The organism is Lacinutrix sp., assembly GCF_029238095.1.
GTDB lineage: Bacteria > Bacteroidota > Bacteroidia > Flavobacteriales > Flavobacteriaceae > Lacinutrix.
On the sequence record NZ_JAQWGS010000027.1, the window covers coordinates 115344 to 173014 of the forward strand.

General features: G+C 31.9%; 46 protein-coding genes and 1 tRNA gene (2 of these 47 cut by a window edge). 19 read left to right on the top strand and 28 right to left on the bottom strand.

Translation table 11 applies throughout. The features are described from left to right. From murD to mraZ, 7 genes are all read right to left on the bottom strand, one after another. A protein-coding gene (murD, locus tag P8H50_RS10050) for a UDP-N-acetylmuramoyl-L-alanine--D-glutamate ligase (RefSeq protein ID WP_300208524.1) crosses the window boundary here: on the bottom strand, positions 1 to 628 show its beginning. The gene continues 710 nt to the left of window position 1, outside the view; the window shows 628 of its 1338 coding nt (coding positions 1–628); it begins with the start codon at positions 626 to 628; the stop codon falls past the left edge of the window. A 48-nt stretch (positions 629 to 676) separates the two neighbouring features. Next, positions 677 to 1909 carry a phospho-N-acetylmuramoyl-pentapeptide-transferase gene (gene mraY, locus P8H50_RS10055; protein WP_300208526.1) on the bottom strand — a complete coding sequence of 411 codons (1233 nt, stop codon included), beginning with the start codon at positions 1907 to 1909 and terminating at the stop codon, positions 677 to 679. A 55-nt stretch (positions 1910 to 1964) separates the two neighbouring features. Then, positions 1965 to 3428, bottom strand: a complete 1464-nt coding sequence (locus tag P8H50_RS10060; RefSeq protein WP_300208528.1) for a UDP-N-acetylmuramoyl-L-alanyl-D-glutamate--2,6-diaminopimelate ligase — start codon at positions 3426 to 3428, stop codon at positions 1965 to 1967. Next, positions 3425 to 5428: a penicillin-binding protein gene (locus tag P8H50_RS10065; RefSeq protein ID WP_300208530.1), complete on the bottom strand. Its 2004-nt coding sequence runs from the start codon at positions 5426 to 5428 to the stop codon at positions 3425 to 3427. Before P8H50_RS10065 ends, P8H50_RS10060 begins: the two co-directional genes overlap by 4 nt. A 6-nt stretch (positions 5429 to 5434) precedes the next feature. Next, positions 5435 to 5758, bottom strand: a complete 324-nt coding sequence (locus tag P8H50_RS10070; RefSeq protein ID WP_300208532.1) for an FtsL-like putative cell division protein — start codon at positions 5756 to 5758, stop codon at positions 5435 to 5437. Positions 5759 to 5844: 86 nt separating this feature from the next. After that, entirely contained in the window at positions 5845 to 6753 is a 909-nt protein-coding gene (gene rsmH, locus P8H50_RS10075) for a 16S rRNA (cytosine(1402)-N(4))-methyltransferase RsmH (RefSeq protein ID WP_300208534.1), read from the bottom strand. Next, positions 6728 to 7198 carry a division/cell wall cluster transcriptional repressor MraZ gene (gene mraZ / locus P8H50_RS10080; RefSeq protein ID WP_300208536.1) on the bottom strand — a complete coding sequence of 157 codons (471 nt, stop codon included), beginning with the start codon at positions 7196 to 7198 and terminating at the stop codon, positions 6728 to 6730. Before mraZ ends, rsmH begins: the two co-directional genes overlap by 26 nt. 296 nt (positions 7199 to 7494) lie before the next feature. On the opposite strand from mraZ, the gene P8H50_RS10085 reads away from it, so the two are divergent. The 4 genes from P8H50_RS10085 (at position 7495) to P8H50_RS10100 (ending at position 10576) form a co-directional block, all read left to right on the top strand. Further along, complete coding sequence (locus tag P8H50_RS10085) at positions 7495 to 8259, top strand: alpha/beta hydrolase (RefSeq protein ID WP_300208538.1); 765 nt, start codon at positions 7495 to 7497, stop codon at positions 8257 to 8259. A gap of 163 nt (positions 8260 to 8422) precedes the next feature. Then, entirely contained in the window at positions 8423 to 9031 is a 609-nt protein-coding gene (gene yihA, locus P8H50_RS10090) for a ribosome biogenesis GTP-binding protein YihA/YsxC (RefSeq protein ID WP_300208540.1), read from the top strand. 33 nt (positions 9032 to 9064) lie between these two features. Next, positions 9065 to 9703 carry a hypothetical protein gene (locus P8H50_RS10095; protein WP_300208542.1) on the top strand — a complete coding sequence of 213 codons (639 nt, stop codon included), beginning with the start codon at positions 9065 to 9067 and terminating at the stop codon, positions 9701 to 9703. Positions 9704 to 9712: 9 nt separating this feature from the next. Beyond that, positions 9713 to 10576: an RluA family pseudouridine synthase gene (locus P8H50_RS10100; RefSeq protein WP_300208545.1), complete on the top strand. Its 864-nt coding sequence runs from the start codon at positions 9713 to 9715 to the stop codon at positions 10574 to 10576. Between the two features lie 99 nt (positions 10577 to 10675). On the opposite strand, the gene P8H50_RS10105 is transcribed toward P8H50_RS10100, so the two are convergent. After that, entirely contained in the window at positions 10676 to 11767 is a 1092-nt protein-coding gene (locus P8H50_RS10105; protein ID WP_300208547.1) for an ABC transporter permease, read from the bottom strand. A gap of 6 nt (positions 11768 to 11773) precedes the next feature. After that, positions 11774 to 13915: a carboxy terminal-processing peptidase gene (locus P8H50_RS10110; RefSeq protein ID WP_300208549.1), complete on the bottom strand. Its 2142-nt coding sequence runs from the start codon at positions 13913 to 13915 to the stop codon at positions 11774 to 11776. Between the two features lie 246 nt (positions 13916 to 14161). Between P8H50_RS10110 and surE the strand changes: the two genes are divergently transcribed. The 5 genes from surE (at position 14162) to P8H50_RS10135 (ending at position 19004) form a co-directional block, all read left to right on the top strand. Then, a complete protein-coding gene (surE, locus tag P8H50_RS10115) occupies positions 14162 to 14938 on the top strand; it encodes a 5'/3'-nucleotidase SurE (protein ID WP_300208551.1) in 777 nt (258 codons plus the stop codon). Next, positions 14931 to 15218, top strand: a complete 288-nt coding sequence (locus P8H50_RS10120; RefSeq protein WP_300208553.1) for a hypothetical protein — start codon at positions 14931 to 14933, stop codon at positions 15216 to 15218. Before surE ends, P8H50_RS10120 begins: the two co-directional genes overlap by 8 nt. Before the next feature lie 93 nt (positions 15219 to 15311). Next, complete coding sequence (gene lpxB, locus P8H50_RS10125; RefSeq protein ID WP_300208555.1) at positions 15312 to 16424, top strand: lipid-A-disaccharide synthase; 1113 nt, start codon at positions 15312 to 15314, stop codon at positions 16422 to 16424. Continuing rightward, positions 16425 to 16952, top strand: a complete 528-nt coding sequence (locus tag P8H50_RS10130; protein WP_300208557.1) for a C40 family peptidase — start codon at positions 16425 to 16427, stop codon at positions 16950 to 16952. It begins immediately after the preceding gene. A 24-nt stretch (positions 16953 to 16976) separates the two neighbouring features. Then, the gene (locus P8H50_RS10135) at positions 16977 to 19004 is read left to right on the top strand and encodes a ComEC/Rec2 family competence protein (protein ID WP_300208559.1); all 2028 of its coding nucleotides are present in this window, start codon (positions 16977 to 16979) and stop codon (positions 19002 to 19004) included. Between the two features lie 2 nt (positions 19005 to 19006). Here P8H50_RS10135 and P8H50_RS10140 read toward each other — a convergent pair whose 3' ends face one another. From P8H50_RS10140 to P8H50_RS10155, 4 genes are all read right to left on the bottom strand, one after another. After that, positions 19007 to 19555, bottom strand: a complete 549-nt coding sequence (locus P8H50_RS10140) for a thioredoxin fold domain-containing protein (RefSeq protein ID WP_300208561.1) — start codon at positions 19553 to 19555, stop codon at positions 19007 to 19009. 10 nt (positions 19556 to 19565) lie between these two features. Further along, positions 19566 to 20117 carry a thioredoxin fold domain-containing protein gene (locus tag P8H50_RS10145; RefSeq protein ID WP_300208563.1) on the bottom strand — a complete coding sequence of 184 codons (552 nt, stop codon included), beginning with the start codon at positions 20115 to 20117 and terminating at the stop codon, positions 19566 to 19568. 105 nt (positions 20118 to 20222) lie between these two features. Further along, entirely contained in the window at positions 20223 to 21812 is a 1590-nt protein-coding gene (locus P8H50_RS10150; RefSeq protein WP_300208565.1) for a peptide MFS transporter, read from the bottom strand. Positions 21813 to 21871: 59 nt separating this feature from the next. Continuing rightward, positions 21872 to 24067, bottom strand: a complete 2196-nt coding sequence (locus tag P8H50_RS10155; protein WP_300208567.1) for a S9 family peptidase — start codon at positions 24065 to 24067, stop codon at positions 21872 to 21874. A 180-nt stretch (positions 24068 to 24247) separates the two neighbouring features. Here P8H50_RS10155 and P8H50_RS10160 point away from each other — a divergent pair, with 180 nt between their 5' ends. Together P8H50_RS10160 and P8H50_RS10165 are read left to right on the top strand one after the other, a co-directional pair. After that, positions 24248 to 25546, top strand: a complete 1299-nt coding sequence (locus P8H50_RS10160) for a hydroxymethylglutaryl-CoA reductase, degradative (protein ID WP_300208569.1) — start codon at positions 24248 to 24250, stop codon at positions 25544 to 25546. Further along, positions 25546 to 26460 (top strand): GYDIA family GHMP kinase, encoded by a 915-nt coding sequence (locus P8H50_RS10165; RefSeq protein WP_300208571.1) that lies wholly within the window; start codon positions 25546 to 25548, stop codon positions 26458 to 26460. The genes P8H50_RS10160 and P8H50_RS10165 overlap by 1 nt, the downstream gene beginning before the upstream one ends. Before the next feature lie 74 nt (positions 26461 to 26534). On the opposite strand, the gene P8H50_RS10170 is transcribed toward P8H50_RS10165, so the two are convergent. From P8H50_RS10170 to P8H50_RS10205, 8 genes are all read right to left on the bottom strand, one after another. Beyond that, on the bottom strand, positions 26535 to 26939 hold the full coding sequence (locus P8H50_RS10170) for a hypothetical protein (protein ID WP_300208573.1): 405 nt from the start codon (positions 26937 to 26939) through the stop codon (positions 26535 to 26537). A 12-nt stretch (positions 26940 to 26951) separates the two neighbouring features. Further along, the gene (locus P8H50_RS10175) at positions 26952 to 29084 is read right to left on the bottom strand and encodes a peptidylprolyl isomerase (protein ID WP_300208575.1); all 2133 of its coding nucleotides are present in this window, start codon (positions 29082 to 29084) and stop codon (positions 26952 to 26954) included. 161 nt (positions 29085 to 29245) lie between these two features. Further along, entirely contained in the window at positions 29246 to 30538 is a 1293-nt protein-coding gene (locus P8H50_RS10180; protein WP_300208577.1) for a hemolysin family protein, read from the bottom strand. Between the two features lie 3 nt (positions 30539 to 30541). Further along, positions 30542 to 30733: a hypothetical protein gene (locus P8H50_RS10185; protein WP_300208579.1), complete on the bottom strand. Its 192-nt coding sequence runs from the start codon at positions 30731 to 30733 to the stop codon at positions 30542 to 30544. 58 nt (positions 30734 to 30791) lie between these two features. Continuing rightward, positions 30792 to 31349: an LPS export ABC transporter periplasmic protein LptC gene (gene lptC, locus P8H50_RS10190; RefSeq protein ID WP_300208581.1), complete on the bottom strand. Its 558-nt coding sequence runs from the start codon at positions 31347 to 31349 to the stop codon at positions 30792 to 30794. After that, positions 31349 to 32683, bottom strand: coding sequence for a hypothetical protein (locus P8H50_RS10195; protein WP_300208583.1), 1335 nt, complete (start codon positions 32681 to 32683; stop codon positions 31349 to 31351). The genes lptC and P8H50_RS10195 overlap by 1 nt, the downstream gene beginning before the upstream one ends. A gap of 19 nt (positions 32684 to 32702) precedes the next feature. Continuing rightward, on the bottom strand, positions 32703 to 34019 hold the full coding sequence (locus P8H50_RS10200; RefSeq protein ID WP_300208585.1) for a hypothetical protein: 1317 nt from the start codon (positions 34017 to 34019) through the stop codon (positions 32703 to 32705). After that, complete coding sequence (locus P8H50_RS10205) at positions 34016 to 34747, bottom strand: type III pantothenate kinase (RefSeq protein ID WP_300208587.1); 732 nt, start codon at positions 34745 to 34747, stop codon at positions 34016 to 34018. The genes P8H50_RS10200 and P8H50_RS10205 overlap by 4 nt, the downstream gene beginning before the upstream one ends. A gap of 193 nt (positions 34748 to 34940) precedes the next feature. On the opposite strand from P8H50_RS10205, the gene P8H50_RS10210 reads away from it, so the two are divergent. Continuing rightward, positions 34941 to 35016, top strand: a tRNA-Phe gene (locus P8H50_RS10210). A gap of 70 nt (positions 35017 to 35086) precedes the next feature. Here P8H50_RS10210 and P8H50_RS10215 read toward each other — a convergent pair. Beyond that, the gene (locus P8H50_RS10215; RefSeq protein ID WP_300208589.1) at positions 35087 to 36631 is read right to left on the bottom strand and encodes a hypothetical protein; all 1545 of its coding nucleotides are present in this window, start codon (positions 36629 to 36631) and stop codon (positions 35087 to 35089) included. Between the two features lie 148 nt (positions 36632 to 36779). Between P8H50_RS10215 and P8H50_RS10220 the strand changes: the two genes are divergently transcribed. The 5 genes from P8H50_RS10220 (at position 36780) to P8H50_RS10240 (ending at position 43875) form a co-directional block, all read left to right on the top strand. Beyond that, on the top strand, positions 36780 to 37967 hold the full coding sequence (locus tag P8H50_RS10220) for a 2-isopropylmalate synthase (protein ID WP_300208591.1): 1188 nt from the start codon (positions 36780 to 36782) through the stop codon (positions 37965 to 37967). Then, complete coding sequence (gene leuC / locus P8H50_RS10225) at positions 37957 to 39357, top strand: 3-isopropylmalate dehydratase large subunit (protein ID WP_300208593.1); 1401 nt, start codon at positions 37957 to 37959, stop codon at positions 39355 to 39357. Before P8H50_RS10220 ends, leuC begins: the two co-directional genes overlap by 11 nt. A gap of 1 nt (position 39358) precedes the next feature. Next, complete coding sequence (leuD, locus tag P8H50_RS10230; protein WP_300208595.1) at positions 39359 to 39949, top strand: 3-isopropylmalate dehydratase small subunit; 591 nt, start codon at positions 39359 to 39361, stop codon at positions 39947 to 39949. A 228-nt stretch (positions 39950 to 40177) separates the two neighbouring features. Next, positions 40178 to 41296 carry a 3-isopropylmalate dehydrogenase gene (gene leuB, locus P8H50_RS10235; RefSeq protein WP_300208597.1) on the top strand — a complete coding sequence of 373 codons (1119 nt, stop codon included), beginning with the start codon at positions 40178 to 40180 and terminating at the stop codon, positions 41294 to 41296. Continuing rightward, positions 41296 to 43875: a phosphoenolpyruvate carboxylase gene (locus P8H50_RS10240; RefSeq protein WP_300208599.1), complete on the top strand. Its 2580-nt coding sequence runs from the start codon at positions 41296 to 41298 to the stop codon at positions 43873 to 43875. The genes leuB and P8H50_RS10240 overlap by 1 nt, the downstream gene beginning before the upstream one ends. 137 nt (positions 43876 to 44012) lie before the next feature. Here P8H50_RS10240 and P8H50_RS10245 read toward each other — a convergent pair whose 3' ends face one another. The 3 genes from P8H50_RS10245 to P8H50_RS10255 all read right to left on the bottom strand — a co-directional run bounded on the left by P8H50_RS10245 (position 44013) and on the right by P8H50_RS10255 (position 46747). Continuing rightward, positions 44013 to 44354 carry a P-II family nitrogen regulator gene (locus P8H50_RS10245; RefSeq protein WP_300208601.1) on the bottom strand — a complete coding sequence of 114 codons (342 nt, stop codon included), beginning with the start codon at positions 44352 to 44354 and terminating at the stop codon, positions 44013 to 44015. Positions 44355 to 44435: 81 nt separating this feature from the next. Further along, entirely contained in the window at positions 44436 to 45737 is a 1302-nt protein-coding gene (locus P8H50_RS10250) for an ammonium transporter (protein ID WP_300208603.1), read from the bottom strand. A gap of 29 nt (positions 45738 to 45766) precedes the next feature. Next, the gene (locus P8H50_RS10255) at positions 45767 to 46747 is read right to left on the bottom strand and encodes an outer membrane beta-barrel protein (protein ID WP_300208605.1); all 981 of its coding nucleotides are present in this window, start codon (positions 46745 to 46747) and stop codon (positions 45767 to 45769) included. Between the two features lie 442 nt (positions 46748 to 47189). Here P8H50_RS10255 and gltB point away from each other — a divergent pair, with 442 nt between their 5' ends. Then, the gene (gltB, locus tag P8H50_RS10260) at positions 47190 to 51686 is read left to right on the top strand and encodes a glutamate synthase large subunit (RefSeq protein ID WP_300208607.1); all 4497 of its coding nucleotides are present in this window, start codon (positions 47190 to 47192) and stop codon (positions 51684 to 51686) included. 3 nt (positions 51687 to 51689) lie between these two features. After that, positions 51690 to 53156 carry a glutamate synthase subunit beta gene (locus tag P8H50_RS10265; RefSeq protein ID WP_300208609.1) on the top strand — a complete coding sequence of 489 codons (1467 nt, stop codon included), beginning with the start codon at positions 51690 to 51692 and terminating at the stop codon, positions 53154 to 53156. A 278-nt stretch (positions 53157 to 53434) separates the two neighbouring features. On the opposite strand, the gene P8H50_RS10270 is transcribed toward P8H50_RS10265, so the two are convergent. The 3 genes from P8H50_RS10270 to ilvC form a co-directional block, all read right to left on the bottom strand. Further along, entirely contained in the window at positions 53435 to 55012 is a 1578-nt protein-coding gene (locus P8H50_RS10270; RefSeq protein WP_300208611.1) for an NADP-dependent glyceraldehyde-3-phosphate dehydrogenase, read from the bottom strand. A gap of 12 nt (positions 55013 to 55024) precedes the next feature. Further along, a complete protein-coding gene (gene ilvA, locus P8H50_RS10275) occupies positions 55025 to 56293 on the bottom strand; it encodes a threonine ammonia-lyase (RefSeq protein ID WP_300208613.1) in 1269 nt (422 codons plus the stop codon). A gap of 64 nt (positions 56294 to 56357) precedes the next feature. Beyond that, positions 56358 to 57671: the 3' portion of a ketol-acid reductoisomerase gene (gene ilvC / locus P8H50_RS10280; protein WP_300208615.1), read on the bottom strand. 183 nt of this gene lie beyond the right edge of the window; 1314 of the gene's 1497 nt are visible here — the last part of the coding sequence; its start codon lies beyond the right edge, outside the window; the stop codon is at positions 56358 to 56360.

A 57671-nucleotide genomic window follows, 5' to 3' on the forward strand; every position in this document is an offset into this window, starting at 1 on the left:
AATCTTCTTTAGTTTGATTTAATGCAATTCTAAATTTTGAGTTAATATAATTTTCAAATTTATAATCGTAGCGATCTAAATGATCTGGTGTAATATTAGTAAGCACAGCAATATTTGGTTTAAATTCAACGATACCATCTAATTGAAAACTACTTATTTCTAAAACATAGTTCTGGAAATCGTCTTCTAAAACTTGCTTTGCAAAACTGTCTCCAATATTGCCTGCTAAACCAACATTTAATTCTTGTACAAGAATATGGTGTGTTAGCGATGCTGTTGTTGTTTTTCCATTACTTCCTGTTATGCCTACAATAGTTGCGTTGGTATATTTTGAAGCAAATTCAATTTCAGAAATTACTGGAATTTTTGTACTGATTAATTTTTGAACTAAAGTCACTTTATCAGGAATTCCAGGACTTTTCATCACAACATCTGCATTTAAAATCTTAGCTTCTGTATGCTGCTGCTCTTCCCATTCAATCTCATTATGTATAAGAACGTTTTTATATTTTTCTTTAATTTTTCCTTTATCTGAAACAAAAATATCGTAGCCTTTTGCTTGTGCTAAAAGTGCAGTACCTACTCCACTTTCTCCTCCTCCTAATATTACTAATCTTTGTTTTTTCATTGCGAGACACTTAGACAAACTCAGTGTGACATTTACTTCTAAATATTTCTATCTTAACTTGAGTGTTACAATGGTTAGTATGGCCAGAAAAATGCCAACAATCCAAAAACGTGTTACTATTTTACTTTCGTGATAGCCTCCTTTTTGATAATGATGATGTAATGGCGACATTTTAAAAATGCGCCTTCCTTCTCCATATTTCTTTCTTGTGTATTTAAACCAACTCACCTGAAGAATTACAGACAGAGATTCGGCAAAAAAGATGCCGCATAACAACGGAATTAATAACTCTTTTCTAACTCCAATGGCTATAACTGCTATAATTCCTCCTATAGTTAAACTTCCTGTATCTCCCATAAACACTTGAGCTGGATAGGTATTGTACCATAAAAACCCTATTAAAGCTCCAACAAAAGCAGCAATAAACACCACAAGTTCTCCAAGACTAGGAATAAACATAACATTGAGATAATCTGAAAACACAAAATTTCCAGAAACAAATGCAAAAATGGCTAATGCAAAGACTATTATAGCAGAGCTTCCTGCTGCCAATCCATCGATGCCATCAGTTAAATTAGCACCATTGGAAACTGCTGTAACTATAAAAATAACTATGGGAATAAAAATTAGCCAGGCATACTTTCCATAATCATCGCCTAGCCAAGTTAAAATACTCGCGTAGTCAAACTCATTATCCTTTACAAAAGGAATGGTTGTTTTTAAAGATTTTTCGGCTGGATTAAACTCTCTATCAGAATTTTGAGTAATCAATTCGGTTTCGTAAACCGGATTAATTTTCTCTGTTTTTATAGTTACATCTGGATGGAAATACATTACAGAACCCACAAAAATACCCAAACCTACTTGTCCTAAAATTTTAAATCTACCACTTAAACCTTCTTTGTTTTTTTTAAATACTTTAATATAATCGTCTGTGAAACCTACTAATCCCATCCAGATGGTTGTTACAATTAGCATGATTACATAGATGTTTTCTAATCTCGCCAATAGTAATACTGGAATTAATGTTGAAAAAATAATGATTAGTCCACCCATTGTTGGTGTCCCTGCTTTTTCTACTTGCCCTTCTAATCCTAAATCTCTAACAGATTCTCCTACTTGCATTTTTTGAAGCAAACGAATGACTTTTTTTCCAAATATTGTAGAGATCAACAACGACATAATAATTGCTAAAGCAGCACGAAACGTGATAAATTGAAACACGCTGGCTCCTGTTAACTGGAATTGTTGTTCTAAATATTCGAATAAGTAGTATAACATTGTTTTTATTATTTAATACCTACTAGGTTTTTAAAACCTTGCAGGAAATACATTTTTATTTCTGTAATTGCTTTAGTAACGTTTCTAATATTTTAAAATCATCAAAATCTGAACGTTCTCCATTTACTTCTTGATAGGTTTCATGACCTTTTCCAGCAATTAAAATAATATCACCAGTATTTGCCAATTGACATGCTGTTTTTATAGCTTGTTTTCTATCTGCAATGGACATTGTTTTCTTAAAATTTTGAGGTTCTACACCTTTTTCAATAGCTTCAATTATTATTTCTGGCTGTTCAGTTCTTGGGTTATCACTAGTAAAAATAGCCTTAGTACTTAATGCTGAAGCAATATGTCCCATTTTAGGCCTCTTAGTAATATCTCTGTCTCCTCCACAACCTACAACAGTAATAAGTTCTTCATTACTTGTTCGAATACTATTTATGGTTTCTAATACATTTTTTAAAGCATCTGGTGTGTGCGCATAATCTACAATAGCAGTAATTTTTGATTCAGAAATTAAATATTGAAATCTCCCACTTACACTTTCTAATGCGCTTATTAATCGAAGAATTTCGGTTTTTTCAAGACCTAATAATTCTGCAGTGGCGTAAATAGCCAATACATTTGAGGCATTAAAACCTCCTATTAATTTTGTCCAAACTTCACTACCATTAACTTTTAGTAACATCCCACTAAACGAATGTTCTAGAATTTGCGCGGTGTAATCAGCGTAATTTTTTAATCCGTATTTGTATTGCTTTGCTTTTGTATTTTGAAGCATAATCGCTCCATTTTTATCATCGGCATTGGTTAATGCAAAAGCGTTTTTACCAAGATTATCAAAAAAAGACTTTTTAACATCGCGATAATCTGCAAACGTATCATGATAATCTAAATGATCGTGAGTTAAATTTGTAAAAATGCCTCCTTTAAACTCTAAACCTTCGGTTCTTTTTTGATGAATACCATGAGAACTCACTTCCATAAAGCAGAATTCTACTCCTTCGTCATTCATTTGCTTTAAATAGCGATTTATTGTTAAAGAATCTGGTGTAGTATGTGTTGCTTTATAATCTTGATTGTTAACTTTTATTACCACTGTAGACAATAAACCCACTTTATATCCAGCATTTTTAAAGAGCTGAAATAATAAAGTTGCAATGGTTGTTTTTCCATTAGTTCCTGTTACACCAACAAGCTTTAAATTTGCTGAAGGATTTCCATAAAAATTAGAGGCCATTATTGCTAAAGCCGAACTAGAGTTTTCTACTTTAATATAACTAACACCTTCGTTTTTTTCTTCTGGTAAATTTTCACAAACCACAACAATAGCACCTTGCTCTATTGCTTTTTCTATATAATCATGACCATCTGCAAGACTTCCTTTTATAGCTACAAACAAATCATTTTCAACAATATCGCGCGAGTTAAATTGAATGGCATTTATAGACACGTTTGTAGTGCCAACAACTGCATTGATAGTTACTTTGTACAATATGTCTTTTAATACTATCACGATAATTCTAAAACTATGGTTTGATTTTTCTTTACTTTTTGTCCCTTTGGTATAGACTGTTTTTTCACAGTTCCGTTGCCATTCATTTTTACTTTAAGCCCTAAATTTTCGCACAAAGCCATAGCATCCATTATTGGCAAACCAATAACACTTGGCATGATGGTTAAATAAGTATTTGCTGTATCGTAATACTGCTGAAACTCATTTTCTATTGATGCATTTTTTACCTCTAGAGACTCTACTTCATCAATTATTGGTGTATCTGTAAAAATCTTTTGAGCTATACGTTTAAAAACAGGACCAGTAACATCTGCGCCATAATAACCAACCTTTGTACTTGGTTTGTGAATAACCACAATACATGAATATTTAGGGTTTTCTACTGGAAAATAACCTGCAAAAGAAGAGATATATTTCCTGTCTTTTAACCATTTCTCGTTATTTGCATAATCTGTTCTTGCAGTTCCTGTTTTTCCAGCCATTGAAAAATATTTAGAATACATGCCTTTTCCTGTACCACGCTCTACTACATTCTCTAATAGTTTTTGTGCTTTTTTTATGGTTTCATCTGATGCAATTTTTTTTACACGAATCTCTTTATCGAAGGTTTCAATTTCACGATCTAATTCTTTTACTTGACGTAAAAAACGTGGCTTCAGCATTTCGCCATTATTAGCAACTGCGTTATAAAACGTTAAAGTTTGCAATGGTGTTAACTGCAGATTATAACCGTAAGCGATAGATGGCAACGCGTTTTTACTCCATATTTTATCTCCAGGTTGCGGTATTACTGGATCACCTTCTCCAACAATTGGTAGATTTAAATTCTCATGCAGTTTCCATGACTTTAATCTGTTTATAAACTTTTTAGGCTGCTTTGAGTAGTGCTCATCTATAATTGTTGCTAATCCTACATTTGAAGATTTTTCGAATGCCGTTCCTGCCGAAATTTTTCCATAACCTCTGGTATCGTTAATACTTCTTCCATAAAAACGCTTAGAACCATTTCCAGCATCTATTATTGTTGATGTATCGATTACTTTATCTTCTAAAGCCACCATCATGGCCATTAATTTAAAAGTAGAACCAGGTTCATGAGACTCCCAAACCGCATAGTTTCTTTTTTCGTAATATTTACCAGATTTAGATTTACCTAAGTTTGAAATTGCTCTTATTTCTCCAGTTTTTACTTCCATGACTACAACACAACCATGTTCTGCATCGTACTTTTCTAATTGCTCTAATAGTGAATGGTGTGCTATGTCTTGAATATTTACATCTATAGTTGTATAAACATCGTAACCGTCTTGAGGCTCCACTTCATTATTATCACTTATTGGTTTCCATTGGCCTTTGCCTATTTTTTGCTTCATTCGGTGACCATCTTTCCCTTTTAAATATTTTTCACCAAAGGCACCATCTAAACCTGCTCTTGTTATATTACCTTGTTCGTCTGTTCGCTCATAACCTATGGTTCTCATAGAAATTCCTCCCATTGGATGCTCACGTTTTGTTGTTTGCTCGACTATTAATCCGCCTTTATAGGCACCTAATTTTAATAATGGAAAATCTCGCAATCTTAAATACTCTGAATAGCCAATATCTCGTGCTAACAAATAATATCGGTTTTGTTTTGCGCGTGCTTTTCTTAAATTTTCCTTGTAATAACTAACCGATTTGCCTGAATATTTAGATAATGAATCGCACAAAGGACCTAACTGTTCTTGCCAAAGCTTATCCTTAGGTGTTTTTGTATCTATTCTTATATCGTACTTGGGTATTGAGGTTGCCAACAAATTCCCGTTAACTGAGTATACATTACCTCTATTTGCAGGTATAGGTCTATCTTCAATGGTTCGCTCTTCAGCTAATTTTCGGTACTTATCACCATTTACGTATTGAATGGTTAATAATTTTACAACCACAGCAATGCCGAAGATGAACATACATCCAGCTACAAAATACAATCGGTTTAATATGTTCGTCTCGTTTGCTGCCACGATAACCTAATCTTGATTTTTTTGTTTAACCTTTATTTTTATTGGCGGAACTTCGGAGGTTTTTAAGCCTTTTTCTTTCATTTTTAGAGAAATTGCAGATTCTTTTTTCAACTCCATCAATCGTCCTCTACCATCTATAAATGCAGAGCGCAACTCCTTTGCTTCGTTGCTTAATCGCGCTATTTCGTAAACCTTTTTATCTGCACTGTGCGAACTTGCAATCATTACTATAGCTAATACAGAAATAAAGAGAATCATCCTCCAATTCTTAAAAGAGTCGTCACTTACTAAAAACGTACCTCTTAATATGCTATAGATGTTTTTTTTCATTAATTTAATTTTGTTCCACTCAATCTTTTAATTACTTCTCAATACAATTTGCTCATACTTTACAAACCACTAAAAACAACGTTACTTTATATTTTTTGGGCAATACGAAGCTTTGCACTTCTTGATCTGTTGTTTATTTTTATTTCTTTTGCAGAAGGAATAATTAACTTTCCAACCTTTTTAAATGGCACTTCAAAATTGCCAAAGACATCGCGCTCTGGCTCTCCTTCAAACAATCCATTTCTTATAAATCGTTTTACTAATCTATCCTCTAATGAGTGATAACTGATTAAGCTTAATCGTCCGTGAGACTTTAAAATCTGTGGTGTTTGCTCTAAAAACTCTTTTAAAGCTGCTATTTCTTGATTCACCTCAATACGAATAGCCTGATATATTTGAGCTAAAATTTTATTTTCATGCTTTGGAGATAAAAATTTCTTCAAAACAGTTTTAAGCTGATCACTAGTTTTTATTTCTTCATCTTTACGAGACTCTACAATTAGCTTTGCCATTGCTGGAGCTGCACGCAACTCTCCATATTGTAACAATACTTGTTTTATTTGCGCTTCATCATATTCGTTAATAACATGAAAAGCAGATAATTGACTTTTTTGATTCATTCTCATGTCTAAATCAGCTTCGAAGCGTGTTGAAAATCCACGTTCTGCAACATCAAATTGATGAGACGACACTCCAAAATCTGCCAAAATACCATCTACCTCTTTTACACCATGAAACCTTAAAAAGCGTTTTATAAATCTAAAGTTCTCATGTATAAGTGTAAACCTAGAATCGTTTATTGAATTATTAAGCGCATCTGCATCTTGATCGAAAGCATATAATTGTCCGGTTTCACCAAGACGACTTAATATTTCTTTACTATGTCCTCCACCACCAAAAGTGACGTCTACATAAACACCATCTGGTTTAATATTTAAACCATCTACGGTTTCTGTTAATAATACAGGATTATGATACTCCATCACTATCTTCATCTTGTCCCATAACTTCCTCTGCTAAATCTGCAAAATCTACAGTCGCATTATCTATGGCTTGTTCGTACTTATCTTTATCCCAAATTTCAACAATATTAATTGCTGAAGACACCACAACATTTTTTGAAATACTTGCAAAAACCGTTAAATCTTTTGGTATTAATAATCTCCCATTTGTATCTACATCAATCATTTTTACTCCTGCTGTAAATCTGCGAATGAAATCGTTATTTTTTTTCTTAAAACGATTAAGAGTATTTACTTTTCTCATTAAGATTTCCCATTCTGCCATTGGATACAATTCTAAACAAGGCTGAAAAACCGCACGCTTTAAAACAAAACCATTTTGCAACACAGGAGCCAATTGCTTTTTAAGCGCAGCTGGAAGCATAAGCCTTCCTTTGGCATCTGCTTTACATTCGTATGTTCCTATTAATGAGTTCAATGTGTGATTTTTATCTTAAAACGATTAAGATTCAAATATATTGAAAATTTTACCACATTTTACCACATTTTACCACATTGTTGATAAATAATTACTATAAATCAATTTTTACAGTGTTTACAAATAAGGTAAATAGGTCTAAATACATGGTTTTTAGAAGGTTAAAAGCTATAAAGAATAGTAATGAACACCTGTTAACATGTGGTGGTTGATTGTTTTGTGAAGTATCTTTATTATTCTATATTTTTATATTTGAAATACCTATATTTGCTTTTATAGAATGACTAAAAAAACCAATGTCGCACACACTTATAACAGAAGGAAAGTACAACTATATTGAAGCTGGAGAAGGCACACCAATTATTGTTTTACATGGATTAATGGGTGGATTAAGCAACTTTGATGCTGTAATAAACCGTTTTAGTAAAGAAGGTTATAAGGTAATTATCCCACAATTACCTGTGTATTCTATGTCTCTTATAAAAACAAATGTAAAATCGTTTTCTAAATACTTATATGAGTTTATAGAATTTAAAGGATTTGATGATGTTATTTTACTTGGCAACTCTCTTGGTGGACACATAGGTCTTTATTTTACAAAATTAAATCCTGAAAAAGTAAAAGCTTTAATTATAACTGGCAGTTCTGGTTTATACGAAAGCGCAATGGGTGGAGGTTACACAAAACGCAGTGATTATGAAGTGATTAAGAAAAAAGCACAAGATGTTTTTTACGATCCTGCTGTAGCCACTAAAGACATTGTAGATGAAGTTTACGAAACTGTAAATGACAGAAATAAATTAATTAAAACTTTAGCAATTGCTAAAAGTGCCATTAGACATAACATGGCAAAAGATTTACCTAAAATGACTACTCCAACATGTATTATTTGGGGAAAAAATGATGGTGTCACTCCTCCTGAAGTTGCAGACGAGTTTCATAGACTATTACCAGATTCAAATTTATTTTGGATAGACAAATGTGGTCATGCTCCAATGATGGAACATCCTGAAAAATTTAATATTATTCTTGGAGATTGGCTTAAGAGTCGTAAGCTTTAACAACAAGTACCTCTCCTAATATAATTTGTAAACTTTTTTCTGCTATTAACTTTAGACTTTGGCTTTTAGCAACTTACTCTTTGGTTACTTGAACAGATGTCTTTACCTTTGCAACTTTCTATTAATTAAAAAAACATTTCCGTTTTCACGGAAACACTCCACGATGAATATAAAATCTGCTGAATTTGTAATGAGTAATTCTGATGTAGCAAAATGCCCAAAAGATAGACTTCCAGAATATGCTTTTATTGGCAGAAGTAATGTTGGCAAATCATCTCTTATTAACATGCTAACTAGTAGAAAAAGTTTAGCTAAAACCTCTGGAAGACCAGGAAAAACGCAACTTATAAACCATTTTCTTATAAATAAAGATTGGTACTTGGTAGATTTACCTGGTTATGGTTATGCTAAAGTTTCAAAGAGTACAAAAAAAGTATTCCAAAAATTTATAACTAAATATTTTGAAGAACGTGAACAAATGATTTGTGCTTTTGTACTAGTAGATATTCGTCACGAACCACAGCCTATAGATTTAGAATTTATGCAATATTTAGGCGAAGGTGGCATTCCGTTTTGTGTGATTTTCACCAAAGCAGATAAGCTAAAACCAAAAGCCATAGACAAGCATGTAGAAGATTATAAAAATATTATGCTGGAAACTTGGGAGTCTATGCCACAACATTTTATAACGTCGAGTTCTAAAGATATAGGTAAAGATGAAGTGCTTGGGTTTATTGGTGAATTGAATGATGGAATGGAGAAAAGCATCTAAAAATTGAAAAAAAGTGTAGCCATAATATTCTTTATGTTTTTGACATTCTTTACTTATGGTCAAGAAACTATTTATATTGACGAAAAAGGAGATACAATTAGTAAAAAAGTCTATGTCGAAAAATGGAGGAATAACGATTTACTATCAAGCTCATGGCATCATAAAGATAAAAAAGGCAAAAACTATGTCACATTAAGAAACCTTTATTTAAAAGGCAGGTATGACTACAAAAATATAAAAAGCAAACTAGAAGAAATATCACATATCAAAATTCCTGACTCAGTAATATTATTGATTGAGTATAATTATAAAGATGACCTCTGCTCATCTAGGAGAGATAATAATTGGAATTATTCTGAAGTTAGTGAGAGAAAAAAATTTACAAATCCGATGCGGAAAAAATTATCTAAGAAAAACATTTTTTTAATCTCTTTATTTGAATCTGGAATGACAATAAAAAACAAACCTAAGAACAAGCGTGAGTATTTTTTTATTGATAAAAACAATTTCTTCAGAGAAAAAATATTTATTAGCCCAACATTATGTGGTTCATTTGCACTACTAAAAACAAATGGAGAATGTGTTATTAGAAATGGAGAATACAGAGCAGACTCTATGGCAGAGCTTCTTAAAGCTGAGTTTTGGAAACTTTTTTTTGAAAAAGAGGAATAGTTAACCAAAATGCATCAAAAACAAGTTCACATTGTTTCTAAGTTAGAAAAACCTATAAGACTTCAAGAATACGGTGTTGGCCTATTTGAGTTGGTTTATACCAAATCTGCCTTAAAAAAAGCATTAAAAAAAGATTACATTACTGTAAATGGTGTTCATGCAACATCAGCTACTTACATAAATGGAGGAGAAACTATTTGTTTATGTGTTCCAGAAGATGGTAACCCAAAAACCAAACTAAAATTAAAGCTAAACGTATTATTTGACGACGATTATTTGGCAGTCATCTACAAACCAGCAGGCGTTTTAGTAAGCGGAAATAGCTTTAAAACTATTGCAAATGCTTTACCTCAAAACCTAAAAAGGAGTACGCTTCCAGATGCTACAATACCTCAACCAGTTCACAGATTAGATTATCCTACAACTGGCTTATTATTAATAGGAAAAACAAATAATAGTATTCGAGAATTAAACAACCTTTTTGAAAACAAAAAAATCAAAAAAACCTATTACGCTATTACCATTGGAGACATGGCACCTAAAGGAAATATAACTTCTAGTATTGATGGTAAACAGGCTCAATCTAACTTTACGGTAAAAGCAAGTGTTACATCGAAAAGGTTTAGTAAACTTAATTTAGTAAAGTTGAAACCTAAAACTGGGAGAAAACACCAATTAAGAAAACATTTATTAAGTATTGGAACACCAATTTTAGGAGATAAAGACTACGGAATAGAGCCTTATATATTAAAAGGCAAAGGCTTGTATTTACATGCTTATGCTTTAAATTTCGTGCATCCTTTTACAAAAGACAAAGTGTCTTTTAAAGATGAATTACCCAATAAGTTTAAAAAGATATTTGAAGGAAAATAAACATTTCGACTGCGCTCAAGGCAAACTATAGAAAGTAATTAAACAAAGACCTTTCAGGTTTTAAAAACCTAAAAGAATTAATTAAACTTTATAAATAAATTAATTATTCACATCTAAAGCATCGCGTAACGCATTACCTATAAGCATAAATGCCATAACTAAAAACATAATACAAAGTCCAGGAATAATTGCTAAGTAAGGCTTACCTAAAATAATATAATTGTAATGATCTTTTATCATTGCTCCCCAACTTGCCATAGGTGGTTGTGCTCCAATACCCAAAAAGCTTAAACCACTTTCTATTAATATTGCAGCTGCAAAATTTGCTGCACAGATTACAATTACTGGAGCCATAATGTTTGGCAAAATATGTTTTGTAATAATACGATAGTTATTAAACCCTAAAGCACGTGCTGCTGTAACATATTGCATTTCTTTAGCGCTAATTATTTGTCCACGCACTACTCTTGCAACTTCAACCCACATTGTTAAACCTACAGCAATAAACACTTGCCAAAAACCTTTACCTAAAGCTAAAGTAATGGCTATTACCAATAGCAAGGTTGGTATAGACCAAGTCACATTTATTATCCACATAATAAACGCATCCACTTTTCCACCAAAATAACCTGCTACGCTTCCCATAAAAATGCCAATAACTAAGGAAATAAAAACAGCTACAAAGCCAATAAAAAATGAAATTCGTGCTCCAACTAAAATACGACTAAGTAAATCTCGACCATATTTATCGGTTCCTAAATAGAAGGTTTTTTTAGCGATTAATGTTTCAGGTTTTATAGATGCATCTTCTAACGTGTAAACCTTTTCAATACCTTTTAATCCATCGGAAACATATTCGGTATAAAGGATTGTATTTGCAGAAATAGCGTGTTGAGAGATGGGGATTTCGGTTACTGTATTATTTTTTCCGAAGAACACCTTATCAATAAAACCTTGCTGGTTTTCAATTTGCGATGGTAAAACCAACATATCTATAGAAAATCCTGGCGCTTTAGAATGAATTGAAACATGCATCTGGTTTGCATGTTTGGAATTATCTGGAGCAAACAGATAAGCAAATACAGAAATTACACCAACAAACACTATAAAATAAAAACTAAAAACGCCCCAAAAATTCTTCTTGAATTTTTGGAGCGCTAATTTAGATAATGAGTTTGCTGTTGTACTCAACGTTTATTAATCTTTTATGGTCGCTACTTTTTTAATTTCGTAGGTCATTTTTAAATCGGCCAATACATTTAAAGCTTCTTCTAAATATACATCTTTACTTAAATTTTTGTGCCATCTCACTCTTTTTTCTTTTAAAATAGTATCTGTTTCAAAAAGCGCAGTCTCATATAGTAAAGATTGAAATGTTAGATTTGTTTTGTACTCTGAAATAGCATCAAATTGTTTTGCTTGCTCTTGATCGGCATCCAATTCTGCTTTATACTTTTTGTAATTTAAAGAATATACATTCTCATCCATTTGTGTTTTTATCCACCTTGCATTTTCTTCAATAAGTTTTAATTGAGCATTATTACCCATACGTACTTTACTATTACTTATTGTTGTATCATAATCGAAATAATTATTCCAATAATCGTATTTTACAGGATCTATTTTATCCCATGCTAATGGGTTGTCTTGATCGCGTTCACCTATGTCTACAAAACTGTAACGGTCTGGCACCACAACATCACTCTTAACACCTTCTAATTGTGTTGAGCCACCATTAATTCTATAAAATTTCTGACGTGTAATTTTAATTGCACCTAGATCTCCATGAGAACTGTTACGCACCATTCGGTTTAAATCTAATATATTTTGAACAGTCCCTTTACCATACGTTTGTTTACTTCCAATAATAATAGCACGCTTATAATCTTGCATTGCTGCAGCCAAAATTTCTGATGCAGAGGCTGATAATTCGTTAACCATAATTACCAAAGGCCCATCCCAAATAATAGATTCATCGGTATCTTCTAAAACTTCTTTTGGCTCTTTTGTAGAACGCACTTGTACAATTGGTCCATCTTTAATAAAAAGACCTGCAATATCTACCACAGTTTTTAGAGAGCCTCCTCCATTATTTCTAAGATCTAAAACCAAGCCTTCAATACCCTCAGCTTTTAAACGTTCTATTTCTAGTTTAATGTCTGAGGCTGCATTACGATTATTATAATCTTCGAAGTCTATATAAAACTTCGGTAGGTTTATTAAACCAAATTTTTTATCATTTTTTATTACTGTAGAAGATTTAGCATAAGTTTCTTCAAGTTCTACTATATCTCTAGTTATTGTAATATCTTCTATAGTGCCATCCACTTTTTTAAGTGTTAAAATTACTTTCGTTCCTTTTGGACCCTTGATTAATTTTGTAGCATCGTCTATACGCATACCAACAATACTAACAGCGTCTTTTTCGTCTTCTTGGCGTACTTTTAAAATAATATCACCAACTTCTAACTGTTCACCTCTCCAAGCTGGACCACCAGAAATTACTTCTACAATTTTAGTGTAATCCATTCTTTTTTGAAGTCTTGCTCCAATACCTTCAAGTTTACCAGACATTTGTTGATCGAAACGCTCTTTGTCTGTTGGAGCGAAATAAGATGTATGTGGATCAAACTCTTCTACAATAGCATTAATATACATTGCAAACCAATCTTTACGTTCCAAATCATCTACATAATCTGTATAATAAGCATCTAGATTTTTCTTGGTTTCAGTTCGTGCATCAACTTCTAATTCTTTTAAAGACTTTTTAACTTTAGGCTTATCATTAGGTAAAGAATCATTTTCTTGTTCTTGGTTTCTTATTAACTCATCATAGTTAGAAATGGTACTAAACTTCAACAATTGTCTCCAACGTTCTTTTAATTGTCTCTTGTTTTTAACGTAGTCTTGTTTTTCGTAATCTGTATTAAACTCTTCATCTATAGTATAGTCAAAAGGTTCTGCCAATACTTCTTTATAGTATGCTTCAGCTTCTGCCATACGCTGAACTAAACGCTCATTAGTAACATTAAAAAATGTAATATCGTACACTTTTAGCTGGTCATCAATCTGTGTTTTATATTTTTCAAACTCTTTAATATCGCTCTTTAAAAGAAAACGTTTTAAAGGATCTATTTGCTTTAAATAGGTGTTATAGACATCTTCAGAAAATTCGTCATTGAGGTCTTTTGGTTCAAAATGTAATTGCTCTAAAGCTAATGTTATAATTTGCACTAAGAGTTTGTCTTTATCTGGATCGTTTTCTACTTTACTAGTAAAACTACAAGAACCAAAAGCCAATAAGAGTACTAGCAATAATATATTATATTTCCTTTTCATTTGTGTAAATTTATTGTTTTAAAAGATCACAAGCAATTCGTTATTAAATCCTTGTGTAAGCAATACCGTTTTTAACATACTCGTTTCGTAAGCTTTTTAAAATAATGTTAAGAGCAAAATTTCTACTAAAATAAAAGAAAAAACCGTGCCAAGTATCCAGAGACAAGCTAATTTTTTGTTAAACCACTAATTTTAGTAAATTCGTTAAGAAATTATGTATTTTAGCTCGTAAATAAAGGCCTTTTAATGAAAAAAAAACCACTCATTTTAGTTACCAACGATGATGGTGTTACAGCACCAGGAATTCGTACATTAGTTAGTGTTATGAAAACTATTGGAGATGTTGTAGTGGTCGCACCAGACAGTCCACAAAGTGGTATGGGACATGCTATTACTTTAGACTCAACGCTGCATATAGAAAAAATCTATGTAGAAACTAATGGTTACGATACTTATAGTTGCTCTGGAACTCCTGCAGATTGTGTGAAAATTGCATTAAATGAAATTCTTGACAGACGACCAGATTTAGTTGTTTCTGGCATTAATCATGGTAGCAACTCTTCTATAAACGTTATTTATTCTGGTACTATGAGTGCAGCAATAGAAGCTGGAATAGAAGGAATTCCAGCCATTGGTTTTTCGCTTTTAGATTACAGTTGGAATGCTAATTTTGAACATTCGAAATCTTATATAAAGTCTATTGCAGAAAATGTTTTAAATGAAGGACTAACAGAAGGTATTGTACTTAATGTAAACATTCCTAATTTAGAACAAAATAAAATTAAAGGTATTAAAATATGTAGGCAAGCCAAAGCCAACTGGAAAGAAGAATTCGACAAACGAAAAACACCTCAAGGCAAAGATTATTATTGGCTTACTGGAACTTTTGTTAACTATGATAAAGGTGAAGATACAGACGAGTGGGCTCTAGAACATGGTTATATTTCTGTAGTGCCTGTTCAATTCGATTTAACTGCGCATCATGTCATACAAAAACTAAACACTTGGAGTTTTAATGAATAAAAAAGCTGTTTTTATTGGTTTTATTATTGGTTTAATAACAACCTTAGTTGGAATTACTATTTACACCATATTTATTGGTCTTAAATTAAATTTACCAACTCAAGATATTACAAACAAATTGCTCTCTACAAGTGTAATTGGTAAGCGCGCAAGCATAGGAGTTTTACTTAACATACCAGTTTTTTACTACTTTTTACACTATAAAAAAGAAGATTATGCAAAAGGTTTATTAATTGCTATAGTTTTAGTAGCTTTAATTTTTATATTAAATACTTTATAAATTAAAGAAACTTGAAGATTAGTAATTTCACCCTTAGTTGATATTAAATAAAAAGAACAAGCTCTAACTTTAAAAAAAGCAATAAATAAAAAAATGAAATATTACATTATTTCAGGAGAAGCCTCTGGCGATTTACATGGCTCTAATCTAATGAAAGCTTTACAGCGCGAAGACGTAAATGCCGATTTTAGATTTTGGGGAGGCGATCTCATGAAAGCCGTGGGTGGAACGCTAGTAAAACACTATCGTGAACTCGCATTTATGGGCTTTATAGAAGTAATATTAAATTTAAGAACCATTGCAAAAAATCTTTCCTTTTGCAAACAAGATATAGAAGCCTATAATCCAGAGGTAATAATTTACATAGATTATCCAGGCTTTAATTTACGTATAGCCAAATGGGCAAAACAGAAAAACTACAAAAACCATTACTACATTTCTCCTCAAATTTGGGCTTGGAAAGAAGGTCGTATTAAAGCCATAAAAAGAGATGTAGATGAAATGTATGTTATTCTGCCTTTTGAAAAACAATTTTACGAAGAAAAACATGAATTTCCTGTACACTTTGTTGGACACCCACTAATTGATGCCATTGGAGACAGACAACAAGTTGACGAATTTGTTTTCAGAAAAAATAATGGTTTAAGCGAAAAACCTATTATTGCTTTATTACCAGGAAGCCGAAAACAAGAGATAAAAAAAATGCTTTCTGTAATGCTCAGTCTAGTAGACGATTATAAAGATTACCAATTTATTATTGCTGGTGCTCCAGGCCAAGATTACGAGTTTTACAAACAGTTTATAAAAAAATCGAATGTGCATTTTTTAAATAATAAAACCTACGATTTACTTAGTGTCTCTACAGCTGCTCTGGTCACTTCAGGAACAGCAACTCTTGAAACAGCTTTGTTTAAAGTGCCTCAAGTTGTTTGCTACAAAGGGAGTTGGGTATCTTACCAAATAGGAAAACGTGTTGTAGATTTAGACTATATTTCTCTGGTAAATTTAATATTGAATAAGGAAGCTGTAACAGAACTTATTCAAGACGATTTTAACACTAAAAGACTAAAAAAAGAGTTAGATATTTTACTTAACGCTTATGAACGCACCAAATTTTTTGTTAATTATTACGAACTAGAAAAAGATTTAGGAGGAAAAGGTGCAAGTGAAAACACTGCTAAATTAATTTATAACGCTACTGCCTAAATGCGAAAAATTGCCCTAATACTCTTTATTATTGTTACGCTTTCGAGTTGCGGAAGTACTAAAAACAAGCGTGTGGTTACTAGAAAATCTCAAACCACAAAAACAGTTAAAAAAAGTAATAAACCTACAACTACTGCAAAGCCTTCAATAGTAGAATCTATTATTAAAAATGCTGAAAAATATGAAGGCACACGTTATAAATATGGTGGTACAACAAAAAAAGGCATGGATTGCTCTGGATTAATTTACACAGCTTTTAAAGAAGATAATATTACAATACCGCGTGTTTCTAGTGCAATGGCTAAAACAGGAGATTGGATAGATTTAAAAAACGTACGAGAAGGCGACTTACTTTTTTTTGCAACTAAAAAAAATAGCCGAAGTGTAAACCATGTTGGTTTAGTAACTGCTATTAATGGAGATGCTATTGCGTTTATTCATTCAACTACAAGTAAAGGTGTTATAACTTCTACATTAAAGGAAAAATACTGGTATTTTGCGTTTGTGCAAGCAAGGCGCGTGCTGTAAACTTTTATTTACTATATTAATGGAGTGAAACTCCTAAATTTTACAATAATAAAACTAACCGTTTGCTTAGTTATTGGAATTTTGATTGGTTACTTTGTTACAATTCCATTAACTATTACTTTGTGTGCAATAAGTTTTCTTATACTTCTATTAACACTTATTTATTTTATTTCTAAACAAAAAAGACATAAAACCGTTTGGTTTGGTATTACTAGTTTTTTAATTATGATTTGCATTGGAGTACTTACTACCTGTATTCATAACGAAAAACTAGACAAAAATAATTATACAAACATTGATACCAAAAACAAGTTAATCACTTTTAGAATTAGAACGACGCTAAAATCTGGATTGTATAACGACAAATACATTATTAATATTTTAAAAATTGGTGATGCTTCAGTATCTGGAAAAGCGTTGCTAAATGTATCAAAAGACAGCCTAAATACTGTATTAAAAGTTGATGCTATCTATGCCACTTCAGAAGGATTCAAACCTATTGTGTCTACAATTAATCCTTATCAATTTAATTATAGAAGCTATCTCGAAAAACAATATGTTTTTAAACAACTATATGTTAACCCTTCTAGGCTTTTCCGTGTAAGTGAAAAAAAACACACCATTTATGGTTACGCAGATTGGGTAAGAGAAACTATTAATACAAAACTAAAAGCTAACCATTTTAAACCAGACGTTCTAGCAATTATTAATGCTCTAATTTTAGGACAACGTCAAGATCTTAGCAAAGATATTTATGATAGTTACACAGATGCTGGAGCTGTACATATTCTTGCTGTTTCTGGACTTCATGTTGCTTTAATTCTATTACTACTTAATTTTGCTTTAAGACCATTAAAACGTTTTAAATATGGACGACAACTTACTGTTATTATTTTAGTGTTATTAATGTGGTGCTTTGCAATTATTGCTGGCTTATCTGCTTCTGTAACCCGAGCCGTTACTATGTTTAGTATTATAGCAATAGGCATGCATTTAAAACGACCAACCAATATTTATAATACTTTGGCTATCTCTATTTTTGTGTTGCTTCTTTTTAAACCGCTTTTCTTATTTGATGTTGGTTTTCAGTTGAGTTATCTAGCTGTAATTGCAATTGTTGCCATTCAACCTAGGTTAGTAAAACTTTGGAAGCCTAAAAATTTTATTATTGCTAAAGTTTGGGATTATTTTACGGTTGGTATTGCTGCACAATTTGGTGTTGCACCTATAAGTTTATACTATTTCCATCAATTTCCGGGATTATTTTTTGTCGCTAATGTAATTATCATTCCGTTTTTAGGATTTATTTTAGCAACTGGTATTTTTGTGATTATTCTGGCGCTTTGTAACGCACTCCCTAAGTTTTTAGCAGATGCTTTTAGTTTTATTATTTCTAGCATGAACGATTTAATGAAATGGTTATCGCTTCAAGAAAGTTTTTTATTTAAGGATATTTCATTTAATGGTTGGCAAGTAATTGCAGCATATATATTTGCAATAGCATTTGTACAATTAGGCATACAGAAAAACTATAAATGGCTAAAATTTACACTTATTTCTATTTTGCTTTTTCAAGGTGTAAATTTATTTAACAAATATACCAATAGCACAAATTCATTAACGGTTTTTCATAAAAGTAGACATACAATTATTGGCGAAAAGACACAAAACAAACTCGATGTGTTTTCAGATTTAGATAGTTTAAATCAATTTAGCAATTTAAAAGACTATGTTATTGGAAATAATATTAAAGTAATTAATGGATTTAAGATTCCGTCCTACATTCAAACAAAAAGCCACACTATTCTTATTGTAGATAGTCTGGGAGTTTACAATGTAAAAAAGCTTAAACCTCATTATATTATACTAACACAATCTCCAAAAGTAAATTTAAAAAGACTTATAGATTCTATACAACCAAAACAGATTATTGCAGATGGTAGTAATTACAAATCTTATGTTACGAGATGGAAGGCAACCTGTTTAAAACAAAAAATTCCGTTTCACTACACAGGTGAAAAAGGATTCTTTTCTTTAGCTTTAAAAAAATAAACTTAGCTTTTAAATTCTGAAATAAATTCTTTTTGATAGGTTTCCCATTCTTCTTTTGTTTTAACTTCTTTGTATTTATTAGAAGTAAAAAGCTTCAAATAAATTTCTAACTGCTTTGGAAGTAAATACCCAGAAATTGGAGAAATGAGTTTAAATTCGTCATCAAAAAACACCATTGTTGGATAGGCATTAACACTTAAATATCTAGCAAATTGATGTTTTGCATTGCGTGTGTTTATCTTGTCTGGATTATAATCTGGATTTGTAAAGGTATTACCTTCGAATTTCACAGTAGTATTGCCTTCAGCATTAAATTTAATAGCATAAAAGTTGTCATTTATATATTTAGCAACATCTGTATTACCAAAAGTGTTTTTATCTAACATTTTACAAGGACCACACCAATTCGTATAAACATCCATAATTATTTTTTTTGGATTCTTTTTTTGAAGCTCTACCGCTTCTTCAACTGTAATCCAATTAATCTCTTGTGCAAAGAGTGTAATGCTTACTAAAAGTGTAAGTAATGATAGAAGTATGTGTTTTTTCATTTTACTAAATTTATAATTCAGAAAATTCTGGTTTAAATGCTCTATAATATTTAAAAAAATCTTCTTGTGTTTTCAAATTCTCATGAATATTATTTTTAAACAACTTAAGAAACAGCTCCAATTGTTGCGGTTTTTTATAACCTATTAAAGAGGTTAATAATTCTGCTTCTTCATCTAAAAAAACAATTGTTGGATAAGAACGAATACTAAAATAATTAGCTAATTGATGTGCAGAGTTTCTTCGGTTTGCTTTAGCTGGATCGTAATTAATATTGGTAAACTTATAATCTTTAAAATTAACAACTGTATTACCTTCTGCATTAAATTTTACAGCGTAATAATGTTTGTTTACGTATTCAGCAACATCTTTATTAGCAAATGTATTTCTATCCAGCATTTTACATGGTCCACACCATGCTGTGTACATGTCCATCATTATTTTTTTAGGATTCTTTTTTTGAAGTTCTACAGCTTCTTCAAGTGTAATCCAATTAATTTCTTGCGCAGGAATTATTACAGTTGCAAAAACAGTAAACAATACCAAAACAATATATTTTTTCATATTAATATTTGTATTTTATATAGTCTCAATTAGTGTTCCAAAATTACACTAAAACAACAAAACGCCGAAATTAGGCGCTTTGTTGTTTTTAAAAATTTATTTAATCTATTTAATGCCGTGCATCATTTTTAATAATTTACGGTTGAGAATTAACATAATTAATGCAGCTGCAATAGGTATTATTGTAAATATTAAAAAGAAGGTTGATAGACCGTGTTCTTCCATTATTGGATCCATATAACTTCCTGTAAAACCACCTAAAAGGTTTGCAAAGAAATTTGCGGTAAACCAAATACCAAACATTAAACTCACGAATTTAACAGGAGCTAATTTACTAACATAAGATAAGCCTACTGGAGATACACACAATTCTCCCATAGTATGCAAGAAGTATGCAATTACCAAAAACATTAAACTAACAGATGCTGTTTTTGCGCCATCTGGTATACCTGCTGCTCCATAAGCTAATGCTCCAAATCCTATTCCTACTAAAAATAATCCTATAGCAAACTTAACTGGTCCTGATGGATTATATTTACTTTCCCATACTTTAGAAAATAAAGGTGCAAATAAGATAATGAATAATGAATTAAGAACTGAGAACCAAGATGCTGGAACTTCTGTAGTATCAGATTGAAACTCTCTGTATAACATCCAAATAACAATTCCCCAAATAATAACAAAACTTAATCCTAAAATAATATTAGCTAAAGAATATTTGCTATAAGTTTGTTTAAATAACATTGCTAAAACCCATGTAATTACTAACATTGGTATAACAGTAATTATAGTATTTATTATTTTAAAAGATGTTGCTGCACTTCCTTCTAGGGCTCTATCTGTATAATCTGCGGCAAAAATGGTCATAGATCCACCAGCTTGCTCAAATGCCCACCAGAAAAAGACAACAAATAACGACAGAATTCCAATAACTATCATTCTATCTCTAACTACTTTAGAGTTCTCTACTCCTTTAACAATTTCTTCAATATCCTCTTCTATCTTTTCAACACTGTCTTCAATTACATCTTCAAAATCTCCTACTTTAACAGGTGTTAAACCTATTTTTCCAAATATTTTTTGAGAGAAATAAAATTGTAACATCCCAAAAAACATAAATATACCAGCAAGACCAAAACCATAATGCCAACTTACATTTTCGCCAATATAACCACATAACAATATTCCTAAAAAAGCACCTGCATTAATACCCATATAAAAAATAGTATAACCTGCATCCTTTTCTTTTCCTTGTGATTTGTATAATTGTCCAACCATTGAAGAAATATTTGGCTTAAACAAACCGTTTCCTACAATTAAAAATGTTAACCCAGCGTAGAAGAATATCGAGGTTAAACCTTCTAAAGCCATAGAAGCGTGTCCAAGCGTCATAATAAATGCACCTAATATAACCGCTTTTCTATAACCCATAAATTTATCGGCAATAAAACCACCAATTATTGGCGTTAAATATACGAGTCCTGTGTACCATCCATAAAGAACAAGAGCATCTGCTCTTTCCCATTCCCAACCACCATCTATCAATGTTGAGACTAAAAATAATACTAAAAGTGCACGCATTCCATAATAAGAAAAACGTTCCCACATTTCTGTAAAAAACAAAACAAAAAGACCAGATGGATGGCCTAATACTGTTTTTTGATTGGTTTCTGAACCTCCAAATTTAAATTCCATATAAATAATTATTAGTTAGTAAAGTTGTTTTATTTTTAAGTTTTGAACACTATATTTTTTTAGTTCTGTACTTGAATTTTATCTCCTAATGTGCGATCTATAAAATTAGTCATTTTTGTATACAAGTGTTTTCTTGTGTTTCCTCCATAAATACCATGATTTTTATCTGGATAAATCATCCACTCAAACTGTTTATCTGCTTGTATTAATGCTTCAACCATTCGCATTGTGTTTTGCACATGTACATTATCGTCTCCTGTTCCATGAATTAATAAAAAGTCGCCTTTTAATTTGTCTACATGGTTAATTGGTGAATTATCATCATAACCACTAGCATTTTCCTGTGGTGTTGTCATGTAACGTTCTGTATATATAGAATCGTAAAACCTCCAGCTTGTAACAGGTGCAACTGCTATTGCCATTTTAAAAACATCTCTTCCTTTAAATAAGGCGTTACTAGACATAAAACCACCATAACTCCATCCCCAAATTCCTATTCTTGAAGCATCTACATAATTACGTTTTCCTAATAACTTTGCAGCTTCAATTTGATCTTCAACTTCAAATTTCCCTAATTCTTTTTGGGTTACTTTTTTAAAATCTGCACCTTTAAACCCTGTACCTCTTCCATCTACGCAAGCTATAATATATCCTTTTTGAGCTAGCATTTGGTACCAGTAATCGTTTGCATTATTCCATCTATTTGCAACTTGCTGTGAACCTGGTCCAGAGTATTGAAACATAAATAATGGATATTCTTTTTTAGCATCAAAATTAGCTGGTTTAATCATCCACATATTTAAATCATTCCCATTTATATTTATTGTACTAAATTCTTTTTTAGACATTTTATATTCAGAAACAGTTTTAGTGAGTTCAGAATTTGTTTTAATAGTTTTTAAAACATAACCATTTACAGCATCGTTTAAAGTATATAAAGGTGGTTGTGTTACACTAGAAAACGTATTAATAAAATATGTGAAATCTGCACTAAAATCTGCATTATTAGTACCTGTTTCTTTTGTTAATCGTTTTTTGTTGGTTCCAGATAATTTAATGGAATATACATCTCGATTTACAGAACCATTTTCAACAGATTGATAATAAATAGTTTCGGTTTTTTTATTAAAACCATAGTAGTTAGTAACTTCCCAATTTCCTTTGGTGATTTGATTTATAAGTTTTCCTTTTTTTCCATAATGGTAAATATGGTTGTAACTATCTTTCTCGCTAGTCCAGATAAAACTATTATCCTCTAAAAAAGTTAAATTATCTGTTATATCTACATAAGCATTATCTATTTCTTTTAACACTACACTAGTGTTGTTAGTTTTTGAATTGTAAAAAATTAAGTCTAGTTGATTTTGGTGTCTATTAAGTATTTGCAGGCTTAAAACATCTGGATTATTGGTCCATTGTATTCTTGGAATATATTCAAATTGTGCTCCAAGCGCTACTTTATTAGTTGAATTTGCTTTAAGATCGTAGACATGAAGCGATACTATGGCATTAGCTTCACCTGCTTTAGGATATTTAAATACAGTTTGTGTTTGGTATAAGTTTTTTCCATAAACATCCATTGAGAATTCTGGAACTTCTGTTTCATCAAAGCGAATAAAAGCAATTTTATTGCTGTCTGCATTCCATTCGAAAGCACGAACAAAAGCAAATTCTTCTTCATAAACCCAATCTGTAATACCATTAATAATTTTGTTTTTTTCACCATCTTTAGTAAACTGTATTGTTTTACCAGAAGCTATATCTTTTATGTATAAATTATTATTTAATCCGTAAGCTACTTTTTTGCCATCTGGCGAGAATGTTGGCTCTTGAATTTTAGCTTCAGAAATAGAGGTTAGTGCATTTGTTTTAGTATTAAAAACGAAGTAGTTTGCTAAAGTAGAGCGTCTAAAAATAGACTCTTGATTTGTCGCTAAAAGCACTTGTGATTCATCATCACTAAAAGTGTAGTCTGTAAAATATTTAATAGCCTCTAAACTGGAAGAATTTACTAAAGTCTTAACCTTCTCTAAGGTTTTGTAATCATAGATATCTATAGTTGTAGAACCGCTGGCTCTATCAAAATTTAAAACCGAATACTCTTGACCACTATTCATAGAATGTAAAGCATCTAAGCTTTCGGTTCTAAAAGTACCATCGTTCCAAATATTGTCTAAGGCAATCTCTTTGTTTTGTGCTGTAATTAAAGTAGTTACTAATAAGCAGAAAAATGCTAAATATTTAGAAAAAGTCATTAAGTATATTTTTTTAATAAGATAATGTCAAGTTTACTAAAAAATATGCAAAAAACCGTAATTATTAACAGTTAATTACTGTTTAAAAAACATAAAAGACTAGCTGTTTTAATTTCGTTAAAGTAACTCTAGGACAAAACAATAGGTGTTTTGTATCTTCGCACCACAAAATAGCACCAAATGAGCGCAACAATTTCTGGTTTTTCAAAACTGTCTAAATCCGAAAAAATAGATTGGATAGTTAGTCACTATCTATCAAATTCAAAATCTGCAAAACAAACTATCACACAATATTTTAATGCAGACCAAAAGCTACAACAGCTTCATGATGAGTTTATAGAAAACACAATTACAAATTATTATTTACCTCTTGGTGTGGCTCCAAATTTTGTAATCAATAATAAAACATACGCCATACCTATGGCTATAGAAGAAAGCTCTGTCGTTGCAGCTGCTAGTAATGCTGCAAAGTTTTGGATGCAACGTGGTGGCTTTAAGGCCAAAGTGCTTTCAACTACAAAGATTGGACAAGTACATTTTGTGTTTACTGGTAATTTTGAAGACTTAAAACAGTATTTTAATACTATAAAATCAAAACTAATTACAGACACAAAACCTATTACTGCAAATATGGAAAAACGTGGTGGTGGTATTATAGATATTGAATTACGAGATAAGACCGAAGACTTAGAGCATTACTACCAACTCCATGCTACCTTTGAAACATTAGATGCTATGGGAGCAAATTTTATAAATTCTTGTTTAGAACAATTTGCAAAAACGTTTAAAACTGAAGCTGACAAATACTTGAGTGCTCCAATAGAAATAGTTATGAGTATTCTCTCTAATTATGTGCCTAACTGTTTGGTTCGTGCCGAAGTCTCTTGTAAAGTTGAAGATTTAAAAAACAAGACTATTTCTGGAATAGCTTTTGCTGAAAAATTTGTTCGCGCTGTTAATATTGCAGAAATAGAACCATATCGTGCTGTAACTCACAACAAAGGTATTATGAATGGTATTGATGCAGTGGTTCTAGCAACAGGAAACGATTTTAGAGCTGTTGAAGCTGGTGTTCATGCTTACGCTGTAAAAAACGGAAAATACAGCAGTCTTACGCATGCAAAAATAGAAGAAGGTGTGTTTACGTTCTGGATAGAACTACCTTTAGCTCTAGGCACAGTTGGTGGATTAACAGGATTACACCCATTAGTTAAAGTAGCTCTAGATATTTTAGGAAAACCTTCAGCAAAAGAACTCATGCAAATTGTAGCTGTTGCAGGATTAGCACAGAATTTTGCTGCTTTAAGATCGTTAACTACAACAGGAATTCAAGAAGGACATATGAAAATGCACTTAATGAATATTCTAAATCAGATTAATGCTACTCATGAAGAAAAAGAAGAGATTATTCAGCATTTTAAAACCCATACTGTAACACATAGTGCAGTTGTTTCTGAAATTGAAAAACTTAGACAATAATGCTACGTTTCTACAGTCACGGAAAATTATTGCTAACAGCAGAATATGTTGTACTTGATGGTGCTAAAGCATTAGCATTACCAACAAAGTACGGACAATCTTTAACCGTTAAAACTATAGAACCTCTTAAATTAATTTGGAAAAGTATTGATTACAAAGGAGAAGTTTGGTTTGAAGATATATTTGACATCTCTAATACTAAGATTTCTCAATTTGTACGAAATAACAATCCAGTTTCAAAAAGATTAATCGAGATATTAAATGCAGCAAAAATTCTTAATCCTGAATTTTTAGATACAAATAATGGCTATGAAGTAGTTTCTACCTTAGAATTTCCAAATAATTGGGGATTAGGCTCCTCTTCAACACTTTTAAATAATATAGCACAATGGGCAAAAATAGATGCGTTTATACTGTCTAACATAACATTTGGAGGTAGTGGATATGATATTGCTTGTGCCAATAATAACACTGCAATTCTATACTATCTAAAGCATAAAAAACCTAAAGTTGAATCCGTTTTATTTAATAAAAATTATTTAAATGAATTATTTTTTGTGCATTTAAACAGAAAACAAAACAGTAGAGATTCTATAAAAACCTACCGAAAAAACAAGAGCAATACTGAAACTATAATTGATAAAATAAATACTATTACTTCTAATTTTTTAAAAACAGAAACTTTAAACGAATTTAACTCACTAATTAACGAACACGAAACATTAATTGGAGCCATTACTAATCAAACACCAATTAAACAACGCCTATTCAAAGATTTTAAAAACGAAATAAAAAGCCTTGGTGGTTGGAATGGTGATTTTATTTTGGCAACAGGTAAAAAAGACTATGTACATTCTTATTTTAAAGAACGTGACTATAACACTATTATAGATTATAAAGACATGATTCTTTAAAATACATATTTGTTTTATTGGTATAAAAAAAGCCTCGCAATGCGAGGCTTTTTTTATACTAAATGATAGCAATATTAATTATCATCACTAAACATATACTCTATTTGAAATATTTGACCTTGTTGTGTAACATTAAAACTTTGTGTTTTAACAATATTATTTACATCCTTAATTATTAATGTTGCTTGGTAAGCTACAAAAGGCATAGGACTTAAATCCTCATATTTTAACTTAAAAACCGTTTGTAAGCTAACCACTCTATTTTCATATGGTTTAATGTATGGAGAGGTACTAGACAACTCTACCAAATCTACATCATCAATAGTTGTAGTAATACTAGCATCTCTATCGTCTGTAGTTGTCACCTCAAAATTCATTGTGGTTGTTTTAGGAAATGCAGAACCTCCTGTTGTTCCTCCATCGTCTGAAGAACAGCTAAATACGATAGCTAAAATAAATATTGAAAAAATCTTTTTCATAATTAATAGTTTTTATTGCACTGTTTTTGCTCTATAATCTTCAATCTCTGAAGCTTCTTTTAAAGCGTTATATAGTCTTGTGTTTATAGAACTCGCTTTTTCAGTTGCTACTTGATTAGCAAAAGACTGATAATTCTCTAGCTCAACTGCTGGTGTTTTTTTAGTAACCTGTACCATATATACACCTTTTACTCCAGTAATTAACCTAGATGTTTGTCCTTCATCTAATCCAAATGCTGTTCCCACAACTAAAGGTTCTGAACCTGCTCCTGGAATAGTAGGATTTTTCATATTAATTGCTGGTGCTGTCTTGACCGTTTGATTTTCTGCTGCTGCAACATCTTCTATAGTTGTAGCACTAATTCTATCCATTATTAATTTTGCTTTCTTTTGCTTTCTAATTTCTGGTAGAGCTGTTACGGAAGCATCTTCTGTATTCATTAATCCAGCTTCATTTTTTGCCGTAATTTGAGCAACAATATAACCATCTGTTGTTTCAAAACGTTTAACATCTCCTACTTTAGATCCATCTTCAAATGTCCAACGCACTAAACTTCTTAGTGGTCCAACACCTGGAATATTTTCGTCTAATTCTTTAATTGTAGTTACAGGATTAACCTCTAATGTATTGGCTTTTGCTGCATCTTGAAAGTCTTGCTTTTCAAGTTCTACTTCAAAATTAGTAGCAGTTCTAAATACTTCATTTTCTGTTTCTACAGAAGGTTCAATAACTCTTTCGATTGTTGCAACTTTGTATGAAGGTTTTTTAGATTTTCTATCTAATAACTCCATAACATGAAAACCAAATTGAGTTTTAACAACTCCCAAATCACCAATATTCTTTGTGATTTCGAATTCATTAAATTCCTCAACCATTGTGCCACTTGCGTGCCAATCGTAAACACCTTCTTTAGCAATACTGCCTTGATCTGAAGACATTGATACTAATCCTGCAAACTTTGATTTATCTTTTCTTATAATAGATAAAATACTATCTGCCGTCTTTTTTGCCTCAAGCTCTGTTTTAACAACGTTTGGATTTGTACTTAAAGAATCTTTAAAAGGTATTAATATATGTCTTACTTTTAAAGAATCGTAAGATTGTTCTGTTTCTAGTAGTTTAGTAATTTTATAACTTGTTCCTTCTTTATAAGGACCATAAACTTCGCCTACATTTAATTTAACTATATTATCTCTAACTCCTTCTGCAAAAGAGGATGCAAATAGAAATCTATCTTGAAATTTAACAGCACCATCAGATTCTGCATTGGCAAGTGCAATAGCGTCTTCTGTATTCATTTCTGCAAAACCTGGTGTTTTTTCTGTTTCTTTTGTTGTTTCGTTATAGATTTCTGTTCCTTTAATAAAATCATTAAGTTCTGCTTTAATAGCATTTTCATCTTCTAAAGATGGTATGTTTTCAAACTTAACATATTGTAAATCTGTAGAAGCTTCAACTTCGTATTTTTTCTTGTTTTTATTGATGTAAGAAGTAATTTCAGATTTAGAAACTTCAATAGTACTATCTGCAATAGTAGTAAAAGGAATAGACACATATTTAATGTCAACTTGTTCACTTTGTAATTTATGCTCTAACTCACCTTCTGCTAAAGTTGCTGTAGATGCAGCTTTAATCATATTAATGTAGTTTTGTTGTAATGCACTAGATGCTGCGGCATTTTCTTGCTGAATCCATCTGTTATAAAAACCATTTTGACTATTAGATTTCTTTAAATCTAGTATGTATTGATTTAGTAAAGACTCATCAAAAATACCATCGGCATTTAAAAATTGTGGACTATTTGCATACGTTTTCTTTAATAAATCACGCATTTGCTCTCTACCTACAGTTAAACCTAATTGGTTAAACTGAGATTCCATTACTGCTTTTCTAACTTCTATGTCATAAACTTGGTTCATGATTTGAGATTGCGTTGCATTAGGATTGTTACGATCATCTACTTGAGCCATAAATTCTTGACGTGAAATGTCTTTTCCGTTAATAGTAGCTACTACATCTGGAGATTTATTAAATAATGCATCTTTGTTATCGAAAAGACTCGATAGTATAAATGCAAAAAGTGCTAATGCGATTACCAATATTAGTACAACTGTTTTCTGTCTTATCTTATTTAAAATTGCCATCTGTTGAAATAGATTATATGCTAATTGTTATTTGAAATATAGTGGGCGAAAATACCATTTTCTATTTAATAATAAAAGTAGAAATTGGCAATAATTTTATTATTATTAAAAGGATAGTTTAATTTTAATAAAATAAAGGCTAAATAGAGTCTTTTTAAAGGTTAATCGTCTGTTTTAACTTTTAAAGACACTAAATCTATTTTAGTATTTGAGACTTCTAATATTTTAAATTGAAAATTTTCTGTAGTTACAATATCGTTTTGTTGCGGTATTTCTTCTGTATGGTCTACTATTAATCCTCCAAGTGTTTCGTAATTTTCTCCTTCTGGTAGGTTTAATTTATGCACCTCATTTAGGTAATCGACTTCTAATCTTGCAGAAAAAATAAAATTAAAATCGTCAATTTTTTCTTCTCTTAACACAACAGTGTCATGTTCGTCTTCTATTTCCCCAAAAAGTTCTTCAACAATATCTTCAACAGTCATAATTCCTGAAGTTCCACCATATTCGTCTAAAACCACAGCAATACTTTTACGCTTTTTAATAAGGATGTTTAAAATATCGTTTGCCAGCATAGTTTCTGGTACAAATTCAACAGGTAACACCATAGCTTTTATGGTTTTGGGATTTTTAAACAACTCAAAAGCGTGAGCATAACCAACAATATCGTCTATAGTGTCTTTATATATTAATATTTTAGACATACCTGTTTCTGTAAATAATGTGCTTAAATTTGAAACAGTATCGTTAATCTCTAAAGCCATAATCTCTGTTCGAGGAATCATAACCTCTCTTGCCTTGACTTCTGCAAACTCTAAGGCGTTTTGAAATATTTGTATTTCGGTATCGATATTGTCATGCGCTTCTACAGATTCCATTTGTTCACTAATATAGTGTCCTAGCTCTACTTTGGAGAATGCTAATTGTACTTGGTCACCTTCTGTTTTAAAGAATTTTTTAAGTACGAAATCTGAAATCCATAGCACAAAATCTGAAATAAAAGTAAATAACAAATAAAACAAATAAGCAGGAAATGCTAACACTTTAATTAATGTATTACTATAAATTTGAAAGAATACTTTAGGAAGAAACTCTGCAGTAAATAATATTAATAGGGTTGAGATAATAGTTTGCGACAACAAACTTAAATCTGTTAACAGGTACTTTAAAAAAGGATAGTTACCAACAAGAGAAACAAACCACTTTACCAGTAAATCTCCCATAAAAAAACCATAAATAACCAATGCTATATTATTTCCAATTAGCATTGTTGCGATAAACTTTGATGGTTTTGCTGTTAATTTTGAAAGAATTTTAGCTAAGAAATCGTCTTGCTTTTTCTCTATTTCAATATGAATTTTATTGGCGGAAACATAAGCAATCTCCATACCTGAAAAAAATGCCGAAAGTATTAACGACACTATTATAATACCAATAATTACTGTTGTAGTCATGTATTACTTGTTATTTCTATCTTCATATTTTTTATGAAAATGTCTTCTAAAGAAAAACATAAAGGTCGCTAGCGCAAATAGAAACAAAGATAGATAGGCATGGTTTGTATCTGTATTCCATGTTGTTATACAATCGTATAAAAAATATATACCTGCTATAATATAGATGTATTGAGAAAATTTTAAATATTTCATTTGCTTGTATTGGTTATAGTAAAGATATATAAAATTTAGAAACCGAAATAGAATAGTATTATTCTTCGCCAATATAGTAACTGCCGCTTATTTCTAAAACTTCTGCTTTTTTAAAATCACGATCAGAATCGAAACCTTTACCATTAGTTAGGTAATCTATAGTTTTATGTTTTACAGGTAAATTTGTAAACATCCATTGCTTATTTTGGTCGAAATATAATTGGTCTGCAAATAAACTATCGCCTTGATGAGAAGAAATCACAACGTTTCCCTGCATGTCTATTACATCTGTTTCACTGTAAATAATGGCATAATCTGAAACAATTGTTGTGCGTTGATTTTGATCATCGAAAACGTGCAATGTCACGCCATCTGGAAATTCTGAATAACCAAATGTCCTGTTTTCAAAATCTAACAGTTTTGGACTAATTAAATTTGCAACAACACGACCAGAATCTGTACGCTTAGCGTTAATATCTATGCCAACGCCTTGAGGTTCGTTTTCGCTAATACCAATTTTATTAACTTCTTTAAAGTTATTAGTACAAGAAAAAAACAAAGTCATAGCTAATGCTATGACTCCGTTTTTTATAATATGTACTTTATTATTTTCCATTAATTAATTTTTGGAACAGTAATACTTCTTTGAATCCAACAACCAATTTTAATCGTTTTACCAGACATATCCTCTTTAAAAATATCAGGCTTTGAAGGCGCTAAAGCTCTATACTTACTTGCAGTATCACTACTTGCTTTTGCTGCTTCGTTAGCAGCTAACCAATAGATAGCTCTTTTCTCGAAGTTGGTATTCCCACAGCTTTTTACACTTCCTGCATACATAGATGCCACTTGTAAATAACCACTAGCATCTGCTGGATTTAACTCCATAGACTTGTAATAATACTCTCTAGCTTTGCTGTTGCTTCCTTTAGACTTAAACTCACCAGCTAATTTTCTGTATAATTTCGCTTTCTTTAAAGGATCTGTTTGTAAAGATAATGACTGATCGAAATATCTTTGCTCTCCTGTAATTACATATAAGTACCATGCAGTATCTGCATTTGGTTCTAAGGTGTTTTTCTGCTTTACAATTTTAACAAACATTGGGTCTTCTTTACAACCTTTAGCATATAATTTATTCATAGCTCTTTGTAACCATACACCATCGCTTTTGTTTGCCTCGTAATCTCTTTGGTAAATTGGGATTAAGACTTCGCAATTTGCTCTGTCTCCTAGTTCTTGATCTACACTTGGAGTAATTTTATCAAAAGCAGCTAGTGTTTGTGTATAGAACCTCTTATATTTTTCGTCTTTAGAACTTATTTTTTCTCCTTTAGCAATAAGTTGATTTAACTTAGTAGAATTTTCATCAACTTCTTTTTCAATTTTATCAACAATATCATCATACTTATCAAAAAGTTGTTGTGGCGTTTTTAGACCTTTATCGTACAAACTCACCATCATTTTAAAGTAAATATACAACCCTTTTGGACTTGTAAAGTTCTCTAAATCAACTTTATAGATTGAGTCAAATTCATTATATAATTGCTCATCTGTTAAACCTAATAATTCTTTATATTCGTATCTAAGCTCTGCCTTTTTAGCTTCGAACTTTCCTTTTGGAGATTTACTAGCATAATTAACCATTCTAGAATCCCATAACATTAATAATTCGTTAATGTTTTCTACTTTTTTAGCATCTGTAGTTGCTGCTTTTAATAGACCTTCAAACATATCTTCTCCATATTTGTATAAACCAGAGAGATTGAATTTTGGACAATCTTTAATGGCCTTTCTGTAATATGGAAGAGCTTCTTCATATTTTTTTGCCTTAACAGTTTCTGCAAATAAAGACATGTTATTGGTGCAATCTTCATTACTTGTTTGAGCAAAAGTTATATTGAACCCAAAAAGTAAAAATGCTATTAATAATGTAATGTTAGTTTTCATAATCTTAATGTTTGTGTTATTAGTCATATTTTCTTTTTTCGAACCATCTATCGTTTAATGATAAACTTACTTTAAAGTTTAAAAAGTTCTCTTGAATTAAGTTAGCGTTAGTTGTACCACGTTTTCCAATTTCAAATCCTAAATTGGCATTAGAAAATGGATTTCTAATTGTACCAACTGGTAAACCTACTCCAAAAGATATGCCAAACTCTTTAATAGCCTCATTTTGCACTTCTAAACCTGTGTTCTCAAAACGTAAACCTGCTCTATAAACTACTCTATTCCAATAGTTTGAAAACGAATTGTATTTAGGAATATAAAATCCTCCTAAAGATAATGTTGTAGCATCTACAAACGTAGTTCCTGTATTTTCGTACAATGCATTAGAAAACTCGCTTGTGTTTTGTGTGGTATATTCTACTCCTGCAAACCATTGCCTTGGTGCACCTACACCTGCTCCAAAAGAAAGTCTAGAAGGTAATTTTAACGTTGTAACGTCTAATCCAGCTGCAGCCAAATCTGCATTTATGGTGTTAACTGCAAACTCTGCTCCTGTGATGCTATTTATTGTTATGTTAGAAAATGATCGTTGATTATTAGAGTTTAAATCGCTTGAAGGTGAAAACGTTAAAGCAGATTGTAACTGTAGCTTATCTGAAACCATACGTTCATAATGCAAGCCTAAATTAAAATTAAGTCCACTTAAATCTGATCTATTTTCCTCTCTAGATTGGGTTTGTAAAAGTTCACCATCACTGTTGTAGCCAAACTCTATAGTATTGTTTTGAATATTTCCAAAGTTATAATTTGCATCTATTCCAGCACTTAAACCATCGGTTATTTGGTAACCAAAAGAAACAAAAGCCTTGTTTAGACCTCCTTCTCCTCTAAAACGCGTATCTAAATTACCAGAAGCATTATTGGTTTCCAATCTGTAACCTACTGCTGTATAAGGCAACAAACCAAAACCAAAACCAAGCTTACCAAGTGGCACAGATAAGGCTAAATAATCAAAGGTTGAAGATTTAACTCGATCTGAACTTGAATTTGTTTTTAGTTTTGTAGAGGTGTGTCCTCCTCCAACAGCAAACTTTACAGGACGACTTTCGTTTTTAAAAGTTTCAATATTATTTCCACCATAAGTTGCTGGATTTCTCAAATTAATATGAATACTATCTTTATAAATACTCAAACCTCCCATACTTATATTCTCTACAGTACCTTTAAATTTTAAAGTTCCAATACCGTAAAAAGAATATGGTGAAGCTGTTGTTTCTTGAGCGTAACTTTGAATTGCATATAGTGCAATAAAAACTAATACAAGTTTTTTTATCATTTGTGTTGATTAAATTGTAAAATAAAATTCAAACCTTCTAAAAGGAAATTTGAATTCGCAAATATGCTACTTTTTAATTGTTTAGACAACATTTTAGCATCTCCTCCTGTTAAAATTACTGTTAAATCTTGATATTTTTCTTTATACTGACTTATTGTACCATCAATTTCGTTTAAAACACCATTAACTACGCCAGAATGCATAGAATTTGCAGTAGAATCTCCAATAATTTGTTTTGGAACTTCTGTTGTTAACAGTGGTAAATTTGCAGTTTGATTATGCATGGCTTTGTAACGCATACGAACACCTGGAGAAATTGCACCTCCTAAATATTCGTTTTTACTATTTATAAAATCGTATGTAATGCAGGTTCCAGCATCTATTATTAAAACATTATTGTCTGGAAATTCTCCAACAGAAGCACATACTAAAGCTATTCTATCGATGCCTAGCGTTTTGGGAGTGCTATATAAATTTTTAAAAGGAAGATTTGTAGTATGTGATAAAATTTGAAGTTGAAACTTTGCTTTTAAATATATCAAGGTTTTACTATCTAATTTACCAACAGAAGACACTATTACTTGATTAATTTCCTCGAATTTTTTTTGAAGCTTTTTTACTTCAATACTACAATTTTTAGTCTCTATACGCTCTTTAGCAATTAGCTTGTTGTTTCTAAAAACAGCAAGTTTAGTATACGTATTACCTACATCTATAATTAAATTCATAAATTAAATTTAAAAAACAAACTTACAAAATTGAACTTATAAAATTCACTCTATTTAACTGATATAATGATAACTGAACCAGTATATCAAATTTAAAAATTAATAAAACATTAAAATCTAATAAAATTTTACATTTTTTGTTTTGTAGGTATTAAAAATGAAGCTATATTTGCACTCGCATTTTTATGCAACTGGTGCCTTAGCTCAGTTGGTAGAGCAAAGGACTGAAAATCCTTGTGTCCCTGGTTCGATTCCTGGAGGCACCACCACTAATAAGCCTTAAGCGTTTGATTTTAAACGATTTAAGGCTTTTTTGGTTTTAAGAAATTAGTAAAATAGCTATGTTTTTTTTGCTAAATATTTTTTTCTAATAATTTCACCAACTGGTATATTCTCTATTTTACTTTCTAACCAAGAAATAACATCTAAATACAAAAAGGCACGACGCTCAAAAGGATGGTCTTCATATACTTTGAGTTTTTTATGTAAATCAATAAAAGCATTCTTTAAATTTTGTGGATAGATGTCTTGAAGGCCACGAATAAACTTTATCATTTCTTTTTGAACCTCATGTAAGTCATTCATTTTAATTAAAAACTTATAAGTACCACGTAATAAGGATTCTAGATGGTAATCTAAGCCTGCTTCATAATGTGCAACCAAATTTAAAACTCTAGAAAAACACAACAAATCTTCACGCATGGAAAGTGTTTTATTAGCTATAATTTTATCCAAATACTTTATAGAGGCTTTGTTGTTTCCTGCACCAAAGTGAAGACTCGCAAATTTGTAATAAAAAATCATTTTGTGATGTGGATCTATCCTGTTGTTAAATTGATGTAATTCAATTTCAATCTCAGGAATTAACACTAAACCATCATCAAAACTACCATCTATAAAGTGGCCATTTATTTTATGAAAATTACTATACAAAAATACAAGCGTGGACACATTTTCATCTTTTGGAAAATTAGTATCACTTGTAATTTTATTAAAAATTTTTAATTTTTGAACAAACTTTTCTTTATTGCGAATAAAGAATAATGATTCTAAAAGATAGTTATTTCCTTTTAGAAAAAAAACAGGATTTAAGTTTATCATATTTGGATATTGTTGAAATAAACTAACCCATTTTGAAGCATATTTATAGCAATTCAAAAAATCTTGCATTAAGAAACTATACCATAAATGCGCTTTGTAGAGCCATAATTTTTCTCTAAACCCTAGTTTTACTATATCAACCTTTGGAAGATGATTTTTAAAATAAGTAGATACAACATTACTTTCATTCTTATTTTTTACGTATCCTGTTTTTAAAATAATACCATACAACTGTAATGACAAATTAGACAACTTGCTCGTTATTACATTTAATTCACTTATTTCTTTTGCTTGAAAAGTAAGTTCGTCGGCTCTTGTGCTAATGCTTCTTGTTATGTATTGTGCTTCTATAATCTTTTCAAACTCAATGATTTCAAATGCCAAGTTTTTCTCTTCATTGGTAATCGCGAGATCACTAGCTTTATCTAATATTTTTAAACTCTGTTTGTAGAGTCCTTTATGATAGAGAATGGATGCAAAATCTAATTGTTCCCTAATTTGAGAACGAATATTTTGATGTGAAGGGTTTAATTTTAAACTTATTAAAATTTGTTTATACAAATGTGCTTTTACATTTGCTAATTGTTGTTTTTTAATTTGAGTGGATTTCAATATTAAAACCTCATCATATTGTTTTAGTTTATCTAAAACGGTAAATAAGTTTAAAAATTTTGAATCTTGATTAATACCTAATCTACCGACATAGAGTTTAAATTGTCGTTTCTCAGACTTAGAGAGGGATTTCACTAAGACAAATACAGGATCTTTTTGGTCTTTAGTCATCAACTAATAATTAGATTAAATATTTGATTTTTAAGTTTTTACAACAAATTTTATCGATTGAACATCGTAACATTTTCAAGAGTGATAATTAGTAATAATTAACCAAAGTATAAATTAGTCTTTCAATAGAAAAATAAAAAGTGCTTAAATGTCAAATAATCAAATTCAAATTTTCGATACCACACTTAGAGATGGAGAACAAGTTCCAGGTTGTAAATTAAATACAGAACAAAAAGTCGTCATCGCAAAACAATTAGATTTATTAGGTGTAGATGTTATTGAAGCTGGCTTTCCTGTTTCAAGTCCAGGCGATTTTAAATCGGTTGAAGCCATCTCAAAAATTGTAAAAAACGCAACAGTTTGTGGTTTAACACGTGCTGTAGAAAATGATATTAAGGTCGCTTCTGAGGCACTGAAATATGCAAAAAGACCTAGGATTCATACAGGAATAGGCACATCAGACTCACATATTATTCATAAATTTAAATCTAATAAAGACACTATAATAGAACGTGCTTTTGCTGCTGTTAAGTATGCCAAATCGTTTGTTGAAGATGTAGAGTTTTATGCTGAAGATGCTGGGCGTACAGAAAACGACTATTTAGCTAGAGTTTGCGAAGCAGCAATAAAAGCTGGTGCAACTGTATTAAATATTCCAGATACAACAGGTTATTGTTTACCTAGTGAATATGGAACAAAAATTAAGTATTTAAAGGAGAACGTAAAAGGCATTGAAAAGGCCATTTTATCCTGTCACTGCCATAACGATTTAGGTTTGGCAACCGCAAATTCTATTGAAGGTGTTATTAATGGTGCAAGACAAATAGAATGTACCATTAATGGTATTGGTGAACGTGCAGGAAACACAGCCTTAGAAGAAGTTGTAATGGTTTTAAAACAACACCCTTATTTAAATTTAGATACAAATATTAAAACCGAAATGCTATATGGAATGAGTCAATTGGTTTCCGATAGTATGGGAATTTACACCCAACCAAACAAAGCCATTGTTGGCGCCAATGCTTTTGCGCACAGTTCTGGAATACACCAAGATGGCGTGATTAAAAATCGTGAAACTTATGAAATTATAAACCCTAAAGACGTTGGTGTTACAGAATCTGCTATTGTATTAACCGCCAGAAGTGGTCGTGCTGCTTTAGCGTATAGAGCTAAAAATGTAGGTTACGAGTTAACAAAATTACAGCTTGATGATGTATATGCCAATTTTCTATGCTTTGCAGATAGAAAGAAAGAGATCAATAATAATGATATTCATCAAATTATCGAAACAAGTAATGTGTATCACCAAATAATATCAGCACAATATGAGCAATAAAACATTATTCGATAAGGTTTGGGATGCACATGTGGTAGACACCATAAAAAAAGGCCCACAAGTACTCTATATTGATAAACATTTAATACACGAAGTCACAAGTCCGCAAGCTTTTAATGAACTAGAAGCTCGCGGAATTCCTGTTTTTAGACCTAATCAAATTGTTGCTACTGCAGACCATAATACACCAACACAAAATCAAGATCAACCTATTAAGGATGATTTGTCTAGAAAGCAACTAGAACAACTCTCTACTAATTGTGAAAAAAATAATATTACACTTTACCAACTTGGCCATAAATACAATGGTATCGTTCATGTTATGGCTCCAGAATTAGGCTTTACACAGCCAGGAATGACAATGGTTTGTGGAGACAGTCATACTTCAACACATGGTGCTTTTGGAGCCATTGCTTTTGGAATTGGCACCAGCCAAGTAGCACAAGTTTTTGCAAGCCAATGTTTACTGTTAACAAAGCCAAAAAGCTTAAGAGTGAATGTAAATGGTAGACTTAAAAAGGGTGTTTTACCAAAGGATGTTATACTTTATATCATTTCAAAATTAGGTACCAATTCTGGCACAGGTTATTTTTGTGAATATGCTGGAGACGTTTTCCAAAATATGTCAATGGAAGGCAGAATGACCGTTTGTAATATGAGTATAGAAATGGGAGCACGAGGTGGTATGATTGCACCAGACCAAACAACTTTTAACTATGTAAAAGGAAGAGCATATGCTCCTAAAGGCAAAGATTTTGAAAAAAAAGTAGCCTATTGGAAAACGCTTCCAACAGATAAAGGTGCAACTTTTGACAAAGAATATACTTTTGATGCTGAAGACATAGAACCCATGATTACCTATGGCACTAATCCAGGAATGGGAATTAAAATTTCTGAAAATATTCCAACTATTAAAGATTCATCGTTTATAAAGTCTTTGGAATATATGAATTTTGAAGCTGGTGAAAGTTTAATTAACACACAAATAAACTATGTATTTATTGGTAGTTGCACAAATTCTAGAATTGAAGATTTTAGAGTTGCAGCGCAATATGTAAAAGGAAAACAGAAAGCAGATAATGTAACTGCTTGGTTAGTTCCAGGAAGCAAACAGGTAGAAGCTCAAATTATAGCCGAAGGCTTAAAAACTATTTTCGAACGAGCTGGTTTTGAACTAAGACAACCTGGTTGTTCAGCATGTTTAGCCATGAACGATGACAAAATTCCGCAAGGAGAATATTGCGTTTCTACATCTAATAGAAACTTTGAAGGACGACAAGGACAAGGTTCAAGAACCATTTTAGCAAGTCCTTTAGTTGCAGCTGCAACAGCAATAGCTGGAAAAATAGTAGATGTAACAGAAAATATTGAAACTTTAGAATTCGCATAGCATGGAGAAATTTACAACATTAACATCAAGAGCTATTCCTTTAGATATAGCTAACGTAGATACAGACCAAATTATTCCTGCTCGTTTTTTAAAAGCCACAGACAAAAAGGGTTTTGGAGATAACGTGTTTAGAGATTGGCGTTATAATAAAGAGGGTTCAGAGAATGTAGAATTTACATTAAATCAACCTAAATATGCTGGAAACATATTGGTTGCTGGAGATAATTTTGGTTGTGGTTCTAGTCGTGAACATGCTGCTTGGGCCTTAGTTGGTTATGGCTTTAAAGTAATTGTATCTAGTTTTTTTGCAGACATTTTTAAAGGTAACGCCTTAAATAATGGCCTATTACCGCTTCAGGTTTCTGAGGACTTTTTACAACATTTAATATCAGAAATCAAAGCAGATCCAAAAGTAAAATTAAGAGTAGATTTAAGAAATCAAAAAATCCGTATTAATAGCAGTAAACGCTTTGAAAGTTTTGAAATTGATGCTTACAAAAAAACATGTATGATAAATGGTTATGATGATATTGACTATTTACTAAGTAAAAAAGAAATGATTACAGCTTTTGAAAATGCAACTAGTAGGTAAGTGCGTTAGCGATTACCTATCTATGTTATTTGATAAATCAGAAATTGTGATTGCTTTGCAGTTAATGTGACATCCTTTTTTTCATATAACGGAAAGCGCGACGTTTTGCGATCCTTCAAGGTTTTAAAAACCTGGCAGGCATGAGTAAAAGGTAACGCAAAAAAAATAAAAATAATAATTAAAAAGATAAGATTGCAGGATGAGATTCCTGCTTTCGAAGGAACTAAAATGAAATTAAACATAGCAGTATTGCCTGGTGATGGTATAGGACCAGAAGTAACAGCACAAGCCATTAAGGTTTTAAAAGCCATTGCTTTAGAATTTGACCACATGTTTCTATTTAAAGAAGCTTCTGTTGGTGCTATAGCAATAGATCAAGAAAACGATCCACTACCAGATACAACTTTAAAATTATGCAAAACAAGTGATGCTATTTTATTTGGCGCCATTGGTGATCCCAAATATGATAACAATCCTAGTGCAAAAGTAAGACCCGAACAAGGCTTACTTAAGCTTAGAAAAGAATTAGGATTGTTTGCTAATATAAGACCTGTAAAAGCTTATGAAACGCTTCTTGAAAAATCACCTTTAAAAAAAGAGATTATTCAAGGTACAGACATTAGTATTTACAGAGAGTTAACTGGTGGTATTTATTTTGGTGAAAAAAAATTAAGTGAAGATGGAAATACCGCTTCAGATTTATGTGAATATTCTCGAGAAGAAATTGAACGTATTGCACATTTAGCCTTTAAGGCTGCGCAAAACAGAAAGAAAAAAGTGACTTTAGTTGATAAAGCAAATGTATTAGAAACCTCTCGTTTATGGCGAAAAGTAGTCACAGAAATGGCACCAAATTATCCAGATGTTGCACTAGATTTCTTATTTGTTGATAATGCAGCAATGCAAATGATTTTAAATCCAAAACAATTTGATGTGATCTTAACCGAAAACTTATTTGGCGATGTTATTAGTGACGAAGCTAGCGTTATTAGTGGCTCTATAGGTTTATTAGCTTCAGCTTCGGTTGGAAACAAATACGCTATGTTCGAGCCCATTCATGGTTCTTATCCGCAAGCTACAGGAAAAGGTATAGCAAATCCTATTGCTTCTATTTTAAGTGCTGCCATGTTATTAGAGCATTTTGGGTTATTAGAGGAGGCAGAACTTATAAAAGAAGGTGTAAATAAATCTTTGAAATTAAACGTTACAACTCCAGATTTAAATGTAACTTACGATAACGTTTCTACTAATAAAGTTGGTGATTTTATTGCCGATTTTATTAGTAACCCAAAAGATTCAAACCTTAATTTTACCAATATTCACTTAGGACAATCCACAATAATTTAATGCCAACACAACCTAAACTTACACGATTTAATCAGAACGTATTATCTAAATACCAGATATACAATAGTATATTTATGACGCTTCCTTTTGATACCATTACAAAAACTGGAGCACTTTTACCACTTTTTCATGAAACCTGCCAGAAAGGTTTTGCTAATCAAGACAACCCAACAACAATAGTTGAGCGTTTTTTTGAAAAGTACCAAGCAAGACGCTCTAAAGAAAGCCAAACAAACTTACTGTTCCGTTTTATTCAATATATTGAACGCCAAGTCGTATTGTTTGACGCCATTGAAGATGCAGCTTTTCCTGTGGTAAATAATATGGATGGTATAGGAACGTTACGTAGTCTAAAAGAAACGGCATCATCTGAAAACAAACTAGAAACATTAAAAAAATATCTTGAAAAATTTAAAGTTCGTATTGTCTTAACAGCACATCCAACACAATTTTATCCAGGTTCTGTTTTAGGAATTATTACAGATTTAAGTGAAGCTATTAGAACAAACGATTTGCTTCAAATAAACGATTTATTAGCACAATTAGGGAAAACGCCATTTTTTAAAGACAAAAAACCAACACCTTACGACGAAGCTGTTAGTTTAATATGGTACCTAGAAAACGTGTTTTATAAATCCTTCGGAACCATTTATGACTACATTCAGCAAAATATTTTTGATGGTAAACATATAGATAATGATATCATTAATATTGGTTTTTGGCCAGGAGGTGATAGAGATGGAAATCCATTTGTAACACCAGAAATCACCTTAAAAGTTGCTAAAAGATTACGAGAAACAGTTATAAAAAACTATTATCGTGATGCTAGAAATTTAAGACGAAAGTTAACTTTTGAAGGTGTAGAACAAAGAATAGTTTATTTAGAAACTGAGCTTTATAAAATTATTACTCGCGAAAAAACAGAGTTGACATTAGAATCTTTTACTTCAGAGTTAAAAGAGATTAAGCAAACCATAATAGATAAACACCAATCTCTATACGTAAACGAAGTTAACAGCTTGCTTAATAAAATTCATCTTTTCGGATTTCATTTTGCTAATCTTGATATTAGGCAAGATAGTAGAAAACACGCACTATTTTTTAATGATATGGTTAACACTTTAATAGAAAGTGGTAGTCCTCTATTTCCAAAAAACTATCATGATTTATCAGAAAAAACCCAAATTCAAATACTATCTAAAGTCAAAGGCGAAGTAGATTTATCATTAATTAAAGATGAAGAAACCTTAAAGGCTTTAAAAACTATGAAAGCCATAAAAACCATACAAACTACAAATGGTGAAGTGGCTGCAAACCGTTATATTATTAGTAATAATCAAACAACATTACATGTTATGCAATTATTTGCAATGCTAAAACTAGTAGCATTTCAAGAGGAATTAACAGTAGATATTGGACCATTATTTGAAACCATTACTGACTTAAAAAATGCACCACAAGTCATGGAAGATTTATATTCCAATCCAGAATACGCAGCGCACTTGAAAGCGAGAGGAAGCAAGCAAACCATAATGCTTGGTTTTAGTGATGGCACAAAAGATGGTGGTTATTTAATGGCTAATTGGGCAATCTATAAAGCCAAAGAAAACTTAACTGCTATTTCAAGACAATATGGTGTAACTGTAATTTTCTTTGATGGTCGTGGAGGACCACCAGCTCGAGGCGGAGGAAAAACACATAATTTTTACGCGTCTCTAGGTCCAACCATTGAAGATAAAGAAGTTCAATTAACTATTCAAGGGCAAACTATTAGTTCTAATTTTGGAACATTAGAGTCATCACAATATAACCTAGAACAACTAATAAGTTCTGGAATTCACAATAGTTTAAGTGGAAAAGAATTAACTATGCTTCCAGAAAACAGAGCTGTAATGACAGATTTATCTGAGCGAAGTTATAAAGCCTATTCAGCCTTTAAGGCACATCCAAAATTCATTTCGTATTTAGAGCACATGAGTACTCTTAAATATTATGCAAAAACCAATATTGGAAGTCGCCCATCTAAACGTGGAAAAGCTGCTGGTTTAGTGTTTGAAGATTTAAGAGCGATTCCTTTTGTAGGCTCTTGGAGTCAATTAAAACAGAACGTTCCAGGATTTTTTGGTGTTGGCACAGCTTTAAAACATTATGAAGATATTGGAGAGTTTGATAAAGCACAACACTTGTTTAAAACATCAGATTTTTTCAAAACATTGATTGAGAACAGTATGATGTCTTTGTCTAAATCGTTTTTCGATTTAACAAAGTACATGAGTGAAGATCCAGAATATGGGGAATTTTGGAACGTTATTTATAATGAATACGAAACCTCAAAACGTCTTATATTAAAACTTACTGGTTATAAAGAATTAATGGAAGGAGAACCATCTGGAAAAGCATCTATTGCTGTTCGTGAATCTATAGTTTTACCTTTATTAACGATACAACAGTATGCTTTAAAAAAGATTCAAGAACTTGAAAAAGCTGACGTAAAAGACGAAGCACAAATAAAAATATACGAAAAGATGGTGACTCGTTCTTTATTTGGAAATATAAATGCGAGCCGTAATTCGGCTTAAAATGCCAATACAAGGGCCTAGAAATAAAAGGATAATTAAGTCGTATCCAAATATAAAAACCTCGAAGTATTTAATTTCGAGGTTTTTTCTTGTAAGAATATAGACCTGTCAGGTCTTTTATTCTGTTAGTTCAATTATTATCTTAATAAATTTGAGCCCTTTTCTCCTGTTCGAATGCTATATATCTGATTTATCGATGAAACAAACAACATTCCATCTCCAACAGCATTGGAAGTAGCAGATTCTAAAATTGCTTTTATTGTAACTTCTTCAAAATCGTCATTAACAATTATAGTTAAATAACATCTTTTAATATTATTTGTTTCTTTAATAACCATACTCGAAACATCATTATCTTCTTTATCTATTCCAAGACCTGTAACATCCCAATAAGAAAAAAAATTAACACCTACTTCCTGTAACGATTTAGTAACATCTTTAAACTTAGATTTTCTAATTATTGCTTCTACTTTTTTCATTAAAATAACTTAGCTTTCTATTAAAATAGCCCTAGAAATAGTTTCTAGAGCTATTATTTTTAATAATTAAAATCAATATTATTATCTTTCTCTTTTTCCTGGATAAGCTATTTCGCCATGTTCCGATAAATCAAGACCCACTCTTTCTTCCTCTTCACTAACACGAAGTCCCATGGTTACTTTTAATACTTTTAAAATAATAAATGACAAACCAATTGACCAAATAGCATATGCTAAAACACCAATCGCTTGAGTTCCTAACTGTCCAGCTCCTCCTCCATTAAAAAGACCTATTCCTGTATCGCCATCAATTCCCCAAAGTCCAATTACTAAAGTTCCCCAAGCACCTGCAACACCATGTACTGAAGCAGCACCAATTGCATCGTCAATTTTTAATTTTTTCTCAATAAACTCTATAGAAAACACAACAATAACACCTCCAATTAAACCTGCAAAGACAGCTCCAATTGCCGACATATTACCACATCCAGCAGTAATACTTACTAATCCTGCTAATGCACCATTTAACGTTTGAGGTAAATTAGGTTTGCCATACCAAATCCAAGTTGTAATTAATGCTCCTAACCCACCAGCAGCAGCAGCTAAATTAGTAATTAACACAACATTAGAAGCTCCTACAGCATCTGCGCCTCCCCAAGCTAATTGAGATCCACCATTAAAACCAAACCATCCTAACCAAAGGATAAAAACACCTAAAGTTGCTAGTATTTGATTGTGCCCTGGGATAGATAATACTTTACCATCTACAAATTTCCCGATTCTAGGTCCTACCATAAAGGCAGCTACTAAAGCAGCCCATCCACCAACAGAGTGAACAATAGAAGATCCTGCAAAATCAATAAACCCTAATTCGGTTAACCAACCAGAGCCTTGCCACTGCCATCCACCAGCAATTGGATAGATTAAAGCAGTCATAATAACAGAAAATATTGCATAAGTGGAATATTTAGTACGTCCGGCAATAGCTCCAGATACAATTGTTGCGGCTGTTGCTGCAAACATAGTTTGAAAGAATAAATCTGCTCCTTCGCCTTGCATTAAACCACTCCAAAAAAACCATCCATTTGATGTGTCTCCATACATCAATGAGTATCCTACTAACCAATAAGTTAAAGAACCAACGCAAATGTCAAGTAAATTTTTCATTGCAATGTTAGCTGCATTTTTTGAACGTGTCATTCCTGTTTCAACTAATGTAAAACCTGCTTGCATAAAGAATACTAAAATACCCGAAAGTAGCATCCATAGCATCCCTAAATCTCCATTGATTGCACTAACTGCTTCTTCAATATCTTTTGTTGTGGCAGGTACAACTTCTTGTACCGCCATTAAATTTGGTAAAAATGTTAAAAAATAATCCATAATATTTATTTTATTTAGTTAGACTGTAATTAGAACTTATATATCGCTGCAACTACAAATGAGCCTAAGCTTTTAGTTGCCATTAAATCTTTGTCAATAAAAATATCTTCCGACCCACTGTCTAATCTAATTTCCGGCTTGATTATTAAATCGTCAACAGCATAGCTTCCTGTTAATGTAAATGCAATAACACTTGGATCATCATCTATAGCTTCACTTTGTGTTTGAAAGAACTCACCTCTTAAACCCAAACTAAACGTTTCACTTAAAGCATATTGTGGATACAAGTCAACACCGTAAAAACCTTCACCATCATTATCTGCATAGGCGGCATTTATTCCAATAAAGAAATCTTCTGTAGCATCAAAACCTCCAGTATAATCTACTTCAAAACCTAAACCTGCATCATCGTATAATAAATTTAAAAATTGACCATCATAACCTAATTGTGCTCCAATAGCATAACTTCCATCTGGATTAAATTCGGTAACATCTGTTTGATTAAAAACACCAAGCATTAAACTTAAATCTTCAGATAAAGTAAAATCTACTTTTAAACCTGTGTGAGAGAATGGTCCATTTGAAAACAAGTAAGATGTACTGTAGTTAAAGTTACCAACAGGTGAAATAACCTCATAACCTAAAAAGGTATTAAACTTCCCTATTGTCAATTTTGTGTTTTCGCTAATATTATAAAAAGCAAATAACTGGTTAAGAACAGTAGCACTTGCTGCTTCTCCTCTTGGTCCAAATACTAAATCTGCAACTGCTCCAGCTTTACCTTTTTCGTAAGATGCTATAATATTCCCCATTCCTAGTGAGAAACCTGCAGTGTCTGCAAATGATGTTGCAGGTGCAATTTGATTAGTGTCATTTGGTGCTGTAAAATTCGCTCTGTAATAAGCATCTACGCTACCCTCAAAACTGAATTTCTTTTCTGTTGTTTCTGCTTCTTGGGCAAATAAAAATGTAGTTGCAAAAAGAACCATTAGTGTAAATAATTGTTTCATAATTTTTTATTTTAATTGTTAGTTTAGGCCATCAAATCTATATTAAAAACTTTTTAACCCCTAAAAAATATAGGTATATATGTTCATTTTTACAATAATTTAAATTTTTACCCTATTTTTTATAGGGTATGATAAATTATATGTGTGTTTTTTAATAATTTCACATATAGAAAATTGATTAAAACCGAAATAATATGATTTTTATTAAATTATTTTCAACAATTTGATTAATACGCAAACGTTTTCGTAATAAAAATCAATTTTTATTAAAAATAATTCATTATTCATTTGTTAAAATATTCTTGTTTTATTATCAAATTTTGATTTAGAATGAACAATTCTATCGATTTGAGAAAAATGTTTATGCTTTTTTTTAGTTCGCTTCATTACCTGTATATTGGAACAACAATAAGACTGAAAAAATCTATAAATTTGACTGAATATGCTTAAGAAACAAGGACTTTATTTACCAGAATTTGAACACGATAATTGTGGTGCTGGATTTATATGTAGTTTAACAGGAAAACGCTCAAATGATATCATACATAAAGCATTAGAAATTTTAGTAAAATTAGAGCATCGAGGTGCTGTAAGTTCAGATGGCGTTACCGGAGATGGCGCTGGTATTTTAATAGATATTCCACACAAATTTTTTAAAATATTCTGTGAGTTCAATTTACCAGAAGCTGGAGACTATGCAGTAAGCAATGTGTTCCTTCCAAAAAAAGAAAATCAACGTCAATATTGTATTGAAATTTTTGAAACTGAAATAAAAAAACAAGGCCTTAATCTTATTGGATGGAGAGATGTACCAGTAAACAGTGAAGTATTAGGTCGTGTTGCAAAAGTAACCGAACCTTTTATAAAGCAAATTTTTATAGGAAAGACAGACGAGAAACAAACAGACCGAGAATTCAACTTAAAATTATATGCTGCTAGAAAAATTGCAGAGCATACTATATATGACTCAAAATTATCTGAAGCACAATTTTTTTACCTTCCAAGTCTTTCTACAAAAATCATCATTTTTAAAGGGCTTTTAATGCCTGAACATATTAATGAATATTATCTCGACTTATTCAATTCTGCTTTAGACACTAGATTAGCTTTGGTTCATCAACGTTTTTCAACCAACACATTTCCAACTTGGGATTTAGCACAACCGTTTAGATACATTTGTCATAATGGTGAAATAAACACAGTTCGTGGTAATGTTTCGCGTATGTTTTCTCGTGAAGAAATAATGGAAAGTCCATTATTTGGTGACGATATTAAAAAAATAATTCCTACTATTTTAAGAGGAAAATCGGATTCTGCAACTTTAGATATGGTTGTCGAATTATTACTAATAACAGGTCGTTCGCTTCCAGAAGCTATGATGATGTTAGTTCCAGAAGCTTGGGAGAAAAACCCGAACATGTCTGATGCAAAACGTGCTTTTTACGAATACAATTCTTGCCTCATGGAACCTTGGGATGGACCAGCTTCTATACCTTTTACAGATGGCAATTTTATTGGTGCTGTTTTAGATAGAAATGGTTTGCGACCTTCAAGATACACAGTTACTAAAAAAGGAAATGTTATCATGTCCTCAGAAACTGGAGTTGTAGATATTAAACCAGAAAATGTGGAGTATCATGGCCGTTTAGAGCCTGGAAAAATGTTTTTGGTAAACATGAATGAAGGTCGGATTGTAAACGATGAAGAAATTAAAGAAGACATCGCCTCTAGACATCCTTACAGACAATGGTTGGATGAAAATTTAGTGCATTTACGAGATATTTCAGCAAAAAAAGGACCTATTAAATATGATGAAATAGAACTGAAAAAACGTGAAGTTGTTTTTGGTTATACAGAAGAAGATTTAAACACTATTATTCGTCCAATGGCACAATTAGGTAAAGAACCTATTGGATCTATGGGAAGCGATACACCAATTGCTATTTTGTCTGAACGACCACAATTAATCTACAATTACTTTAAACAGTTATTTGCACAAGTAACCAATCCTCCTTTAGATGGTATTCGCGAAGAGTTAATTACAGACATAAGTCTAACTTTAGGAAGCGATGTTAATCTATTCGACATTAATGCTGAACATTGTAAAAAGCTGAAAATCCAAAATCCTGTAATTTCAAAACACGATTTAGATAAAATTAGAGATTACGATACTAATCCAGATTTTAAAGTCGAATCTATTTCTATGTTATATGAAGTAAATAGAGGATTAAACGAATTAGAAGTTGCACTTGAAAATTTAGTTACTAAAGCATCAAAAGCAATAGACGAAGGTGCAAATATCATCATACTTTCAGATAGATATGTAGACGACAATCATGCACCAATTCCTGCACTTTTAGCCTGTTCGTATGTAAATCACGCGTTACATAAATTAAAAAAACGTTCAAAAACTAGTCTAATTATTGAATCTGCAGAACCACGTGAAGTGCATCATTTCGCTTTATTATTTGGGTATGGAGCAAGTGCCGTAAATCCTTATATAGTAAATGAAATTGTTCAAGAACAAATTAACAGTAAAGATGTAACAGATTTAGAATATCTAGCCGCTATTAAAAATTACAATAAAGCTGTTGGAAAAGGTATTTTAAAAGTGATGAACAAAATTGGAATTTCAACCTTAAATTCCTATCGTGGCTCACAATTATTTGAATGTATTGGAATTAAAACCACTACAGTAGAAAAGTATTTTCCAAATACACCAACACGTATTCAAGGCATTGGGTTAAGAGAAATTGAACAAGAAATTGTAAAACGTCATAAAAAAGCATTTCATAATAATACAGAACCAACTATTGAAGTTGGTGGAGAATACAGATGGAGACGTGGACAAGAAAAGCACATGTTTAATCCATTAACTGTTGCCAAACTTCAAGAATCAGTTCGTACTAATAAAGCGTCTACTTTTAAAGAGTTTTCAGATTTGGTAAATAACCAATCTAAAAGCCTAATGACTATTAGAGGATTATTTGAATTCGACAAATTCGATCCCATTCCAATAGACGATGTAGAACCTTGGACAGAAATTGTAAAACGATTTAAAACTGGAGCCATGTCTTATGGTTCTATTAGTAAAGAAGCACACGAAAATTTAGCAGTAGCTATGAACAGAATTGGAGGGAAATCCAATTCTGGTGAAGGCGGAGAAGATCAGGAACGTTTTTACAAAAGCTCTCAAGGCGATTGGAAAAACTCTGCAATAAAGCAAGTGGCTTCTGGACGCTTTGGAGTAACATCTAACTACTTAACAAGCGCGAGCGAAATTCAGATAAAAATAGCACAAGGTGCAAAACCTGGTGAAGGCGGTCAATTACCAGGACCAAAAGTAAATCCAGAAATTGCCAAAACAAGAAACTCGACACCTTATGTTGGTTTAATTTCGCCACCACCACATCACGACATTTATTCTATTGAAGATTTATCGCAATTAATTTACGATGTAAAATCGGCAAACAGAGAAGCAAGAATTAATGTAAAATTAGTTTCTGAAATCGGTGTTGGGACCGTTGCTGCGGGAGTTGCCAAAGCAAAGGCAGATGTTATTCTAATTGCTGGTTTTGATGGCGGAACAGGAGCTACACCTTTAACTTCTCAAAAACACACAGGATTACCTTGGGAACTAGGTATAGCCGAAGCACAACAAACTTTAGTAATGAACAATCTTAGAAATCGTATTGTTTTAGAATGCGACGGACAATTAAAAACTGGTCGAGATGTCGCTATTGCTTGTTTACTAGGCGCAGAAGAATTTGGTTTTGCTACAGCTCCATTAGTTGCATCAGGATGTATTATGATGCGTGTTTGCCACTTAAACACCTGTCCTGTTGGCATTGCAACTCAAAATCCTGACCTGCGTAAAAAGTTTAAAGGCAAGCCAGAACACGTGGTCAACTACATGTATTTTGTTGCACAAGAATTACGCGAAATTATGGCGAAACTAGGCTTTAGAACCATTAATGAAATGGTTGGACAATCTCAAAAGCTAAACAGAAATAAAGCGATAGATCATTATAAGTCATCAGGAATAGACTTAACACCAATATTGCATAAAGTAGAAGTTACAGACGATGTTAAACTATATAATACAGAACAGCAAGATCATAATTTAGAACTGCATTTGGATTTTAAAATTATTAAACAGGCACACCAAGCCTTATTTAGAAGACAGAAAACGCATTTACAATTGCCAATCACTAATATAGATCGTGCAGTTGGCGCAATTGTGAGTAATGAAATTTCTAAAATTTATGGCGCAGATGGACTACCTGAAGACACTATAAACATTGATTTCACAGGATCTGCTGGACAAAGTTTTGGTGCCTTTACCACAAAAGGCATCACATTTACTGTTCATGGAAACACAAATGACTATTTAGGAAAAGGCTTATCTGGAGCAAAATTAATTATTAAAGTCCCAGAAAAATGCACCATTATTCCTGAAGACAATATCATTACAGGAAACGTAACATTATATGGCGCAACCTCTGGAGAGGTCTATATAAACGGAAAAGCAGGCGAACGTTTTTGTGTTAGAAATTCTGGTGCAAAAGCAGTTGTAGAAGGTATTGGAGATCATGGTTGCGAGTATATGACAGGAGGAATTACTGTGATTTTAGGTGAAGTTGGACGAAACTTTGGCGCAGGAATGAGTGGTGGAATTGCTTATGTACTAGATAAAGAAGGCACATTTAAAAAGAGTTGTAATGCTGAAGATTTAAATATTAATCGAATTGAAAGTGAAGACGATGCAATTCAACTAAAACAATTAATAGAAAATCATATTGAAGCTACTGGAAGTCCTTTAGCCAAAAGAATTTTGATAGACTGGGCAAACTACCTTCCAAAGTTTAAAAAAGTATTACCAGAAGAGTACAGACAAGCCTTAGTAAGATTAGAACAAGAACAATTAGAACTAGCGTAAATTATGGGAAAGATAACAGGATTTTTAGAACACAAACGCCAAGACGAAACACATCAAACACCAAAAAAGCGTATAAAAAACTACAAAGAATTCACCATTCCTCTTGAAGAAAATAAACTAAAAGATCAAGGTGCACGCTGTATGGATTGTGGAATTCCGTTTTGCCATAGTGGTTGTCCACTAGGAAATTTAATTCCAGATTTTAATGATAAAGTCTATAAAGGCAAATGGAAAGAAGCTGCCGTAATTCTACACAAAACTAACAACTTTCCAGAGTTTACAGGACGTTTATGTCCTGCACCTTGCGAAGAAGCTTGTGTTGTAGGCATAAATGAAGATCCTGTAACCATAGAAAATATTGAAAAAAACATAGTTGAAACCGCTTTTAAAGAAGGCTGGATAACTGCACAGCCCCCAAAAATAAGAACCGAAAAAACAGTCGCTGTTATTGGTTCTGGCCCTGCTGGATTAGCAGCTGCACAACAACTAAATCGAGCAGGACATTCCGTCGTTGTTTTCGAACGTGATGAAAAAGTTGGTGGTTTGTTACGTTACGGTATTCCAGATTTTAAAATGGAAAAGAATATTATCGATAGACGTGTTGCTGTTTTAGAAGAAGAAGGCATTACCTTTAAAACCAATGCTCACGTTGGCAAAAACATCGATACAAAACAACTTAAAGAAGAATTTGATGCTGTAATTTTATGTGGAGGAGCAACTGTAAGACGAAACATTCCTATTCCTGGAGCAGACTTAAAAGGTGTAACGCAAGCCATGGATTTTTTAAAATTGAATAACCAATATGTAGATGGTTTAGTCGATTTTACAACTATTATTTCTGCTAAAGGAAAAGATGTTATTGTAATTGGTGGTGGAGACACAGGAAGCGATTGTATTGGCACTTCTAACCGTCATGGTGCAACTTCTGTTACTAATTTTGAAATACTAAGTAAACCAACAGAAGGAAGACCCGCACATCAACCTTGGCCTTATTGGCCTATGAAATTAAAAACAACCTCATCGCATCAAGAGGGTGTAGAACGGTTTTTTAGTGTATCGACTAAAGCGTTTATAGGAGACAAAAAAGGAAATCTAAAAGGCTTAAAAACAGTTGAAGTAGAATGGCTTTTTAAAACAGGTGAAAGACCTCAACTTAAAGAAGTTCCAAACACAGAAAAAGAATGGAAATGCGACTTAGCATTATTAGCACTCGGATTCACTGGAGCCGAAAAAACATTAGCTGAGCAATTTGGATTGGAGATGGATTTTAGAACTAATATTCAAGCTTCAACTAAAAATTATAAAACTAATATTCCTGGCATTTTTGCAGCTGGAGATATGCGCCGTGGACAGTCTTTAATTGTTTGGGCAATATCAGAAGGCAGACAAGCTGCATATTATGTAGATGCATATTTAATGGGAGAATCTAGTTTACCACTGAAAGATGATAGCGATTTACCAAGAGTTTAATCAAGCTCATAAAATAATTCATCTACAATATTTACATTTTGCTCTTTAAGCAAATGCATTAAAGATTTCCATTGCTTATTTTTTAAACTATTGGATTGAAACGAAATCATTTTGTAATCATTGTAAATGATTCTTATTGTTGGTTCTTTTTTAAATTTATTCTGAACAGTAAAAATACTGAAAGATATTTAGGTAAAGCTATGTTTAAAAAAGCCTTTTTTAAACCAAAAACTGAAATAAATTCCCTACTGTAAATATCTCATTTATAAGTGCTTTATTTAAAGAATGTAATCTGTACTCACAAAGTTTGAAGCTCTAGAGTCAAGCAAATCCTTTAAAATAGCGTTATTATAATCGTTGTCTTTAGATGCTACAAAAGTTCTAATTGAAAAAGAACGTAAAGCATCATGCACGCTTAGTGTTGCAACAGCAGAATCTTTACGACCAGTAAATGGATATACATCTGGCCCTCGTTGACAAGAACTATTTAAATTAACACGACAAACCAAGTTTACTAAAGCATCTATTAAAGGTGCTAAAGTTTTTACATCTTGACCAAATAAGCTTACTTGCTGTCCATAATTTGAAGCGGCCATATCATCTAAAGGTTCTTCTATATTACTAAAAGGAACAATAGGAATTACTGGTCCAAATTGTTCTTCATTAAATATTCTCATCTCTTTAGTAACTGGATATACTACCGCTGGAAAAATATAGTTTTCAGTAGTTTCTCCTCCTTTTTTATTAATAACTTTTGCGCCTTTTGAAGTTGCATCGTCAATTAATTCTTGAATATATGCTGGTTTATCTGGTTCTGGTAATGGTGTTAACTTTGCACCGTTTTCCCATGGATTTCCAAATTTAAGAGCATCTACTTTTGCTGAAAAGCGACTGTTAAATTCTTCTACAATATTTTCATGAACATATAATACTTTTAATGCAGTACAACGTTGACCATTAAAGGATGTGGCACCTGCAATACATTCGTCTATTGCTAAATCTAAATCCGCATCTTTTAATACTATCGCTGGGTTTTTTGCTTCCAAGCCTAAAACCAAACGCAATCTATTACTTTTTGGGTGTTGGCTTTGTAACGCATTTGCAGATTTACTATTTCCTATTAATGCTAGTACATCTATTTTTCCTGATTGCATAATTGGAGCAGCTACTGTTCGTCCTCTTCCATAAATAATATTTACTACACCCTTTGGAAAACTAGTTTTAAAGGCTTCTAATAAAGGTGAAATTAATAAAACACCATGTTTAGCAGGTTTAAAAATGGCTGTATTACCCATAATTAAAGCAGGAATCAAAAGTGCAAACGTTTCATTTAAAGGATAATTATAAGGACCTAAACATAAAACAACTCCTAAAGGACCACGACGAATATGTGCGTTTACACCAGCGTTTTTTTCAAATTTCGCACTATCACGATCCATTTGTTTGTAGTCTTCAATAGTATCATAGATATATTCAACCGTTCTATCAAATTCCTTTTCAGAATCTGGCAGATTTTTACCAATTTCCCACATTAACAACTTTACTATTTCCTCACGCTTGGTTTTCATTTGTGTCACAAACTTTTCCATGCAAGCAATGCGATCTACAACTTTCATTGTTGGCCATAAACCTTGACCTTTTTTGTATGCTAAAGATGCTGCATCTAAAGCCTCTAAAGCTTCTTTTTCTCCAAGAGTAGGAATGCTTCCTAAAAGTGTTGGTTTATATACTTCTGTAGAAGAAATTGTTGAAAAGACTCGAGTTGTTTCTCCTTTCCATTTTTTTAATTCTCCACCAACTAAATATGTGTCTTGGTTTGTAAGTTTTGTTATTTGAAATTCTTTTGGAATGCTCATTATTTATTTTGTTTAAACTAAAAATTGAAATAAATCTGGTTTATTGTTTAAGTAATCTCCATAAAAATTATGAAGTTTCATTTTAGTAATTAATGGTTCTAAATCTTTTGGCGATTTCAGTTCTAATCCAACAACTGCGACGGCATTATCTCTGTTTGCTTTTTTAGTGTATTCAAAATGTGTGATATCATCTGTTGGACCTAAAATATCGACTACAAAATCTCTTAAAGCTCCTGCACGTTGTGGAAATTTAACAATGAAATAATGTTTTAAATTCGCATATAACAGCGCTCTTTCTTTTATTTCTGCTGTACGTGTGATATCATTATTACTTCCGCTTATTACACAAACCACGTTTTTACCTTTTATTTCTTCAGAAAACTGGTCTAAAGCAGAAAGACTTAATGCTCCTGCTGGTTCTACAACAATAGCATCTTTATTATATAAATCTAAAATGGTCTGACAAATCTTGCCTTCGTCTACTGTTACCACACGATGTAAAGTCTCTTTACAAATGGCGAAATTTAAATCGCCAACGCGTTTCACCGCAGCCCCATCAACAAAGCTATCTATGGATTTTAGTTCTATATTTTGATTATTTCTAATAGAATTTAACATGGCAGGAGCTCCTTTAGGTTCGACACTAATAATTCTAGTTTGTGGTGATAATATTTTAAATACCGAAGATAATCCTGCAGCCAAACCTCCACCACCTACTGCTAAAAAAACATAATCTATAACATTTGATTGTGCTTGTTGTATAATTTCTAAACCAACTGTTGCTTGACCTTCTATTACTTTCTCATCGTTAAAAGGATGAATAAATGTTTTATTTAAAGCTTCGCATTGCGTTTTGGCTTTGTGAAAAGCATCATCAAAAGTATCACCAACTAGAACAACATCTACGTATTCTTCCCCAAACATTTTTACCTGTTCAATTTTTTGATTAGGTGTTGGAGATGGCATAAAAACAGTCCCTTTTATCTTCAATAATTTACATGAAATAGCAAAACCTTGTGCATGATTGCCAGCACTAGCACATACAATTCCATTTTCAATTTGGTTATTACTTAAACTTGAAATTTTATTGTAAGCGCCTCTAATTTTGTAAGAACGAACTTCTTGCAAGTCTTCTCTTTTAAAAAAAATATTAGCACCAAATTGCTTTGAATAGCGAGCGTTTTTACTTAAAGGTGTAACAGATGCAATACCTTTTAATTTTTCTGCGGCTTCTTCTATAGCTTTTAATGTTGGCCTATATATTGTTTTTGTATCTTCCATTTTGAATTCCCACTGAAATGGAAACCTGTGTTTATTTCAATAATTCTGTCTTAACTATAACAATCTAGACAATAGTTTTAACTTTTGCTTCCGCTTTTATTACTTTCATAGCGGTCATTGAAGCTCTTAATTTTTCGCCAATTATTTCTACAGGATGAGTTCTAATAGCGTTATTTATAAAGATAAGGTGTTGGTTATCTACAGCATTTGTTTGTGTAAATGGTTTACCTATTATATTTGTTTTTACAGTATCCATAAAACTGGCTAATAGTGGTTTACAAGCATGATCAAATAAATAACAACCATATTCTGCAGTATCTGAAATGACACGATTCATTTCAAATAATTTTTTTCGAGCTATGGTATTTGCTATTAATGGTGTTTCATGTAACGATTCATAATAGGCAGATTCTGCAATTATACCAGCATCTGTCATCGATTCAAAAGCTAACTCAACACCAGCTCTAACAAAAGCAACCAATAATGTTCCATGGTCAAAATATTCTTGTTCTGATATTTCGTTTGTTGTTACTGTTGTTTTTTCAAAAGCAGTTTCTCCTGTTGCTGCTCGCCATTTTAATAAGTTAGCATCATTATTTGCCCAATCCTCCATCATCGTTTTTGAAAAATGACCAGAAATAATGTCGTCCATATGTTTGTGAAATAATGGTCTCATAATCTCTTTTAATTCTTCTGAAATTTCAAATGCTTTTATTTTTGCTGGATTAGACAAGCGGTCCATCATATTGGTAATACCACCGTGTTTTAGCGCTTCGGTAATAGTTTCCCATCCATACTGAATCAATTTTGAAGCATAACTAGCCTCAATACCTTCTTCAACCATTTTATTAAAACATAAAATAGAACCTGTTTGTAGCACACCACACAAAATGGTTTGCTCACCCATTAAATCACTTTTTACTTCTGCTATAAATGAAGATTGTAAAACTCCAGCACGATGCCCTCCTGTTGCTGCTGCATATGCTTTTGCTTGTAACCAGCCTTTATTTTCAGGATCGTTTTCTGGATGTACTGCAATAAGTGTTGGCACTCCAAATCCGCGTTTAAACTCTTCTCTAACCTCTGTCCCTGGACACTTTGGAGCTACCATAATTACGGTTATATCTTCACGTATTTTAGTGCCTTCTTCTACAATATTAAAACCATGAGAGTAGCTTAGTGTTGCTCCTTTTTTCATTAAAGGCATTACTGTTTTTACTACATTGGTGTGTTGTTTATCTGGTGTTAAATTAAGTACTAAATCTGCGTCTGGAATTAAATTATCGTAAGTATCAACAGTAAAGTTGTTATTGGTCGCGTTTATAAACGAATCCCGTTTTTCATCAATTGCTTGTTGACGTAAGGCATAAGAAATATC

Coding starts and splice junctions, on each gene's coding strand:
- P8H50_RS10145 (WP_300208563.1), bottom strand. CDS start 20,117: ATGAAAAAATATATTGTTTTGGTATTGTTTACTGTTTTTGCAACTGTA.
- P8H50_RS10085 (WP_300208538.1), top strand. CDS start 7,495: ATGTCGCACACACTTATAACAGAAGGAAAGTACAACTATATTGAAGCT.
- P8H50_RS10180 (WP_300208577.1), bottom strand. CDS start 30,538: ATGACTACAACAGTAATTATTGGTATTATAATAGTGTCGTTAATACTT.
- P8H50_RS10150 (WP_300208565.1), bottom strand. CDS start 21,812: ATGGAATTTAAATTTGGAGGTTCAGAAACCAATCAAAAAACAGTATTA.
- lpxB (WP_300208555.1), top strand. CDS start 15,312: ATGAAATATTACATTATTTCAGGAGAAGCCTCTGGCGATTTACATGGC.
- rsmH (WP_300208534.1), bottom strand. CDS start 6,753: ATGAAGATAGTGATGGAGTATCATAATCCTGTATTATTAACAGAAACC.
- leuD (WP_300208595.1), top strand. CDS start 39,359: ATGGAGAAATTTACAACATTAACATCAAGAGCTATTCCTTTAGATATA.
- P8H50_RS10240 (WP_300208599.1), top strand. CDS start 41,296: ATGCCAACACAACCTAAACTTACACGATTTAATCAGAACGTATTATCT.
- P8H50_RS10130 (WP_300208557.1), top strand. CDS start 16,425: ATGCGAAAAATTGCCCTAATACTCTTTATTATTGTTACGCTTTCGAGT.
- P8H50_RS10155 (WP_300208567.1), bottom strand. CDS start 24,067: ATGACTTTTTCTAAATATTTAGCATTTTTCTGCTTATTAGTAACTACT.
- P8H50_RS10095 (WP_300208542.1), top strand. CDS start 9,065: ATGTTTTTGACATTCTTTACTTATGGTCAAGAAACTATTTATATTGAC.
- surE (WP_300208551.1), top strand. CDS start 14,162: ATGAAAAAAAAACCACTCATTTTAGTTACCAACGATGATGGTGTTACA.
- P8H50_RS10250 (WP_300208603.1), bottom strand. CDS start 45,737: ATGGATTATTTTTTAACATTTTTACCAAATTTAATGGCGGTACAAGAA.
- yihA (WP_300208540.1), top strand. CDS start 8,423: ATGAATATAAAATCTGCTGAATTTGTAATGAGTAATTCTGATGTAGCA.
- P8H50_RS10170 (WP_300208573.1), bottom strand. CDS start 26,939: ATGAAAAAGATTTTTTCAATATTTATTTTAGCTATCGTATTTAGCTGT.
- P8H50_RS10270 (WP_300208611.1), bottom strand. CDS start 55,012: ATGAGCATTCCAAAAGAATTTCAAATAACAAAACTTACAAACCAAGAC.
- P8H50_RS10110 (WP_300208549.1), bottom strand. CDS start 13,915: ATGAAAAGGAAATATAATATATTATTGCTAGTACTCTTATTGGCTTTT.
- ilvA (WP_300208613.1), bottom strand. CDS start 56,293: ATGGAAGATACAAAAACAATATATAGGCCAACATTAAAAGCTATAGAA.
- P8H50_RS10070 (WP_300208532.1), bottom strand. CDS start 5,758: ATGAAAAAAAACATCTATAGCATATTAAGAGGTACGTTTTTAGTAAGT.
- P8H50_RS10160 (WP_300208569.1), top strand. CDS start 24,248: ATGAGCGCAACAATTTCTGGTTTTTCAAAACTGTCTAAATCCGAAAAA.
- P8H50_RS10215 (WP_300208589.1), bottom strand. CDS start 36,631: ATGACTAAAGACCAAAAAGATCCTGTATTTGTCTTAGTGAAATCCCTC.
- P8H50_RS10140 (WP_300208561.1), bottom strand. CDS start 19,555: ATGAAAAAACACATACTTCTATCATTACTTACACTTTTAGTAAGCATT.
- leuB (WP_300208597.1), top strand. CDS start 40,178: ATGAAATTAAACATAGCAGTATTGCCTGGTGATGGTATAGGACCAGAA.
- P8H50_RS10205 (WP_300208587.1), bottom strand. CDS start 34,747: ATGAATTTAATTATAGATGTAGGTAATACGTATACTAAACTTGCTGTT.
- P8H50_RS10120 (WP_300208553.1), top strand. CDS start 14,931: ATGAATAAAAAAGCTGTTTTTATTGGTTTTATTATTGGTTTAATAACA.
- P8H50_RS10200 (WP_300208585.1), bottom strand. CDS start 34,019: ATGATAAAAAAACTTGTATTAGTTTTTATTGCACTATATGCAATTCAA.
- P8H50_RS10220 (WP_300208591.1), top strand. CDS start 36,780: ATGTCAAATAATCAAATTCAAATTTTCGATACCACACTTAGAGATGGA.
- lptC (WP_300208581.1), bottom strand. CDS start 31,349: ATGGAAAATAATAAAGTACATATTATAAAAAACGGAGTCATAGCATTA.
- leuC (WP_300208593.1), top strand. CDS start 37,957: ATGAGCAATAAAACATTATTCGATAAGGTTTGGGATGCACATGTGGTA.
- P8H50_RS10245 (WP_300208601.1), bottom strand. CDS start 44,354: ATGAAAAAAGTAGAAGCAATAATTAGAAAATCTAAGTTTAAAGATGTT.
- P8H50_RS10175 (WP_300208575.1), bottom strand. CDS start 29,084: ATGGCAATTTTAAATAAGATAAGACAGAAAACAGTTGTACTAATATTG.
- P8H50_RS10165 (WP_300208571.1), top strand. CDS start 25,546: ATGCTACGTTTCTACAGTCACGGAAAATTATTGCTAACAGCAGAATAT.
- gltB (WP_300208607.1), top strand. CDS start 47,190: ATGCTTAAGAAACAAGGACTTTATTTACCAGAATTTGAACACGATAAT.
- P8H50_RS10185 (WP_300208579.1), bottom strand. CDS start 30,733: ATGAAATATTTAAAATTTTCTCAATACATCTATATTATAGCAGGTATA.
- P8H50_RS10265 (WP_300208609.1), top strand. CDS start 51,690: ATGGGAAAGATAACAGGATTTTTAGAACACAAACGCCAAGACGAAACA.
- mraY (WP_300208526.1), bottom strand. CDS start 1,909: ATGTTATACTACTTATTCGAATATTTAGAACAACAATTCCAGTTAACA.
- P8H50_RS10255 (WP_300208605.1), bottom strand. CDS start 46,747: ATGAAACAATTATTTACACTAATGGTTCTTTTTGCAACTACATTTTTA.
- P8H50_RS10195 (WP_300208583.1), bottom strand. CDS start 32,683: ATGAAAACTAACATTACATTATTAATAGCATTTTTACTTTTTGGGTTC.
- P8H50_RS10100 (WP_300208545.1), top strand. CDS start 9,713: ATGCATCAAAAACAAGTTCACATTGTTTCTAAGTTAGAAAAACCTATA.